The 55,475-nt window shown below is 60.6% G+C and carries 56 protein-coding genes, 1 tRNA gene and 2 pseudogenes (2 of these 59 cut by a window edge); 22 read left to right on the top strand and 37 right to left on the bottom strand.

Annotated features, from left to right (window positions below; all coding sequences use genetic code 11):
* A protein-coding gene (locus JBO08_RS04040) for a ParB/Srx family N-terminal domain-containing protein (RefSeq protein WP_065890382.1) crosses the window boundary here: on the bottom strand, nt 1-827 show its 5' portion. The gene continues 94 nt to the left of window position 1, outside the view; only the first 827 of its 921 coding nucleotides appear in the window; it begins with the start codon at nt 825-827; the stop codon falls past the left edge of the window.
* A 98-nt stretch (nt 828-925) separates the two neighbouring features.
* Between JBO08_RS04040 and JBO08_RS04035 the strand changes: the two genes are divergently transcribed.
* From JBO08_RS04035 to JBO08_RS04025, 3 genes are all read left to right on the top strand, one after another.
* Nucleotides 926-1,300 carry a YajD family HNH nuclease gene (locus JBO08_RS04035; protein WP_003210675.1) on the top strand — a complete coding sequence of 125 codons (375 nt, stop codon included), beginning with the start codon at nt 926-928 and terminating at the stop codon, nt 1,298-1,300.
* Nucleotides 1,301-1,469: 169 nt separating this feature from the next.
* Entirely contained in the window at nt 1,470-1,937 is a 468-nt protein-coding gene (locus JBO08_RS04030; protein ID WP_003189607.1) for an RNA methyltransferase, read from the top strand.
* A gap of 68 nt (nt 1,938-2,005) precedes the next feature.
* Nucleotides 2,006-2,347 (top strand): DUF2892 domain-containing protein, encoded by a 342-nt coding sequence (locus JBO08_RS04025; RefSeq protein WP_065882142.1) that lies wholly within the window; start codon nt 2,006-2,008, stop codon nt 2,345-2,347.
* 120 nt (nt 2,348-2,467) lie between these two features.
* Here JBO08_RS04025 and JBO08_RS04020 read toward each other — a convergent pair whose 3' ends face one another.
* Nucleotides 2,468-3,685, bottom strand: coding sequence for a hypothetical protein (locus JBO08_RS04020; protein WP_220074515.1), 1,218 nt, complete (start codon nt 3,683-3,685; stop codon nt 2,468-2,470).
* Between the two features lie 12 nt (nt 3,686-3,697).
* Complete coding sequence (locus JBO08_RS04015; RefSeq protein WP_065874809.1) at nt 3,698-4,147, bottom strand: YcgN family cysteine cluster protein; 450 nt, start codon at nt 4,145-4,147, stop codon at nt 3,698-3,700.
* 155 nt (nt 4,148-4,302) lie between these two features.
* On the opposite strand from JBO08_RS04015, the gene JBO08_RS04010 reads away from it, so the two are divergent.
* Nucleotides 4,303-4,887: a nitroreductase family protein gene (locus tag JBO08_RS04010; protein ID WP_065882139.1), complete on the top strand. Its 585-nt coding sequence runs from the start codon at nt 4,303-4,305 to the stop codon at nt 4,885-4,887.
* Between the two features lie 32 nt (nt 4,888-4,919).
* On the opposite strand, the gene JBO08_RS04005 is transcribed toward JBO08_RS04010, so the two are convergent.
* From JBO08_RS04005 to JBO08_RS03985, 5 genes are all read right to left on the bottom strand, one after another.
* Entirely contained in the window at nt 4,920-5,852 is a 933-nt protein-coding gene (locus JBO08_RS04005) for a D-2-hydroxyacid dehydrogenase (protein ID WP_065874807.1), read from the bottom strand.
* A gap of 107 nt (nt 5,853-5,959) precedes the next feature.
* Nucleotides 5,960-6,253 carry a YcgL domain-containing protein gene (locus tag JBO08_RS04000; RefSeq protein ID WP_003189597.1) on the bottom strand — a complete coding sequence of 98 codons (294 nt, stop codon included), beginning with the start codon at nt 6,251-6,253 and terminating at the stop codon, nt 5,960-5,962.
* Complete coding sequence (gene rnd, locus JBO08_RS03995; RefSeq protein ID WP_065874806.1) at nt 6,250-7,383, bottom strand: ribonuclease D; 1,134 nt, start codon at nt 7,381-7,383, stop codon at nt 6,250-6,252. The genes JBO08_RS04000 and rnd overlap by 4 nt, the downstream gene beginning before the upstream one ends.
* Nucleotides 7,384-7,505: 122 nt before the next feature.
* Nucleotides 7,506-8,102: a class I SAM-dependent methyltransferase gene (locus JBO08_RS03990; protein WP_065882137.1), complete on the bottom strand. Its 597-nt coding sequence runs from the start codon at nt 8,100-8,102 to the stop codon at nt 7,506-7,508.
* A 102-nt stretch (nt 8,103-8,204) separates the two neighbouring features.
* A complete protein-coding gene (locus JBO08_RS03985; RefSeq protein ID WP_220074516.1) occupies nt 8,205-9,575 on the bottom strand; it encodes a glutamine synthetase family protein in 1,371 nt (456 codons plus the stop codon).
* 342 nt (nt 9,576-9,917) lie between these two features.
* Here JBO08_RS03985 and JBO08_RS03980 point away from each other — a divergent pair, with 342 nt between their 5' ends.
* Nucleotides 9,918-10,688: a transporter substrate-binding domain-containing protein gene (locus tag JBO08_RS03980; RefSeq protein WP_065874803.1), complete on the top strand. Its 771-nt coding sequence runs from the start codon at nt 9,918-9,920 to the stop codon at nt 10,686-10,688.
* A 40-nt stretch (nt 10,689-10,728) separates the two neighbouring features.
* Nucleotides 10,729-11,568 carry a cache domain-containing protein gene (locus JBO08_RS03975; protein ID WP_065882132.1) on the top strand — a complete coding sequence of 280 codons (840 nt, stop codon included), beginning with the start codon at nt 10,729-10,731 and terminating at the stop codon, nt 11,566-11,568.
* Nucleotides 11,569-11,698: 130 nt separating this feature from the next.
* Here the strand turns inward: JBO08_RS03975 and JBO08_RS03970 are convergent, their stop codons facing one another.
* Nucleotides 11,699-13,216, bottom strand: a complete 1,518-nt coding sequence (locus tag JBO08_RS03970) for an MDR family MFS transporter (protein WP_065874801.1) — start codon at nt 13,214-13,216, stop codon at nt 11,699-11,701.
* Nucleotides 13,217-13,281: 65 nt separating this feature from the next.
* Nucleotides 13,282-14,466 carry a 4-hydroxybenzoate 3-monooxygenase gene (gene pobA / locus JBO08_RS03965; RefSeq protein ID WP_175403049.1) on the bottom strand — a complete coding sequence of 395 codons (1,185 nt, stop codon included), beginning with the start codon at nt 14,464-14,466 and terminating at the stop codon, nt 13,282-13,284.
* A 189-nt stretch (nt 14,467-14,655) separates the two neighbouring features.
* On the opposite strand from pobA, the gene JBO08_RS03960 reads away from it, so the two are divergent.
* A complete protein-coding gene (locus JBO08_RS03960) occupies nt 14,656-15,534 on the top strand; it encodes a helix-turn-helix domain-containing protein (protein ID WP_186754380.1) in 879 nt (292 codons plus the stop codon).
* A gap of 129 nt (nt 15,535-15,663) precedes the next feature.
* Here JBO08_RS03960 and JBO08_RS03955 read toward each other — a convergent pair whose 3' ends face one another.
* Both JBO08_RS03955 and JBO08_RS03950 read right to left on the bottom strand, forming a co-directional pair.
* The gene (locus tag JBO08_RS03955) at nt 15,664-15,840 is read right to left on the bottom strand and encodes a hypothetical protein (protein WP_165448105.1); all 177 of its coding nucleotides are present in this window, start codon (nt 15,838-15,840) and stop codon (nt 15,664-15,666) included.
* A 100-nt stretch (nt 15,841-15,940) separates the two neighbouring features.
* Complete coding sequence (locus JBO08_RS03950; RefSeq protein WP_065874798.1) at nt 15,941-16,846, bottom strand: LysR family transcriptional regulator; 906 nt, start codon at nt 16,844-16,846, stop codon at nt 15,941-15,943.
* Between the two features lie 104 nt (nt 16,847-16,950).
* On the opposite strand from JBO08_RS03950, the gene JBO08_RS03945 reads away from it, so the two are divergent.
* Both JBO08_RS03945 and JBO08_RS03940 read left to right on the top strand, forming a co-directional pair.
* The gene (locus JBO08_RS03945; protein WP_065890375.1) at nt 16,951-17,817 is read left to right on the top strand and encodes an MBL fold metallo-hydrolase; all 867 of its coding nucleotides are present in this window, start codon (nt 16,951-16,953) and stop codon (nt 17,815-17,817) included.
* A gap of 34 nt (nt 17,818-17,851) precedes the next feature.
* Nucleotides 17,852-18,466, top strand: coding sequence for an NAD(P)-dependent oxidoreductase (locus tag JBO08_RS03940; RefSeq protein ID WP_220074517.1), 615 nt, complete (start codon nt 17,852-17,854; stop codon nt 18,464-18,466).
* 116 nt (nt 18,467-18,582) lie between these two features.
* Here the strand turns inward: JBO08_RS03940 and JBO08_RS03935 are convergent, their stop codons facing one another.
* Nucleotides 18,583-19,461 (bottom strand): LysR substrate-binding domain-containing protein, encoded by an 879-nt coding sequence (locus JBO08_RS03935; RefSeq protein ID WP_065890373.1) that lies wholly within the window; start codon nt 19,459-19,461, stop codon nt 18,583-18,585.
* 111 nt (nt 19,462-19,572) lie between these two features.
* Between JBO08_RS03935 and JBO08_RS03930 the strand changes: the two genes are divergently transcribed.
* The 4 genes from JBO08_RS03930 to JBO08_RS03915 all read left to right on the top strand — a co-directional run bounded on the left by JBO08_RS03930 (nt 19,573) and on the right by JBO08_RS03915 (nt 25,032).
* Entirely contained in the window at nt 19,573-21,198 is a 1,626-nt protein-coding gene (locus JBO08_RS03930) for a 5-guanidino-2-oxopentanoate decarboxylase (RefSeq protein ID WP_220074518.1), read from the top strand.
* Nucleotides 21,195-22,637: an aldehyde dehydrogenase family protein gene (locus tag JBO08_RS03925; RefSeq protein ID WP_065874793.1), complete on the top strand. Its 1,443-nt coding sequence runs from the start codon at nt 21,195-21,197 to the stop codon at nt 22,635-22,637. Before JBO08_RS03930 ends, JBO08_RS03925 begins: the two co-directional genes overlap by 4 nt.
* 134 nt (nt 22,638-22,771) lie before the next feature.
* Nucleotides 22,772-23,959: a cyanate transporter gene (locus tag JBO08_RS03920; RefSeq protein ID WP_065882121.1), complete on the top strand. Its 1,188-nt coding sequence runs from the start codon at nt 22,772-22,774 to the stop codon at nt 23,957-23,959.
* A gap of 137 nt (nt 23,960-24,096) precedes the next feature.
* The gene (locus JBO08_RS03915; protein WP_220074519.1) at nt 24,097-25,032 is read left to right on the top strand and encodes a LysR family transcriptional regulator; all 936 of its coding nucleotides are present in this window, start codon (nt 24,097-24,099) and stop codon (nt 25,030-25,032) included.
* 31 nt (nt 25,033-25,063) lie between these two features.
* Here JBO08_RS03915 and JBO08_RS03910 read toward each other — a convergent pair whose 3' ends face one another.
* Together JBO08_RS03910 and JBO08_RS03905 are read right to left on the bottom strand one after the other, a co-directional pair.
* A complete protein-coding gene (locus JBO08_RS03910; protein WP_065874790.1) occupies nt 25,064-25,426 on the bottom strand; it encodes a 5-carboxymethyl-2-hydroxymuconate Delta-isomerase in 363 nt (120 codons plus the stop codon).
* 49 nt (nt 25,427-25,475) lie between these two features.
* A complete protein-coding gene (locus JBO08_RS03905) occupies nt 25,476-26,399 on the bottom strand; it encodes a LysR substrate-binding domain-containing protein (RefSeq protein WP_065874789.1) in 924 nt (307 codons plus the stop codon).
* 129 nt (nt 26,400-26,528) lie between these two features.
* On the opposite strand from JBO08_RS03905, the gene JBO08_RS03900 reads away from it, so the two are divergent.
* A complete protein-coding gene (locus tag JBO08_RS03900; RefSeq protein ID WP_049709480.1) occupies nt 26,529-26,708 on the top strand; it encodes a hypothetical protein in 180 nt (59 codons plus the stop codon).
* Here the strand turns inward: JBO08_RS03900 and JBO08_RS03895 are convergent.
* The 6 genes from JBO08_RS03895 to JBO08_RS03870 form a co-directional block, all read right to left on the bottom strand.
* Nucleotides 26,686-28,005 (bottom strand): MFS transporter, encoded by a 1,320-nt coding sequence (locus JBO08_RS03895; protein WP_220074520.1) that lies wholly within the window; start codon nt 28,003-28,005, stop codon nt 26,686-26,688. The genes JBO08_RS03900 and JBO08_RS03895 overlap by 23 nt on opposite strands.
* 55 nt (nt 28,006-28,060) lie before the next feature.
* Entirely contained in the window at nt 28,061-29,383 is a 1,323-nt protein-coding gene (locus JBO08_RS03890; protein WP_065882120.1) for an MFS transporter, read from the bottom strand.
* Between the two features lie 73 nt (nt 29,384-29,456).
* Nucleotides 29,457-30,335 (bottom strand): SMP-30/gluconolactonase/LRE family protein, encoded by an 879-nt coding sequence (locus JBO08_RS03885; RefSeq protein ID WP_065946166.1) that lies wholly within the window; start codon nt 30,333-30,335, stop codon nt 29,457-29,459.
* 63 nt (nt 30,336-30,398) lie between these two features.
* Complete coding sequence (locus JBO08_RS03880) at nt 30,399-31,331, bottom strand: 3-keto-5-aminohexanoate cleavage protein (RefSeq protein ID WP_065882115.1); 933 nt, start codon at nt 31,329-31,331, stop codon at nt 30,399-30,401.
* Nucleotides 31,332-31,398: 67 nt separating this feature from the next.
* On the bottom strand, nt 31,399-32,187 hold the full coding sequence (locus JBO08_RS03875; RefSeq protein WP_065874785.1) for an SDR family oxidoreductase: 789 nt from the start codon (nt 32,185-32,187) through the stop codon (nt 31,399-31,401).
* Nucleotides 32,184-32,906: a GntR family transcriptional regulator gene (locus JBO08_RS03870; RefSeq protein WP_065874784.1), complete on the bottom strand. Its 723-nt coding sequence runs from the start codon at nt 32,904-32,906 to the stop codon at nt 32,184-32,186. The genes JBO08_RS03875 and JBO08_RS03870 overlap by 4 nt, the downstream gene beginning before the upstream one ends.
* A gap of 234 nt (nt 32,907-33,140) precedes the next feature.
* On the opposite strand from JBO08_RS03870, the gene JBO08_RS03865 reads away from it, so the two are divergent.
* Nucleotides 33,141-34,448, top strand: a complete 1,308-nt coding sequence (locus tag JBO08_RS03865) for an MFS transporter (protein ID WP_065874783.1) — start codon at nt 33,141-33,143, stop codon at nt 34,446-34,448.
* Entirely contained in the window at nt 34,445-35,203 is a 759-nt protein-coding gene (locus JBO08_RS03860) for a substrate-binding domain-containing protein (RefSeq protein WP_220074521.1), read from the top strand. Before JBO08_RS03865 ends, JBO08_RS03860 begins: the two co-directional genes overlap by 4 nt.
* On the opposite strand, the pseudogene JBO08_RS03855 reads toward JBO08_RS03860, so the two are convergent.
* The 6 genes and pseudogenes from JBO08_RS03855 to JBO08_RS03835 form a co-directional block, all read right to left on the bottom strand.
* A pseudogene (locus tag JBO08_RS03855) lies at nt 35,195-35,314 on the bottom strand (LysR family transcriptional regulator); the annotation flags it as partial. The gene JBO08_RS03860 and the pseudogene JBO08_RS03855 overlap by 9 nt on opposite strands.
* 94 nt (nt 35,315-35,408) lie before the next feature.
* Nucleotides 35,409-36,218 carry a methyl-accepting chemotaxis protein gene (locus JBO08_RS28395; protein WP_371905661.1) on the bottom strand — a complete coding sequence of 270 codons (810 nt, stop codon included), beginning with the start codon at nt 36,216-36,218 and terminating at the stop codon, nt 35,409-35,411.
* Between the two features lie 48 nt (nt 36,219-36,266).
* Nucleotides 36,267-37,034, bottom strand: a pseudogene (locus tag JBO08_RS28390) (MCP four helix bundle domain-containing protein); the annotation flags it as partial.
* A gap of 206 nt (nt 37,035-37,240) precedes the next feature.
* Nucleotides 37,241-38,266, bottom strand: a complete 1,026-nt coding sequence (locus JBO08_RS03845) for a histone deacetylase family protein (RefSeq protein WP_220074522.1) — start codon at nt 38,264-38,266, stop codon at nt 37,241-37,243.
* Between the two features lie 79 nt (nt 38,267-38,345).
* The gene (locus JBO08_RS03840; RefSeq protein WP_220074523.1) at nt 38,346-39,575 is read right to left on the bottom strand and encodes a Zn-dependent hydrolase; all 1,230 of its coding nucleotides are present in this window, start codon (nt 39,573-39,575) and stop codon (nt 38,346-38,348) included.
* A 13-nt stretch (nt 39,576-39,588) separates the two neighbouring features.
* Nucleotides 39,589-40,908, bottom strand: a complete 1,320-nt coding sequence (locus tag JBO08_RS03835; RefSeq protein WP_065874778.1) for an MFS transporter — start codon at nt 40,906-40,908, stop codon at nt 39,589-39,591.
* Between the two features lie 158 nt (nt 40,909-41,066).
* Here JBO08_RS03835 and JBO08_RS03830 point away from each other — a divergent pair, with 158 nt between their 5' ends.
* Nucleotides 41,067-42,005, top strand: coding sequence for a LysR family transcriptional regulator (locus JBO08_RS03830; RefSeq protein WP_065874777.1), 939 nt, complete (start codon nt 41,067-41,069; stop codon nt 42,003-42,005).
* 55 nt (nt 42,006-42,060) lie between these two features.
* Here JBO08_RS03830 and JBO08_RS03825 read toward each other — a convergent pair whose 3' ends face one another.
* Nucleotides 42,061-42,315 carry a hypothetical protein gene (locus tag JBO08_RS03825; RefSeq protein ID WP_065910466.1) on the bottom strand — a complete coding sequence of 85 codons (255 nt, stop codon included), beginning with the start codon at nt 42,313-42,315 and terminating at the stop codon, nt 42,061-42,063.
* A 280-nt stretch (nt 42,316-42,595) separates the two neighbouring features.
* Here JBO08_RS03825 and JBO08_RS03820 point away from each other — a divergent pair, with 280 nt between their 5' ends.
* On the top strand, nt 42,596-43,822 hold the full coding sequence (locus tag JBO08_RS03820; RefSeq protein WP_049709493.1) for an MFS transporter: 1,227 nt from the start codon (nt 42,596-42,598) through the stop codon (nt 43,820-43,822).
* A gap of 77 nt (nt 43,823-43,899) precedes the next feature.
* On the opposite strand, the gene deoC is transcribed toward JBO08_RS03820, so the two are convergent.
* Entirely contained in the window at nt 43,900-44,583 is a 684-nt protein-coding gene (gene deoC / locus JBO08_RS03815) for a deoxyribose-phosphate aldolase (protein ID WP_065882104.1), read from the bottom strand.
* A 121-nt stretch (nt 44,584-44,704) separates the two neighbouring features.
* On the opposite strand from deoC, the gene deoR reads away from it, so the two are divergent.
* Nucleotides 44,705-45,469: a DNA-binding transcriptional repressor DeoR gene (deoR, locus tag JBO08_RS03810; protein WP_371905599.1), complete on the top strand. Its 765-nt coding sequence runs from the start codon at nt 44,705-44,707 to the stop codon at nt 45,467-45,469.
* A 20-nt stretch (nt 45,470-45,489) separates the two neighbouring features.
* Here the strand turns inward: deoR and JBO08_RS03805 are convergent, their stop codons facing one another.
* From JBO08_RS03805 to rbsK, 3 genes are all read right to left on the bottom strand, one after another.
* Nucleotides 45,490-46,563: an aldose 1-epimerase family protein gene (locus tag JBO08_RS03805; protein WP_065910467.1), complete on the bottom strand. Its 1,074-nt coding sequence runs from the start codon at nt 46,561-46,563 to the stop codon at nt 45,490-45,492.
* Complete coding sequence (fucP, locus tag JBO08_RS03800) at nt 46,560-47,891, bottom strand: L-fucose:H+ symporter permease (protein WP_065910468.1); 1,332 nt, start codon at nt 47,889-47,891, stop codon at nt 46,560-46,562. Before fucP ends, JBO08_RS03805 begins: the two co-directional genes overlap by 4 nt.
* 67 nt (nt 47,892-47,958) lie before the next feature.
* Nucleotides 47,959-48,879, bottom strand: a complete 921-nt coding sequence (gene rbsK / locus JBO08_RS03795; RefSeq protein ID WP_065890358.1) for a ribokinase — start codon at nt 48,877-48,879, stop codon at nt 47,959-47,961.
* A 642-nt stretch (nt 48,880-49,521) separates the two neighbouring features.
* Here rbsK and JBO08_RS03790 point away from each other — a divergent pair.
* Complete coding sequence (locus JBO08_RS03790; protein WP_065874768.1) at nt 49,522-50,337, top strand: hypothetical protein; 816 nt, start codon at nt 49,522-49,524, stop codon at nt 50,335-50,337.
* A 570-nt stretch (nt 50,338-50,907) separates the two neighbouring features.
* On the opposite strand, the gene JBO08_RS03785 is transcribed toward JBO08_RS03790, so the two are convergent.
* From JBO08_RS03785 to dapA, 5 genes are all read right to left on the bottom strand, one after another.
* A tRNA-Ser gene (locus JBO08_RS03785) sits at nt 50,908-50,997 on the bottom strand.
* A gap of 83 nt (nt 50,998-51,080) precedes the next feature.
* Entirely contained in the window at nt 51,081-51,794 is a 714-nt protein-coding gene (gene purC, locus JBO08_RS03780; RefSeq protein WP_003172493.1) for a phosphoribosylaminoimidazolesuccinocarboxamide synthase, read from the bottom strand.
* 27 nt (nt 51,795-51,821) lie between these two features.
* Nucleotides 51,822-52,580: an MBL fold metallo-hydrolase gene (locus tag JBO08_RS03775; protein WP_065874766.1), complete on the bottom strand. Its 759-nt coding sequence runs from the start codon at nt 52,578-52,580 to the stop codon at nt 51,822-51,824.
* Nucleotides 52,581-52,584: 4 nt separating this feature from the next.
* On the bottom strand, nt 52,585-53,700 hold the full coding sequence (bamC, locus tag JBO08_RS03770) for an outer membrane protein assembly factor BamC (RefSeq protein ID WP_065874765.1): 1,116 nt from the start codon (nt 53,698-53,700) through the stop codon (nt 52,585-52,587).
* A 17-nt stretch (nt 53,701-53,717) separates the two neighbouring features.
* Nucleotides 53,718-54,596, bottom strand: coding sequence for a 4-hydroxy-tetrahydrodipicolinate synthase (gene dapA, locus JBO08_RS03765; protein WP_065882101.1), 879 nt, complete (start codon nt 54,594-54,596; stop codon nt 53,718-53,720).
* A gap of 273 nt (nt 54,597-54,869) precedes the next feature.
* Here dapA and JBO08_RS03760 point away from each other — a divergent pair, with 273 nt between their 5' ends.
* Both JBO08_RS03760 and JBO08_RS03755 read left to right on the top strand, forming a co-directional pair.
* Nucleotides 54,870-55,430 carry a glycine cleavage system protein R gene (locus JBO08_RS03760; protein ID WP_003172487.1) on the top strand — a complete coding sequence of 187 codons (561 nt, stop codon included), beginning with the start codon at nt 54,870-54,872 and terminating at the stop codon, nt 55,428-55,430.
* A 10-nt stretch (nt 55,431-55,440) separates the two neighbouring features.
* On the top strand, nt 55,441-55,475 hold the start of the coding sequence (locus tag JBO08_RS03755) for a peroxiredoxin (RefSeq protein WP_065874763.1). 439 nt of this gene lie beyond the right edge of the window; the window shows 35 of its 474 coding nt (coding positions 1-35); it begins with the start codon at nt 55,441-55,443; its stop codon lies beyond the right edge, outside the window.

The following is a 55,475-nucleotide window of genomic DNA, read 5'->3' as shown; positions in this document are numbered from 1 at the left end:
AGCTGATGGGCGGTAAAACCGCTATCCCCGACCTGCGACCCCGGCGCCAGGCTGACCATCCGCTTAGCAACGGCCTCAATGGCGTCCTTGTAGCCGCCCTTCTTGTTCAGATTGAAGGCACTCAAGTCAATCTGCGTACGTAACCAGTTGCCCCAGTAAAACTCCAGGAACTCCGGCGCGATCTCCCCAGCCTCCGGCTTGCCATAGGCCGCCTTGCGGGTGAAATACACCAGGCTGCGGAAGGTGTCGTCCTGCAGGTTTTTGAAGCCCAGGTGCGCGGGCAACTGCTCGGGCGGCAGCGTCTGGCCCCTGTTGTCCTTGAGCCAGACTTTGCGCGCTGCTTCCATACGCTGCCAGAAGCTCGCCAAAGTCGGGCTGCTGCTAAAGTCGTCGGTCACCTTGACCCACATCTTCAACCGAGGGCCACCGCCGGGCACTTCCCATAAAGTGGTGAAGCTGTGGTGACCGTCGGTCAGGTACAGCTGGCCAGCGGGGCCGACCACCACGGTTTTCATGTCCTCGGGATGAGTGCCCACCGGGTCCTTGCAGGTGAAACTGGAGGGTTTGTGCAGTTCTGCGTCCTTGGGCACTTTGTCAGCTTCGCCTTGGCCGTTGGTTTCGCAGTACTCATCGAAGGCCTTGGCGGGTTTGTCGGCGAACAGCCCAAGGCTGTAATAGACCTGGTCGAAGCCCACCACGGCCTGGGTCGGGTGCAATTGTTCGAGTGCAACCTCGATCACTTGGCCGGGCTTTGGCGTGGAGAACGCTTGGGCCTGGGCAACCACCCCACACAGCAACAACGCAACAGTCCATGATTGCAGACGCATGATGTTCAGCTCCTTATCGATAAAGTGAAGCGGTCATTTACAACGCAAGCGGCTAGAATCAACCTTATCCGTGAACCACCCAATAGCCAGGAGCCATGATGAGCTCGACCAACCCGCCCTCCCACACCGCCAAGCTGGATCGTATCCTCGCCGATGCCCAGCGCGACCGGGAAATGGGCTATCGCGACAAAGCCTTGAAGATGTACCCCCACGTGTGCGGCCGCTGCGCCCGTGAGTTCGCCGGCAAACGCCTGAGTGAGCTGACCGTACACCACCGCAACCACAATCATGATGACAATCCCCAGGACGGTTCCAACTGGGAGTTGCTCTGCCTGTATTGCCACGACAACGAACACTCGCGCTACACCGACCAGCAGTACTTCGGCGAAGGCTCCACCAGCAGCCCGACGATTGCCAAGGCGACGCATAACCCGTTTGCGGCGTTGGCTGGCCTTATGAAGAAAGACGACTGAAGATCTTCTTTGCCTGGTCTGGCCTCTTCGCGAGCAAGCCCGCTCCCACATTTTGAAGGTGTTCACAAATCAAAATGTGGGAGCGGGCTTGCTCGCGAAGGCGATCGCCCAAGCAATGCATCACTTCCAGGCCGTATAATCGCCGTTTTCCTCCAAGGCACCCTTCCCCGTGGGCAATAAACGCTACAGCTGCATCGGTCTGTATAACCCCAAATCCCCCGAAAACGTCGGCTCGGTCATGCGTGCCGCCGGCTGCTACGGCGTGGCCTCGGTGTTCTACACCGGCGTGCGCTACGAGCGCGCCCGGGATTTCATTACCGACACCAAGAAAGTCCACCATGACATTCCGCTGATCGGCATTGATGACCTGAAAAAGATCCTGCCCCTGGGCTGCATCCCCGTCGCCGTGGAGCTGGTGGAAGGCGCTCGCCCGTTGCCTGAATACACCCACCCCGACCGCGCGTTGTACATCTTCGGACCGGAAGACGGCTCCCTCGACAAAGAGATCCGCGACTGGTGCGAAGACGTGGTCTACATCCCGACCACCGGCTGCATGAACCTCGCCGCCACCGTCAACGTGGTGCTCTACGATCGACTGGCCAAGGGCAACAACACCCGTTCGGGCCCCAAGTACTGATTTTTTCGGAACATCCGGTAAGTGCCAGCAGTCAGCTACATATCACTAGCCAACGTTGGAGACAGATCATGAGCGACAGCAAAACCTTGCGACCTATCATCGAACACACCCCGTTTGAAACGCAGCCGCAGCAAAACGTGCACGGTTGGGAACGCATCGGCTCGGTGGCGGGTGGCGTGATGATGGTGGGCAAAGGCCTGCGCCGTGGCGGGATTTTCGGCTTGATCCAAGTGGCGATCGGCGGTGTGGCGCTGGCGCGTGGGTTCACCGGGCACAGTTCGCTCAAGGACAAACTTGCACAGGGCCGCCAGGAAATGAACACGGTACGTGCGAAGATCGAGCGGGCCGGGGAAGAGTTGCAGAACTTGAAGACCAAAGCGGAAGTGGCGGCTGAAAAAGCAACCAAGTAGTCCAGCCGAACTCGGTTAAATGTGGGAGCGGGCTTGCCCGCGATAGCAGTGTGTCAGGTTGCTGGTTCAGTAGCTGATAGACCGCTATCGCAGGCAAGCCAGCTCCCACAATGATTTGCGTCAACGCAATAATTTGCTGTCCAGCACCACTGAGGGCTCGCCAATAATGCTCTCAGCCAGCTTTACAAACTCCGCCGTGGTGATGCTGTCTGCCCGCATCACCGCCTGAGCCAGGTCATCCAGCGACCGTTTGTTGTGGGTCTTCACCCGAATCTCGCGATCCAACTCGTGCAACACCACCACCGCCCGTGCCACCGTCGCGCCGCTGGCGTGCTCGCCGCGCAGGCTGGTCACGTCCTTGCCTTCCTTCGCCAGGCGCGCCTGGATGGCCTCATACCGCTCATCAGTAATGCCTCCGGCTCGGCGCAGCAGTTCAATTGCGTAATACTCGCCCAAACCCTCGCTGACCCAGTCACTGGTGTCGTGATCGTTGAAGCGCCCAATCGCCTGCACCACTTCACGGATCAACGCGCTGCTGCCGTTTTCGCCGACCAGCGGCGTGCGGCTATTGAGGTAGATCGAGTCGCGTGCCGCAAACGCACCACGGCGCATCGGGTCACTGGCGCCCACCACCAACAGCTTGGCCGGATGGCGCGGGAATGCTGCTTCCACCTGCGGCCAGACAAAAGTCAGCAACGTCAGCACATCCATGCGCCGCATGGCCTGGCCCTTGGGCGAGGCCACGGTGACTTCCGTCTCGCCCAGGCGTACGCGACGGCTGCCGAGGGTACCGGCGAGCATCCAGCCGGTGGGCCGGTCGAACAGGCGGGAGACGTTATCAATGCGGAATTTGTTCTTGCCGATACGCGGCCATACGGTCTCGACGCTTTTCCAGCCTGCCGGCAGTTCGAACACCAGCCGGGAGACCAACTCGACACCGTCTTGCTGGTCGAGCCGCGCCGGGGGCACTAGGTCTTCGCCGCGAAACAGCGCCCAGCTCGGCGTCATGCGCGCTTCATAGATGCCGGGCTTGCGCGCGTGGGTGAGGCGCACGCGGTAGGTCAGGCTGGCCTTGTTGGCGCTGGGTTGCCACAGGCCACGGTGCTCAGTGATGCTCCACTGGCCATCGGCCTTGAAGTCGCTGTAGTCACCGTCGTGGCCGAGGTCAAAGTTCAGGCTGCGCACCGCCGAGCCCTGTGACAGGTTTACGCGCACCTCGGCCTGATCGCTCTGGGGCAGGAGTTTGACGTGATAATCCAAGTCGATTTTCTTCGCGCTCCACGCTGGCATGCTCAGTGCCAGCAGTACCAGGCTCACCCCCAGCCGCCCCCCCTTCATACACACTCCTTTTTAGCCCGCACGGAAAATCAGGTAATCCTCCCAGTCGTCCTCGGGCACGCTGCCTTCGCTGAGCATGCGCCCGGACTGGGAAATGCGTTCTTGGTGCACAGCATCACGGTCGCCGCAGACCAAGTGGTGCCACAGTGGCAGGTCCTTGCGTTCGCTGACCAGACGATAGCCGCAGGTCGGCGGCAGCCATTTGAACTGATCCGCCTGGCCGGGGGTGAGCTGGATGCAGTCCGGCACCGACGCACGGCGGTTGGGGTAGTCGGTGCACTGGCAGGTGTTCAGGTCCAGCAGTTTACAGGCGATACGCGTGTAATAGACGCTGTTGTCGTCTTCGTCCTCGAGCTTTTGCAGGCAGCACAGGCCACAGCCGTCGCACAACGACTCCCACTCCTCCTGGTCGAGGTGTTCAAGGGTTTTGCGTATCCAGAAAGGTTCGACTTTGGCGGCCATGGCTCTACATCAGTATCGGTAAGGTGAAAAGGCCGCCAGTCTAGTGCCCACGGCCCCTGGGGCCAAGCGCTTACGACTGGCGGTGTAACACCACTTGTCAGTCTAGTGGGCGCGAAGTAACTTTGAACGCCGAATTGACGATCAGGAACTGCTCCATGACACGTGTTGCCGACTATCCGATCCATAACCAGTTCACCGACCGCTGGTCACCCCGCGCCTTCACCGGCGAAACCATCTCCCAGGAAACCCTGCTGAGTTTCTTTGAAGCCGCACGCTGGGCGCCGTCCGCCTACAACTCACAGCCATGGCGTTTTCTTTACGCGCGCCGCGACACGCCGGACTGGGAGCGTTTCCTGGGTTTGCTGAATGAATTCAACCGTGGCTGGGCGCAACACGCGTCGGCCCTGGTGATCATCGCGTCGAAAACCGAATTCACCGCCCCGGGCGCCACCGAAGAAACCCCGGCGCTGTGGCACACCTTCGACACGGGTTCGGCCTGGGGCCACCTGGCGTTGCAAGCCAGCCTCAGCGGCTGGCACACCCACGGCATGGCCGGCTTCGATCAGGAGCTGACCCGCAAAGAGCTGAAGATTCCAGACGGTTATGCGCTGCATGCCGCCGTGGCGATTGGCAAGCTGGGTGACAAGTCGACCTTGCCGGAATACCTGCAAGGCCGTGAAGTGCCAAGCCCGCGCCGGCCGTTGAGCGAGCTGGTGTCGGAAGGTGATTTCAGCCTCTAAACCTGGCCGAGATCCCCTGTGGGAGCGTTGTGTCAGTAACCGCGGTCGAAATCCACTTCGCCGCGCAGCGCTTCCTTGGCCTGGTACGCGCGCAGGTTCTGTAGGAACAACTCCACCATCAATTGCGGCGAAGTCGGCGCCGAGCTGTGACCCGTCAACAACAACCCCCAGGCGGTCCAGAACGGATGACGCTGCGGCAGCGGCTCCTGACGGCAGACATCGATGACTGCGCCCGCCAAATGCCCTTCCTTCAAGGCCTCGACCAAGTCAGCATCCACCACCGCCACACCGCGCCCGACGTTGATAAACAACCCCGTCGGCTTGAATTGCTTGAACAGCGCTGCGTCGTACACATCATGGGTGTTCGGCGTGTTGGGCAGCAGGTTGATCACGTAGTCCACCTCCCCCACCAGCCGGCCCAGTTGGTCGAGCCCAGCCACTTCGAGAAACGGTGCCTGCTCACGCGCTTCGCTTGCGATGCCATACAGCTTCACGCCAAACGGCACGAGGAACCCGGCAACGCTCTGGCCGATATCGCCGGTGCCGACGATCAACGCCTTGCGCCCCGCCAGGCTCTGGCCCAAGCGGTTGTCCCACTTGCGCTCGACCTGGCTGACCAGGCGCGCCAACACTTCGCGCTCGTGGCCGAGCATATAGGTGAGGATAAATTCAGCCATGACCTGGCCAAAGATGCCGACCGCGCGGGTCAGGCGGTAGTCGCGCGGCAAGCCTTCAGCCAGCAGCGGCGTAATGCCGGCCCAGGTCGACTGCAGCCATTGCGGGTGATGGCCCTGGCGCAACAACGTCGCCAGCAGGTCGGGCTGGCCCAGCCATACCGGGCAATCGGCGGCCAGGCGCGACAGTTCGGCGGAGTCGCCGCTGGTCAGCACCTCAAGGTCCGGGGCCAGGTCACCCAGCAATCGGGCGTAGAGCGGGTGATCCTGTTCAGCAATCAGAACACGCATGGTTCAAACCTTTCAAAAACAATACGGACGGCCGCCCGCATCCTTACGGCCACCGCCCACTTATACGATTCCATTGAAGACTGTGCCCTGAACAGGGCACTCACCGATCACATCGGGTCGTTACGGCGCAACAGCTCTTCGGGCAAGTGTTCGATGTACTCGTCCTCGGCTGGCGGCATTTGCAGGTGGTAACCCTGCTTGTCGAGGTTTTCCAGGACCACGGCGATGTCCTCACGGGACAGTTTGCGCTCCGGCGTCAGCACCATGTCAAACGCGTGATGCGCCTTGCCGAAGGCTTCCATCAACGGTTCAGGCACGCGCTCCAAGGCATCACTTTTCAGCACGTAGAGGTACATCCCGTCTTTTTTCTTGCTGCGATAGATGGAGCAAATACGTTTCAAGGCTGTTCTCCGGCAGTGGCCAGGCTGTCGAGCAGCGCCTGGCCCATCAACTCGCGGCGCCAGCCACGCAGCGAGTCTGGCAATTTATAAGGCCCATTGGGGTAGCCACTTTTGACCAAGGCCTCGAGGGTTTTCTTGCGCAGCATCAGTTCCGGTGCCATGTCCAGGCGCTCGGCGAACGTTTGGCCCAAGGCGCGCAGTTGCTTGATCAACGCAGCGGCATCCACCGGCAAAGGCTCGGCAACGGCGGGTGGCCATTGGTCCATCGGCACGCTGCCGGCACGTTTGATCAGGTCGAGCAGGAACTGGCCGTCCTGACGTACGGTGCGCGGGTGCATGTCTTCGATCTTGCCCAGGGCGGCGAGGTTATCCGGCTGGGATTTGGCCAGGGGCCACAACGAGTGTTCGCGGATGATGCGGTTGCGCGGCAGGTCACGGGCGCGGGCTTGCTGCTCGCGCCAGGCACACAGCTCACGCAGCACGGCGAGTTGGGCACGTGAGAGTTTCCACGCCAGCTTGGCGTCGCGGTACACCTCGTACGGGTCGACTTCGCGGCGCAGGTTGGCGACCAATTCGGCACCATCGTCCAACACCCAGGCGTATTTATCGTCGGACAGCTGCGGACGCAGGCGGATGTACACCTCGGCCAAGTGCAGCGCGTCTTCGGCGGCGTAGCTGATCTGCGTCTCGGACAACGGCCGCTGCAGCCAGTCCGAACGGGTCTCGCCCTTGGGCAGTTCGATATCCAGCACGGCTTGCACCAGGCGCGAATAGCCCATGGAGAAGCCAAGATTCAGATAAGCGGCAGCCAATTGGGTATCGAACAACGGCACCGGCAGGCTGCCGGTCAGGCGCAGCAACACTTCCAGGTCTTCGCTGCAAGCGTGCACCACCTTGATCACCGCCGGGTTTTCCAGCAGGGCGGCCAACGGTTGCCAGTTGTCGATGGTCAGGGGGTCGATCAGGTAAGCGCGCACGCCATCACCGATCTGGATCAGCCCGGCAATGGGATAAAAGGTGTCGACCCGCATGAATTCGGTGTCGAGGGCGACGAATGGCAACTGCTGCCATTCGGCGCAATGCTGGCCGAGGCTATCGTTGTCGCAGATCCAGTGAATATCGATGGCCACACGGCTCTCCCTTGAAGAATGGCGCGCAGTATATATCGCGAAAGGGACTTGCGAGCATCCGCAGTGCAGAGGCGACCATGAAAACTCAGACAAGACTTGAAGAATAGTCCGACAGGCGGGACTTATCCTCTCTTACGCAGTACGTAGACCCGCCACAGGCTTGAGCCTGGCATGAATTCCTGATGATTCAGGACCTTGAAGCCGGCCTGCCGAAACTCGTCCTCTACGGCGGTACGAGAATTGACAGAAACGATCACGGTGTCGCGGCTGACCCGGTGAAACTCGCGCAATAACGCCAAGCGCCCTTCGCTGCTGGGGACATGGCGAAACAACTCCAGGCAGAAAATGCAATCCACTGCATTCGCCGACAAACCGATGGAAAAAGCCGAGCCCTGAAACGTCTTGACTCTCTTGAGCAAGGACGCCGGGTGGTGACTGCGTGCGTGGTCGAGCATGTCCTGGGAATTGTCCGATGCCAGGATCACCCGGTTGACGTGTTCGGCCAACACCGGCCAGAAACGCCCGGAACCGCAGGCCAGATCGAGCACCAGCCCCGGTTCACCGGCGACTTTCAACGCCTGGCGCACCAGCCACTCGTCGCGCCACGACGCCAGGCGCCGCCGCAGTCCCGGCGGGCGCGTATCGCCGCAGACCCGAGCGTGCTCACGGTCACAGCGCTCGGCGTATTCGATCTCGATGGAGGATGGTGGTGACGGCATCGCGGGCTCATGTCAGTAGAACGGTAGTGAACGACCTTGATTGGCAGCTTAAACAGCAGAACGTGAAAAAAAGGTCGAAGCCACCACTGCCCTGTCACCGGCTCACGCCTGATGCAAATACCAGCGCCAATCCTGCTCCCCTACCTCGCCCATGAACTGGCGATACTCAGCGCGTTTTACCGCCAGGTACACGCCGAGGAATTCACTGCCAAATGCCTCCCGCGCCCAGCTTGAACCTTCCAGTGCGCGCAGCGTGGTAAGCCAGTCGGTCGGCAGCAGTTCCTTGGCCTGGGCGTAACCGTTGCCTTCCACCGGAGCGCCGGGGTCGCGCTGTTCACGGATGCCACGGTGAATGCCGGCCAGGATGGCGGCAGCCGCCAGGTAAGGGTTGGCGTCGGCGCCGCAGATGCGGTGTTCGATATGCCGGGAGTTGGCCGGGCCGCCGGGCACGCGCAGGCTGACGGTGCGGTTGTCCACGCCCCAGGTGGCGGCCAGCGGCGCGTAGCTGTTGGTTTGGAAGCGACGGTAAGAGTTGGCATTGGGGCAGAACAGCAACAGCGAATCGAGCAAGGTGCTGAGCATGCCACCCACCGCCTGGCGCAGCAGCGGCGTGCCGTCAGTGGCTTCGCTGGCGAACAGGTTATTGCCCGCGGCGTCCGCCAGGCTCACGTGCATGTGCATGCCAGTGCCGGCCAGGTCATCGAACGGCTTGGCCATAAAGCAGGCGGTCATCCCGTGTTTGTGCGCCACGCCCTTCACCAGCCGTTTATAGCGCACCGCTTCATCCATGGCTTGCAGGGCATCGGTACGGTGTTCCAGGGTGATTTCCACCTGGCCGGGGGCGTATTCGGAAATCGCCGTGCGCGCAGGAATGCCTTGCAGCTTGCAGGCGCTGTAGAGGTCGGCGAGGAACGGCTCGATCTGTTCCAGCTCGCGCAGGCCGTAGACCTGGGTCGAACGCGGGCGCCCGCCATCCACATCCCGCGCCGGTTGTGGCCGGCCATTGCTGTCGGGTTTCTGGTCGAGCAGGTAAAACTCCAACTCCGCCGCCATCACGGGGTAATAACCATCGGCCTTGAGCCCGTCGATCACTTTCGCCAGCAAATGCCGGGGATCAGCCACGGTGGCGGGCAGACCTTCGGTGGGGTGCATGCTGACCTGCACCGCCGCCGTCGGGATCAGCCGCCACGGCATGCGCTGCAAACTGCCGCTGATCGGGTAGGCGCGGCAGTCGATATCGCCCACCTCCCATACCAGCCCGGAGTTTTCCACGTCGTCGCCATTGATGGTCAGGCCCAGGATAGTGCTGGGCAAGGGCCGGCCGCTCTCGTACACCGCCAGCAGTTCATCGCGGTGCAGCAACTTGCCGCGTGGCACCCCATTGTTGTCGAGGATAAACAGCTCGAACAGTTCGATGTCCGGGTTGTGTTCGAGGTAAGACTGGGCTTCGTTCAGGCAGGCAAAAACACTCATGGGCATTCTCATACGTGTGTGTAAAGCAGACGCGCAGGTGCACGCCATCCAAGGGATGGATCAACGTAGGAATGAAGTATCTGGTGGGCGGGCGTGACGGCAGTGGAACAGGGCCCAGAACGCGAGATCGGACGGCAGTGTCGCGGGGTGGGTGTCGAGAGAGCCGTCCATGCAGATCACAGTGCTGAAGATAGCGGCCAGCCTCACACGCCTGCATAGGTGGGTAAATCCAGGGTTGATGGAGTTTGGTTGCGACTTGGCTAAACATTCGCAGCGCCTTGCCACCCCGCCCAACGCTGGAAATAATGACCGCCCAAGACCATGCCCCAAGGACTCGACCGCATGAAAGCTCTTTTTGCCCTGTGTGTATTAAGCGTGGCCACCAGCGTCCTGGCCGACGCCGCCCCTTCGCGCCTGGACCAGGTGCTCCAACGCGGCACGCTCAGCGTCTGCACCACCGGCGACTACAAGCCCTACACCTCCCTGCGCGCCGATGGCAGCTACGAAGGCATCGACATCGCCATGGCCGAGTCCCTGGCCAAGAGCCTCAACGCCAACATCCAGTGGGTGCCCACCACTTGGAAAACCCTGATGCCGGACTTCCTCGCCCAACGCTGCGACATTGCCGTGGGCGGCATTTCAGTGTCGCTGGAGCGCCAGAAAAAAGCCTTCTTCAGCCAAGCCCTCGGCGTCGACGGAAAGATCCCGCTGGTGCGCTGCGCCGATGTGCAGCGTTACCAGACCGTCGAGCAGATCAACCAACCGCAGGTCCGCGTGATCGAGCCCGCCGGCGGCACCAACGAAGTATTCGCCCGCGCCCACTTGGGCCAGGCGCAAATCCGCTTGCATGACAACGTGACCATCTTCGACGAACTGCTGGCGGGCAAGGCCGACGTGATGATCACCGACGCCAGCGAAGCGCGTTACCAGCAAAAGCTCAAGCCAGGGCTGTGCGCGGTCAACCCTGAGCGGCAGATGCAGTACAGCGAAAAAGCCTTCATGCTGCCCCGCGATGATGTGGCGTGGAAAAGCTATGTCGACCAATGGTTGCACCTGAGCGTGGCCACCGGGGTGTATGACGGCATCGTCAGTCAATGGCTGGCGGCGCCCTGAGCTACGCTCTTGTCACATCAATAAGAACGAGGGATGGGTTATGACGCGATTGCTTCGAATCACCTGGCTGCTGCTGTTGTGTTTCAGCCAGGTGCATGCCGCGACGGCTCAGGATGAGGATGCGCAGGCGGCCAAGGCGCTGCTGGAGAAAGCCGTGGCCTACTACCAGAGCAACGGCGACAAGGCCTTTGCCGCGTTCAGTCGCCAGGGGGAGTTTATTGAGCAGGATCGCTATGTGTTCGTGGTCGATACCCAGGGCGTGCTGCTGGCCAGTGGCGGGCCCTCCTCCGCCTTGATCGGCCGCGATGTATCCGAAGTACTGGGACCGGATCTGCGCCAGTCATTTAAAGACGCGCTGAAGGTGCCGGAAGGCCAGGGCATCCAGCAGGCCGATTACCGCTGGCAGAACTGGAACGATGGCAAGGTCGAGCACAAGCACGTGTTCTACCAGCGCGTGGGCGAACGCATCCTGGCGGTGGGTTATTACTTGCCACGGGCCACACCGGAACAGGCGCGGGCCCTGCGCAACAAGGCGGTGAACGCATTGCTCAAGGATGAGTCGGGCACGCTCAAGGCGATCAACTCCTTGCAAGGCGGCTTCTTGCAGGATGACCTCTACGTGTTTGTCGTCGACCTCAATACCCGACGCTACGTGGCCCACGGCACCACCCTGCGGCTGATCAACACCGACTTCGGCAAGATCAAGGACCCCGACGGCAAGCCGGTGGGCGAACCGATCCTCAAGCTGATGGCCGAGCAGGACCAGGGCGAATACAAATACCGCTGGAAAAACCCGGTGACCGGCAAGGTCGAGAACAAGCATGCGTATGTGCGCAAGGCCGGGCATTTCATGGTGGCGGTGGGTTACTACAGCCCCTGAAGCTGGAGCGCGGTCAAAACTGTGGGAGCGGGCTTGCTCGCGAATGCGGTGTGTCAGTTACAGATGCTTCAACTGAACCACCGCATTCGCGAGCAAGCCCGCTCCCACAGTTTGATCTTCACAGGGTCAGTTAGCGCGCTTTGTCTTCGCGGCCGCGCAGCACCCGGTTGGGCATCGCAATCGCCGCCGCCAAGCCCAACAACGACACCGCCGCACTCACCATCAGCAAATGCCGGAACGTCACCGCCAATTCCCCGCGCAAGGCGTCCTGCGCCGGGCCGGGTGCGGCGTTGAGGCCGTCAAGCAACACGTTACCGGAGCTGCCTTCAACGGCCAGCGCGCCGCTGGCCAGGTGGGCGAAGCTGGAATCCTGCAACAGCGCCAGCAACAGCGCCGACATACACGCCACCCCCACTGCCCCGCCGAGGGAACGGAACAGGTTGGTGGTGCTGGTGGCGACGCCGATATCGCGTTGTTCCACCGAGTTCTGCGTGCCCACCAGCGAGGTGGGAAATTGCATGCCGGCCGCGATCCCGCACAGCAGCATAAACACGGCTGTCAGCCACACCGCCTGAGGCGCGCTCAAGGCCATGCCGAAAATCGCAAAGGGGCTCAACAGCGCGCCGCTGAGGATCATCGGTTTATAACGCCCGGTCACCGAGGTCATGCGCCCGGCAAAATAGGCGCCCATCGGCAAACCCATTGCCAGCGGCAGCAGGTGCAAGGCCGCGCTGTCGGCACCCGAGCCGGTCACCGTCTGATAACGCAGCGGCATCAGCACCGTCAGGGAAATCGCCTGGAAGCTGGTGAAGAAAATCGTGCACCAGCACAACACCGCGCTGCGGTTGGCGAACAAATGCATCGGCAACAACGGCTCCCGCGCACGGCGTTCGTGCCAGACAAACAGGCTCAACGCCAGCAGCGCACACGCCAGCAGGCCCAGCACTTCATTGTCACGCCAATGATGGCCCTGGCCGATTTCGGTGATGCCCAGCAGCAACGCCGTCAGGCCGACGATCATCAGCACGGTGCCGAGGTAATCGATGATCGGCTTGCGCTGCGGCACCGGCAGCCCCACCAGGGTGCGGTGGGCCACGTACCAGGCGCCGGCGCCCAATGGCAGGTTGATCAAAAATACCCAGCGCCACGACAAGTACTCGGTCATGTAGCCGCCGAGCACCGGCCCGGCCACGCTGGCCACCGCGTACATACTGCTGAAATAGCCTTGGTAGCGTCCGCGTTCACGGGGCGGGATGATGTCGCCAATGATCGCCTGGCTCACCGAAATCATGCCGCCGGCGCCGATGCCCTGAAGGATCCGCGCCAGCACCAGTTGCTCCATGCTTTGCGCCATGCCGCAGAACAGCGAGGCCAGGGTGAACAGGCCCATGCCGATCAGCATCATCGGCCGGCGCCCATACAGGTCGCCGAGCTTGCCGTAGATCGGCACGGCCACAGTCATCGCCACCATGTAGCCGGAAATCACCCAAGCCAGCAGGTTGACGTCGTGGAACTGTGCGGAGATGGCGGGCATCGACACGGCGACAATGGTCTGGTCCAGTGCACCCAGGAAGATCGCCATCATCAGTGAGGCGAGGATACTGCGCACAGCGGGAAGCGGCGGAGCGGGCTGATTGAGGTGCGTCACGGCAAGACCTTCGAGCAGAGCCCGCGAGAAAGTCGGCCCGCGGGAATGCTCGATACGATAGCAGGCTATTCGATAGCTTCGTAAGGAAGTCCGACGTAATTTTCTGCGATGGTTTTGCGCCCCGCCTCGGAGTGGATGAAGTACTCAAGTTCACTCTCAGCAATGCGCTGGCTGAAACCGTCCGCCTCGGGAAATTGATGCAACATCGAGGTCATCCACCAGGAAAACCGCTCAGCCTTCCACACCCGCCGCAGGCAGATGGCGGAATAGCGTTCCAGCAAATCCACGCGCCCCTCGCCGTAGACCTTGAGCAGAATCCGATACAGGGTGCTCACGTCACTCGCCGCCAGGTTCAAGCCCTTGGCGCCGGTGGGCGGCACGATATGCGCCGCGTCGCCCAGCAGGAACAGGCGGCCGTACTGCATCGGTTCCACCACGAAACTGCGCAGAGGCGCGATGCTTTTTTCGATCGACGGACCGGTCACCAGGTTCTCGGCGAGGTGGCTGGGCAGGCGGGTTTTCAGCTCGTCCCAGAAACGTGCGTCAGGCCATTCATCAATAGGTTCTTCCAGCGGCACTTGCAGGTAATAGCGGCTTCGGGTCGACGAACGCATGCTGCACAAGGCAAAGCCGCGCGCGTGCTTGGCGTAGACCAGCTCAGCGTGCACGGGCGGCGTGTCGGCCAGGATACCCAACCAGCCGAAGGGGTAGACCCGTTCGAAGACCTTGATCGATTCGGCCGGGATCGATTGGCGCGCAACGCCGTGGTAGCCGTCGCAACCGGCAATGTAGTCACACTCCAGGCGAAACGCCTCACCCTGGTGCTCAAACGTCAGCCAGGGTCGATCACTTTTAAGGCCGTGGGGCTGCACGTTATGGGCTTCATAAAACGTGGTGGCGCCAGCGGCGGCACGCGCGGCCATCAGGTCGCGGGTGACTTCGGTCTGGCCGTAGATCATCACCGACTGGCCGCCGGTCAAGCCCTTGAGGTCGATATGGGTGAGCTGGCCGTTCAGCGCCAGCTCGAATCCGTCATGCACCAGGCCTTCGCTGTCCATTCGCTGGCTGACGCCGGCCTGCCTCAACAGGTCGACCATGCCTTGCTCCAGCACCCCGGCACGAATGCGCCCTTGCACGTAATCGGCGCTCTGGCGCTCTAGGATAAGGGTCTCGATACCCGCATTGTGCAGCAGTTGACCGAGCAGCAGTCCAGAGGGACCGGCGCCGATGATGGCGACTTGGGTTTTCAGCGTTTTCATTATTTTTATGGCCCGCAAATTCCACCCGAACAGACAGGGTGAAAGAGTTGTCATTGGTCTTGTTGCTGACATTTTTCACTTGAGCGAGCAGCATAAGAAGGTGAAAACTGAGCCAAAGCCTGCGCTTTTTGCCAATTGGGGCGATTACCGCACCACTGTCCTGAGTATCGGATTGAAACCATGACCAAAACCGCGATTCCGGTCTTCAAGCTTTACGGGGAAGACCAGCAATGGCCGACCCCCGATTTGTTGCACTGTGAAACCATTTCCCGGCGCAGTCGGGAATACCAGTGGGAAATCCAGCCCCACCGGCACGCGGATCTGTGCCAGTTGCTCTACGTGCACAAAGGCCAGGCACAATTGGAAATCGAAGGCGAGCGCACCACGCTGAACGAAGCGACCCTGCAGGTATTGCCGCCGTTGTGTGTGCACGGGTTTCGCTTTCCCAAGGATGTTGAAGGCTATGTCGTGACGCTGGCAGCGCCACTGGTCAGCCATCTGCAAGCACAGCTGGGCGCAACGGTAGACGGATTGCAGGCATTGGGCAGTTACCCGGCAGGCAAAGACAGTGATTATCTGAACAGTCAGTTCGCCCGCCTGCAGGTTGAATACGCCGACGATCAACCGGCGCGGGACATGATGCTGCATGCGCTGGTCAGCGTGCTGCTGGTGTGGATCAGCCGCCAGGCCATCCAGCATCGCCACCCTCGGGCGCCCAGGGGGCGTGAATACTTCCGGCGCTTTACCCAGCTGGTCGAGCAGCATTACCGCGAACACCCGAAGATCGAGGACCTGGCCCACAAGCTCGGGATCTCGGTCTCACACTTGAACGGAACATGTCGAGAGTTGGGCGGGCAGCCTGCGCTGCAGATCATGCATGACCGGCAATTGCTGGAAGCCAAGCGTTTGCTGACTTACACCAGCATGACCATTAATGAAATGTCGGAGGTGTTGGGTTTTTCCGACCCGACCAACTTCTCACGGCTGTTTCGCCGACGGGTCGGGTTTTCGCCCAAGGCGTTTCGTGAACAACTTAAAGCCGAGGCACCACATAGCTGAATGTAGGAGCGGGCTTTTGTGGGAGCGGGCTTGCTCGCGAATGCGCTGGGTCAGCTACATATCTGCAAACTGATCCACCGCATTCGCGAGCAAGCCCGCTCCCACATTTGGATATTCAGCGCGTCATCCTTATCGCAGAGCACTGAAACTGCCGGTACGCGGAACGCATTGATCCTGATGGCAACTGATCGCAAAGGTCGGCTGCATGCGCGTTTGCTCGACACGGTAGGCGGCAGTCCCGTACAGCGCGCTGGCGAGTGCGCACAGGCTGAAAATCATCAGGTACTTTCTGGTTTTAATACTCATGGCACAGACCTCTGAGCGGATCTACACGGTGCTCTCCAAAGCATAGGTCAACGCGCGCGAGTTGCCATTATCGGGCGACATTCAACACGTTTATGTCGACCTAGAGACCCGCATCCCATGCGGGCTCTTCCGGGAACCGCAGCACCAGGAAATCCAACAGGCTGCGCAGCGCCGATGGCATGTGCTTGCGCGAGGCGTATACCGCGTAAATGTTCATCCGGCGAGGCTCGGCATCGGGCAGCAGGCGCACCAGTTCACCGCGACGGATGTAGTCGCCGGCCTGGTAACTGGGCAGCATCGACACCCCTGCCCCGGCCAGCGTCACGCGCAACAAAGTGCTGGCCTCGTTGGAAGTGATATTGCCGTTGATGGGCACCGAGACGTGCTCGCCACGCTCTTCGAAATGCCACAGGCTTTTACCGAAATAAGAGTGGGTGAGGCAGTTGTGCCCGGCCAGGTCTTCGACTTTCTGCGGGGCCGGATGCTCCAGCAGATAAGCCGGCGTGGCGCAGACCACTGAGCGACACACCGTAAGCCGCCGGGCGATAAGGTTGGGGTCCAGGTCATTGCTGGTGCGGATGGCCAGGTCGATACGCTCATCCACCAGGTTCACCGTGCGGTCGAGCATCTGCAGGTCAACCGTCACCAGCGGGTAGCGCTTGACGTACTCGGCGATGGCCTGCGCCAATTGCGCCTGGCCGAAAGACGTACTGACACTCAGGCGCAGCAGGCCACGGGGCGCGTCGTCGGGCTCGCTGACGGCGGCCTGCATATCGCCGCACAGTTCCAGCATTTGCCGACAGCGCGGCAGGGTTTCACTGCCGGCCGCCGTAAGGCTGAGCTTGCGCGTGGTGCGGTGCAGCAAACGTGCGCCGACCCAGTCTTCCAGCTCGGCCAGGTAGCGTGACACCACCGGCCGCGACAGGTCCAGATGGTCGGCGGCGGCAGACTGGCTACCCAGGTCCACCACCGTGACAAACACGCGCATTGCTTGAAGACGATCCATGATTTGCCCGATTTTAGAAACAAACTATGTCCCAGCATCGCATTTTTAGTCTGGTTTTGTGCAACTAAGCTCTGTGCGTCCCCTACCCATGCTGGAGCTGCCCGATGTTCTCAACCTTCAAGCGCCTGACCCTGGCCACCGCCGCCCTGGCCTTCGCCGCCCATGCGGCTGCCGCCGACCTGACGCTGGACGTGTACAACCCTGGCGAAGCCGCAATCTTCCCGGTCAGCTCGGTGCTGGTCAGCGGCGCCAAGGACGCCATCCTGGTGGACGCTCAATTCGGCAAGGGCCAGGCCGAGCAGTTGGTGCAAAAGATCCGCGCCAGCGGCAAACACCTCACCACCATCTACATCAGCCATGGCGACCCGGACTACTACTTCGGCCTCGATACCCTCACCGCCGCGTTCCCCGACGCCAAGGTGCTGGCAGCGCAACCGGTGGTCGACCATATCAAGGCGACTGTTGCCGGCAAACTTGAGTTCTGGGGCCCGAAAATGGGCGCCGACAAGCCGGCCAAAACCATCGTGCCGCAGGTGCTTGAAGGCCACAGCTTGAGCCTCGAAGGCCAACAACTGGATGTCATCGGCCTGGATGGCCCGCAGCCGGATCGCAGCTTTGTGTGGATCCCGTCGATCAAGGCCGTGGTCGGTGGTGTGGTCGTCGCTGAAAACATCCACCTGTGGATGGCCGACACCCAGAGCGCGCAATCCCACAAAGATTGGCTCGCCACTTTGCAACGCATCGAACAGCTCAAACCTCGCACCGTGGTTCCAGGCCACTACCTGGGCACACCGTCGCTGAAATCGGTGGCCTTTACCGCCAACTACATCAAGGCCTTTGACGCCGAGACCGCCAAGGCCAAGGATTCCGCTGCCCTGATCGCGGCCATGAAAAAACGTTACCCGACCCTCGCCGACGAAAGCTCGCTGGAACTGAGCGCCAAAGTCGCCAAGGGCGAAATGAAGTGGTGAAGCGTTTCAAACCTTAACCGTACTGGAGAACGTCATGAGCAAGATTGCAATCATTGGGGCCACTGGCCGTGCCGGTAGCCAACTGCTGGAAGAAGCACTGCGCCGTGGGCATAGCGTTGTAGCCATTGCACGTAATACCGACAAGCTGGCCGTTCGCCCTGGCGTCACCGTCAAACAGGTTGATGCGCTGGACGCAGACGCCCTGCAACACGCCGTCAGCGGCAGCGATGTGGTAATCAGCGCCGCACACTTCGCCACCCTGCCCGCCAGCGCCGTGATCGGGCCGGTGAAAAAAGCCAGGGTGCAACGCCTGCTGGTGGTGGGCGGTGCCGGTTCGCTGTTACTGCCGGGTGGCGGTCGGGTGATCGACAGCGAAGGCTTCCCGGCAGAGTACAAAGCCGAGGCCAGTGCGGGGGCCGCGTTTCTCGATGCGCTGCGTCAGGAGAAGGAACTGGATTGGACCTTCCTGTCGCCATCGGCGGAGTTCGTTGAGACCGAACGCACCGGTAAATTCCGTGTAGGCCAGGATGATTTGCTGGTGAGCAGTGAGGGGCGTAGTTGGATCAGTTTCGCCGACTATGCCATCGCCTTGATCGACGAAGTCGAAGCACCAAAGCACTCCCGCCAGCGCTTCACCGTGGGCTACTGACCCAACGCGGTTTAAAACTGTGGGAGCTGGCTTGCCTGCGATAGCGGTGTGTCAGTCAATGATGTACTGACTGATCGACCGCTATCGCAGGCAAGCCAGCTCCCACATTGTGATCTTCAGTGTTCCGGATATTGCGCCTGGCTCACTAACCAGTTCATCAGGGCTTCAAGCCCGGCTGACGGCGCCGTCCCCGGCGGATACACCAGGTAATACCCCATCCCCGTCGGCACCTGCAGTTCAAACGGCATCACCAACCGTCCTGCCTTCACATCCTCGCCAATCAACGCACTGTCGCCAATCGCCACGCCGGAACCTTGGGACGCCACCGTCATCGCCAAGTCCAGCGTTTCAAAATGATGCCCCTGGCTCAAATTGCTCAACTGCGTGTTCGCAGCCGAAAGCCACAACGCCCAATCCCGCTCGTCCCGGGTGGGGTGCAGCAGTACCTGTTGCTGCAAGTCTGCGGGCGTGTGCAAAACATCCAGCAACGCCGGCGCACAGACGGGCGTGAGCTGTTCATCGAACAAGTGCCGCGCCTCGGCCGACTGCTCGGCGATGGGCGCATAGATCACCGCCGCATCGAATTGCTCGCGACGAAAGTCCACGGTGTAGGCCACGGTGGTCGTGAGTTCCACCGGCACGTCCGGGCGCTCCTTTTGCCACTGCATCAGGCGCGGCAGCAACCAGCGCATCACGCAGGTGGACGCTTTGAGCTGCAGGGTCTGGCGGCGGCTGCCGATCTGCTCCACCGCCTCGCCGATCAGGCCAAACACTTGCTGGGCGCGCAGTGACCATTCACGGCCTTCTTCGGTCAGGCTCAAGCCGCGCGCCTGGCGTCGGAACAGCGCGTAGCCCAAATGGCTTTCCAGCCCGGCGATCTGCCGGCTCACTGCGCCCTGGGTGATGTGCAATTGCTCGGCAGCACGGGTGAAGTTGCAGCACTGGGCCGTGACCCAGAAGGTGTGCAGCGCGGGCAGCGGCGGAAGGCGCTTCATAAGGGCTGAGCCATGACGTGAGAACATGGCTAGTATGACTTTTTATCGATTGTTGCCGCTACCGGCCAGCCGGTCCAATACCGCCTTATCTCAACAATAAGAGCGACATTTATGGCCACCTGCGGCGAAGTATTGGTCAACCTCCTGGAAGGCTACGGCGTGGATCAGGTATTTGGCATCCCCGGCGTACACACGGTGGAGTTGTATCGCGGCCTGGCCAGTTCCAGCATCCGCCACGTCACCCCGCGCCACGAACAGGGCGCCGGGTTCATGGCCGACGGTTATGCGCGCACCCGCGGCAAGCCCGGCGTGTGCTTCATCATCACCGGCCCCGGCATGACCAATATCACCACCGCCATGGGCCAGGCCTATGCTGACTCGATCCCCATGCTGGTGATCTCCAGCGTGCAGTCGCGCAGCCAGTTGGGTGGCGGGCGCGGCAAGCTGCATGAGCTGCCGAACCAAGCAGCAATGATGGCCGGCGTGGCGGCGTTCTCGCACACCTTGATGTCGGCGGCGGAGTTGCCCGGCGTGTTGGCGCGGGCCTTTGCAGTGTTCCAGGCCGGGCGGCCGCGCCCGGTGCATATCGAAATCCCGCTGGATGTGCTGGTGGAAAATGCCGACGCGCTGCTGGGCACTGAGCCGGTCAGCGTGGCCCGTGCCGGCGCGGCGCCATCGGCGGTGAAGCAGATGAGCCAGTTGCTCGCGGCAGCCAGGAAGCCACTGATCCTGGCAGGTGGCGGCGCCATTGACGCGGCGCCAGAACTGACGCGACTGGCCGAGGCGCTCGGCGCGCCGGTGGCCCTGACCATCAACGCCAAAGGCATGCTGCCCGCCCATCACCCGCTGCTGATCGGCTCGACCCAAACCCTGGTCGCCACCCGCGCGTTGGTGGCCGAAGCGGACGTGGTGCTGGCTATCGGAACAGAGCTGGCGGAGACCGACTACGACGTCACTTTCGCCGGCGGCTTCGAGATTCCGGGCGCTTTGCTGCGCATCGACATCGACCCGGACCAGACCGTGCGCAACTCCCCCCCGCAAGTGGCGCTGGTCGCCGATGCACAAATCGCCGCCGACGCCTTGTTGGCCGAACTGGACCGCCAGCCATTGCCGCCACGCAACAGCACGTGGGGCGCTCACCGCGTCGCCCGCTTGTGGGCCGAACTGACCCCCACTTGGGACGCCGCCACCCGCGCGCAAACCCTGTTCCTCAACACCGTCCTGGCGGCATTGCCCAACGCCGTCATAGTGGGCGACTCCACCCAACCGGTGTACAGCGGCAACCTCACCTTGAACCTCGACCACCCGCGCCGCTGGTTCAACTCGTCCACCGGCTACGGCACCCTGGGCTACGCCCTGCCCGCCGCCATCGGCGCCTGGCTGGGGCGTGGCGACGGGCAGCCGGTGGTCTGCCTGATCGGCGACGGCGGCCTGCAATTCACCCTGCCGGAACTCGCCAGCGCGGTGGAAGCACGCGTGCCGATCATCGTGCTGCTGTGGAATAACCACGGCTATGAAGAGATCAAGAAATACATGGTCAACCGGGCGATCGAACCGGTCGGTGTGGACATCTACACCCCGGACTTCATCGGCGTCGCCAAGGCGCTGGGCTGCGCGGCCGAAAGTATTAAGGGTGTTGAGTCGTTACGCGTGGCACTACGCGCCGCAGTTGATCGCCCGGGGCCGACACTGATTGAAATCGACCAGGGCCTTTGGATGACGGAGTTGGCGCTATGAGCACGGTATTGAACGGTGTGTATGTCGGTGGTGCGTGGCGTGCCGGCCATACCGTGCTGGAAGTAATCAATCCGGCCACCGAAGCGATGTTGGCCCAGGTGAGCGTGGGCGATGCGCTGGCCGTGACACAAGCGGTCGACGCGGCCAGCGCGGCCTTCAGTGACTGGTCGAAAAGCACCGGCCGTGATCGCGCCGCCCTGCTGCGCAAAATCGCCCGAGGGGTGAGCGAGCAGCGCGAACTGCTGATGCACCTGCAGTCGAGCAACAACGGCAAACCGCTGTTTGAAGCCGCGATTGATGTGGACGACGTGATCGCCACGTTCGAGTACTACGCCGGCGTGGCCGAAGCGATGGACGCCGGCCAGGATTGCCCGGTGGACCTGCCCAGCGCTGACTTCAGCGCTCGCCTGCGCCGTGAACCTTGTGGCGTGGTGGGGCTGATCGTGCCGTGGAACTTCCCGATGGTGACCACTGCCTGGAAACTCGCCCCGGCACTGGCGGCGGGTTGCTGCGTGGTGCTCAAGCCGTCAGAAGTGACGCCATTGGCAGAGCTGCAACTGGCGCGAATAATCGCTGAATCGGGGCTCCCGGCCGGGGTGTTTAACCTGGTGTGTGGCACGGGCTTGGCGGTCGGGGCGCCGTTGGCGGCGGATCCACGGGTGGCGAAAATATCCTTCACCGGCAGCAATGCAGTCGGCGTGCAGGTGATGCAGCGCGCGGCTGAAACCATCAAGGGTGTGAGCCTGGAATTGGGCGGTAAATCTTCACTGGTGGTGCTGGCGGACGCCGACCTGGACCTGGCGGTGGAGCTGGCCTGTGGCGGTGGATTTTTCAACGCCGGGCAGATGTGTTCCGCCACCAGTCGTGTGCTGGTCGCTGACAGCCTGGCGGATGCATTCCTGCAACGGTTGCACAAACGTGTTGAAGGAATCCGTGTGGCTGACCCTTTTTCCGATGAGGTGGAAATGGGCGCGCTGATCAACCGTGTGCAGTATCAACGTGTGCTGGGGCACATACAGCGTGGCGTTGAGGATGGCGCGCGATTGCTGTGTGGCGGTGCACGGCCGGCGGATTTGCCGAAGGGCTTTTTCATTCGCCCGACTGTGTTCACCGATGTGCCACTGGACAGCGCGTTGTGGAATGAAGAGATCTTCGGCCCGGTGCTGTGTGTACGACGGTTCGCAACTGAGGACGAGGCAATTGCCCTGGCCAACGACAGCGATTTCGGCTTGGTGGCAAGCGTGGTCAGCCGTGACAACGAAACCGCCGAGCGCGTGGCGAATGCCTTGCAGGCCGGGCTGGTGTGGATCAACGCGCCGCAAGTGATCTTTGCGCAAGCGGCGTGGGGCGGTTACAAGCAGAGCAGCATCGGCCGCGAGCTAGGGCCGTGGGGGTTGGCGGCGTTTCAGGAGATCAAGCATGTGATCCGGTCCAACTAACACCGAAGATCCCACATTTTTGATTTTTGGTGTGTCAGTTGAATGCAATTTTTAGATAGCCCCTGCGACTTTCTCATTTGCCGCCCTTCTCCCACCCATGGCCTGATTCGCCCTTGCTCACTCAAGGCCCTCCCATGGAAACCGTTCAAACAAAACCCACCACCGCCCTCTGGCTGATGATCAGTGTCGTGTTGGTCGCCCTTAACCTGCGGCCATCAATGGCCGCCGTGGGCCCATTGTTGTCATCGATTCGCGGCGACGTGCCGTTGAGTTTCAGCAGCGCGGCGTTGCTGACCATGTTGCCGGTGATGGCCATGGGTTTGGCGATGTTCTTTGGCATGGCCGTGGCCAAGCGTTTTGGCGAGCACCGCAGCATTGTGCTGTCGCTGCTGGTGATTGGCGTGGCCACGCTGTCGCGGTTGTTCCTGGATTCGGCGCTGGAGTTGATCATCAGCGCCATCGCAGCCGGAGTGGGCATTGCGATGATCCAAGCGTTGATGCCAGCGCTGATCAAGTCGCGATTCAGCGATAACGTCTCGCTGTTCATGGGCCTGTACGTCACCGCGATCATGGGGGGTGCCGCGTTGGCGGCATCGTTTGCGCCGTTCGTGCAAGTGCAGACCGGCAGTTGGCGCATCGGCCTGGCAATCTGGGCAGTGCTCGCAGTACTGGCGCTGGCATTCTGGTTTGCACAGCGCTCGGTGCTGCCGCCGTTGCCGCAAGCGTCCGCCGGCCCGCAGGAATCATTTTTCGGTAACGTCCGGGCCTGGTTGCTGGCCGTCTTTTTCGGCCTTGGCACCGCGTCCTACACCTGCGTACTCGCCTGGCTCGCGCCGTACTACGTGGAGCAAGGCTGGAGCGAACAGAACGCTGGTTTGCTGCTGGGCTTTTTGACGGCAATGGAAGTGGTGTCCGGCTTGATCACCCCCGCCATCGCCAACCGTCGCCGGGATAAACGCGGTGTGGTTGCGGTGCTGCTGGTGCTGATCATCCTCGGTTTCTGCGGTTTGATTCTCAGCCCGCAATACCTGAGCCTGCTGTGGCCCTGCCTGCTCGGCCTGGGCATTGGCGGTCTGTTCCCGATGAGCTTGATCCTGTCCCTCGACCACCTGGACAACCCCCGCCGCGCCGGTGGCCTCACCGCGTTTGTGCAAGGTATCGGCTACTTGATTGCCGGGCTGTCGCCGCTGATCGCGGGGATGATCCGCGATCAACTGGGCAGCTTCGAATGGGCCTGGTGGTCGTTGACGGCGGTCATTGTAGTGATGCTGCTGATCGTCACGCGCTTCAACCCAAAGCATTACGCGCGGCATATCCGCTGAGGTCGTGTTGCAAACAGTATTTGTCTCACGCCAAACATAGAAACGCCCTACAGCGCTTTCTATTGGCACGTCCGTTCCGTTAAGCTTTTGCGCTGTCTTGTACTGAGTTCGGTACAACGGGTTTACGGACGAAACCGATGCTAAACAGTAACTTGCTCAGAAAGCTCGATATGCAGGACTTGATGGTGTTTATCGCCGTCTATGACCAGAGCAGCGTTACCGAGGTGTCCGAAACGCTGTTTGTCAGCCAGTCCACCGTGAGCTACAGCCTGAAGAAGCTGCGCACCAGTTTCGAGGACGAGCTGTTTATCAACACACGGGCGGGCATGCGGCCGACGTACAAGGCCACCACCATGTACGGCCATGTGCAGAAAATCCTCGAGAGCATCAACCTGTGCCACGCCGGTGGCCAGGCCTTCGACCCGACGCAGCAGGCCGTGACCTTCAACGTGTGCGCGCCGGAATATTTCGAACAGTTGATCCTGCCGCGCCTGTTGAAGCACTTTGACCGCGCCGACCTGCCGGTGATCGTCAATGTGCAAAAGCTGGAAACCGACATCCCCGCCGACGACCTACGCGATGGCCGTCTCGATCTGGTGATCTGTTTCGGCCCCAACTTCCACCGCGCCCATAAAGACTTCCGCACCCAGATGCTGCTCGAAGACGATCTGGTGTGCGTGTTCGATAAACGCTCGGCACCGCGGGAAGCGGCCTTCAGCCTGCAATCCTTCGTCGAGCGGCGCCATGTATTCCCCACGCCATGGACCTCCGACACCAACATGATCGACGGCTGGCTGGCGCGCCAGGCGCACAAGCGCCAAGTGATCGCCCGCGCCAACAGCTACAGCGCGGCGCTGAAGATGATCACCGGCACCGACTTTATCGTCACCCTGCCGCGCCGCGTGCAAAAGCTGCTGGCGCCTGGGACGGTGTTCGGCCATTGCGAGGCGCCCAACGGTTTGCCGGGGTTCACGCTGGAGATGCAGTGGAATGAAACCAGTGGACAGGACAGTGCCAATACCTGGTTTCGTGAGCAGGTTGTAAAAGTCTGCGCGGACCAGGGATTGCTGTGATCGCCCCTACGCCGATGGCATCGTTGCGGTGTCAGCCGATGACGGCTTTGCTGTAGGAATCGCGGTCCATGTCCACCAACAGGACACTCAGTTGAACCTGTATATCCGCCGGCCAGTCGCCCGCGTCCTGCAACGCCGCCAGCAAGCTTTCCGACAACTGCTTCTTGACCTGTGGTGACCGCCCGCTGAGCAGCGAAAGCTTCAACGCGACAAACCCGCGCGGGTCGAGAGAGGTGCCGACCTGGAAACTCTCGACCTTGAGCGCACGACTCTTGATATCGAACTCGGAACCGAACTGGCCGGACACCATCAGCACGTTGTTGAGCCGCAACAGGACTTTCTCGACGGCCAGGCCTGTCAGGTTGGCGGTGTATTCCAGGTGCAGGTGTGGCATGAAGGGCTCCAAATTTTTTGTAGGAAGTTTCGCAGGTATACCACGCGAGTCAGGCCTGGGTCGCCAACCCTCGATCACTCATGAACGCCTCAAGCCGTGAACGCACCCAGCGCTCAGCCGGGTCAGTGTCCACATGACTGAGCCAGACCATGGACAAATCCAGGGTCGGCGTCTCGAATGGGAACGGCTCACAGAACAGGTGGCCCGACACCGCCATGGCCTCGGCGGTGTAGTCCGGCAGGCTGGCGATCAGGTCGGTGCCGGCGAGCAACGCCGGCAGCGCGCTGTATTGCGGCACCGACAACACCACGTGGCGTTTGCGGCCGATTTCCGCCAGCCACTCATCGGCAAACCCCGACACGTTGGCGGTGTGGGACACCAACACGTGGGGCCGTGAGCAATATTCATCGAGGGTCAGCGGTGTGTCGGAGGCATCGGCGCGCAGCAAACGCGGGCGGATATGGCGCAGCAGCTTGCGCTTGGCATTCGCCGGCAAGCCACGGGTCTGGGTGATGCCGACGGTGATATCACCGGAGGCCAGCAGGTCCGGAATGCGCCAGTAGTCCACATGCTGCACCACAAACACCACTTGCGGCGCTTCCTGGCGCAAGGCGCGCAGCAACGGTGGCAGCAGGCCGAACTCGACATCGTCGGACAGGCCGATGCGAAAAGTCATGGTGCTGATGGACGGGTCGAAATCGTGGGTCAGGCTCAGGGCCGATGACAATGAGTCCAGGGCCGGCGACAGGTGCTGGATGATTTCCTCGGCGCGCGCGGTGGGCTCCATGCGATGGCCGACACGAATGAACAGCGGGTCATTGAACAAGGTGCGCAAGCGGTTGAGGGCCGAACTGATGGTCGGCTGGCCGAGAAACAGCTTCTCCGCCACCCGCGTGACATTGCGCTCGAGCATCAGCGCTTCGAACACCACCATCAGGTTGATGTCAGCCTTGCGTAATTCATTGCGATTCATCGGCGCCTGCCCCTTTCCCCAAGACAAGCCGCAGTTTAGAAAGCGCGGGGGCCTGCGTCTATGTGCACACTGTTCATCCAGCCGCTTTGCGGCTATAAAACAGCTCTCCAAGGTCGCAGGAACACTACCGTGCTGGTCATTCTCGCCTCGGCCATTGTATTGGCCGGGTTTTGTATCTGGGTCATCCAGCTGATTGCCAACCCCACCGCCCGCACACTGTTGCGAGTGTTTGTCGGTCTGTGCCTGGCGGCGATGGTGGCGTATGTGGTGCTGGCGTCGGGCTTTCCTATTTCGTTGCTGGTTTCATGATTGCCTGTGGCGCGGGCGCCTGCTCCTGGCCCTGACGTAAACGCAAGGCTGCCAATGCCGCGATCACCAACACGACCGCAATCACTTTCAAGCCGTTCATCGCATTGCCGGTGCTCATCTCGATCGCCCCCATCACCGACGGCCCGACAAACCCGCCCAACAGCCCACAGGCGTTGACGAAACCCAGCCCGCCCGCCAGCGCCACACCCTTGAGGCGCGAGGCTGGGTACAAAAAGATGATCGACTGCACCACAAAGAACATCACCGCCGACAGGCAAAAGCCCAGCAAACTGAACACCGGCCCCGATATCGAAGCAATACCCAGGCCCAACGCCATGGTCAGCAACCCCGTGACCAACAAGCGACGGCAACGCCCCGGCGTGGTGGCAAAACGCGGAATCAATACCGCGCCGAGCGCCGCCGCGAGCCAGGGCAATGAGGTCAACAGGCCGACGCTCATGGTGCTCAGTTCGCCGTATTTGCTGATGATGCTCGGCAGGAAAAAGATCACCGTATAGATGGTGATCTGATGGCAAAAGTACACAAAGATCGCCAGCAGGATTTGCGGGGTCAGCCAGTTTTTCAACGAGTGACCGCCCTCGCCCGCGCCTTCTTCGGTTTCCAGGGCGATGCGCTGTTCGATCCCGCGCGCTTCCTCGGCCGACAGCCATGGCGCCTTGCTCGGACGATCCGGCAGTTTGCGCCAGACCACCCAGGCAAACGCCACCGCCGGCAAACCTTCGAGCAGGAACATCCACTGCCAGCCGTGCCAGCCGAGCAGACCGTCCATGCGCATCAACGCCGCGCCCACCGGGCCGCCGATGATGTTGGCAAAACACACGCCGAGCAGGAAGTAACCGGTGGCCCGCGCCCGTTGTTCACGGTTGAACCAGTAGGTGAGGTAGAGCATGACACCGGGAAACAGACCGGCTTCGGCAATGCCCAGCAACAGGCGCAGCACGTAGAACGAGGTCTCGCCCTGTACAAAGGCCATGGCCGCCGAGATCAGGCCCCAGGTCACCATGATCCGGGCAATCCAGAACCGCGCGCCGACCTTGTGCATGATCAAGTTGCTGGGGATTTCCGACAGCGCATAGGTCAGGAAAAACAGCCCCGCGCCCAATCCGTATGCAGCGGCAGAGATGCCCAAGTCGACATCCAGGTGATGCTTGGCCAAGGCAATGTTGGTGCGGTCCAGGAAGCTCAAAATGTAGGCGATGATCAGCAAGGGCATCAGCTTGACGAACATCAGTTTGTTCAACGCCTGCGGCTCGCGGGCGGGGGTGGCGATAGTCATCGGCAATTCCTCTTGGCGCCCCGCCAGCCGGGCTGGGGGGCGCATCGGTGTTGTTCTAGGAGTCGAGTTGAACAGCCAACGCCGGCGGGCGATGGGAAAACAGCTGCAGCAGCGCACCGCCGAGGGCGCAGCCAGCCATTACGAAGAAGCACACGGTGTAGCCATGCAGCGTGGTCCAGCCGCCGCCCATGGCAATCAGGCTGCCCATCAGCACCGGCGCCAGGCCGCCACCGATAAACATCGCGGTGGTGATGATGCCGTTGGCGGTGGAGGTCGCCGACGGCTCGGCAGAGTCGCAGGCCACGGCGTAGTAGATCGGCCACACCGCATTCGCTACCAGGCCGAACAGCAGTTGCACCACGATGATCAAGGTCAGCGTATTGGCGAAGTAGAACGCGCCGACACTTGCCGCCATCCACAGCCCGCAGATGATCAGAGTGGTGCGCCGGCCGATGATGTCCGACAGCGACGGCCACACCAATTGCCCGAGAATCCCGGTGAGGGTGAACACCACGCTCATCCCCGCCGACTCCGCCAGCGACAGCCCGGCGATGTTGTAAAGGTAGGCCGGCAGCACAATGTTCACGCCCATGTACACCACTTGCGTGAGCATCGTATTACCGGCGGTCAGGGCGATATTGCGGTTGCGCAAGGTGGCGATAAACGTACGCCAGGCCTCGCCTTTGACTTGGCTGGCGGGGGCGTTGTCCGGCGGGGTCATGCCTTTGGCGGCGATGTCGACGTACAGCGCGGTGATGCGCTCTGCCGTCGAATAACGCGCCCAGAAGATCATCAGCGGCAGCGCCACCACGAAGGCAAAGAAGAACACATAGCGCCAGTTCTCCTCACCAAACACGGTGATGACAAAACTCGCGACAATGCCGCTGAGCATCGCGCCAATCGGATAGCCGGTGTGGTGCGCGCCCAGGGCAAACCCGCGACGCTCTACCGGCCACCATTCAGCGGTGTTGCTCACGCCCACCGGCTCGCCCCAACCCGCGCCGAGGTTGACGCCGACACGCAGGGCAATAAAGGTCGCGAGGTTGCCGCTCAAGGCTTTGAAGCCGGACAGAAACGAAATCGCGGTGTAACCCAGCACCAACGGCACTTGGAAGCGCGCACGTTTCCAGCCGCCGCCATAACGGTCGCTCCACATGGAGCCGGGGATATCCAACAGTGCGAGCGCGAGCATGACCACCGTGGCCACGGTGCCCCACTGGTCGGCGGACAAGTCGAAATGCTTGGAGATGGTCGGCCCCAGGCGCAACACGATCTCACGGTCGTAAGCGTTGAGGATCCAGATCATCCAACAGACCAGCAGCGACACCCAGGAGTGCCGGTGAATGCTGCGCAGCGACGCTTTTTTTATAGTTGCCATGGGCCTCTCCAGGCGCGCGAAGGCGCGCACTGACACAAGGTTGCGAAGGAATATGCCTTATTGAAAAAACGCGCTAGCTGGCGAACCGTCGCTCGGCTATTCCTTGCACGCCCAACCCAGTAATGGCGAACAGCGCGCCGCGCTGCTGGCCGTCTGCCGGGAAACGCGGCAGCGGCGGCTTGGCCATGGAGGTCACAAACAGGGTGTCGAGATTCGGCCCGCCGAAGGTCAGGCTGGTGACCTTCTTCACTGGCATCTGGATGATGCGGTCGACCTGGCCATCGGGGGTGTAGCGCACCAGCTTTCCGGCGTAGACCAGGGCTTGCCACAGGCACCCTTCGGCGTCCACGGTGCAGCCGTCAGCGGCGCCACCGCCGGAGGTGTCGACCTTTGCGAAGGTGCGGCGGTTGCTCACGTTGCCCGTCGCGAGGTCACAGTCGTAGGCCCAGATCTCGCCGGACCACGTATCACAGAAGTAGAAGGTTTCACCCGACGGGCTCCAGCAAGGGCCGTTGGACACGATGATGCCTTCGTCCAGGGTGTGCAGGCTCAGGTCGGCGTCCAGGCGGTAGAGTTTGGCGCTGGCGCTGTCTTCCAGCGTGTCCATCGAACCGAAGATGAAGCGGCCCTGGCGGTCGACCTTGCCGTCGTTGAGGCGGTTGTTGGGCAGCTGCGGCTCCGGGTCGATGACCAGGTTGAGCTCGCCGCTGTTGAGGTCGAGGGTGTGCACGCCGTTTTGCAGGGCGACGATTGCACTCTCACCGTTGTGGCGCAGGGCCATGGAGCCAATCTTCTGGCCCACCTCCCAGGCGCGTAGTTCGCGGCCGTCATCGGTGCAGCGCAGGATGCGGCCGTCGGCGCTGTCGATCCAATACAAGCGTTGTTGCTCGACGTCCCACACCGGGCCTTCGCCCAGGGTGGTCTTGACGTCGACAAGCACTTCGATACGCATGGTGTGATCCCCTTATTGTTGTTGTGCGGGATACAGGCCGCGCTTTGCCGCGGCCCTGTGTGTTTAGAAGTTGACCTGGTCACGCCCTTTGAGCCCGAGGATTTCCCGCGCTTCGTCCGGCGTGGCGACGCGATGCCCCAGGGCTTCGATCACCGTACGAATGCGCCGTACCTGGTCGGCATTCGACGCCGCCAGTTTTCCCGGGCCATCCCACAGCGAATCTTCCAGGCCGACCCGCGCATTGCTGCCCATGGACAAGCCCATGGTCGCCAACGGAATTTGCCCACGCCCGGCGCCGAGGATTGACCACACGTAGTCGTCACCAAACAGCCGGTCGGCGGTGCGCCGCATGTGCGCCAAATCTTCCGGGTGCCCACCGATGCCACCGCGCAGGCCGAACACAGACTGGATAAACAAGGGTGGCTTGAGCAAGCCGCGCTCCAGGAAATGTGCAGCGGTGTAGAGGTGACCGATGTCGTAGCACTCGATCTCAAACCGCGTGCGGTTCTCGGCGCACGAATTGAGGATGTGGGTGATGTCGCGGAAGGTATTGCGGAATATCCGGTCGTCACTTTCTTCCAGGTAGGGCCGTTCCCAGTCGTGCTTGAACTCGGTAAAGCGGTTGAGCATTTCGTACAGCCCGAAGTTCATCGAGCCCATGTTCAGCGAGGCCAGTTCCGGCTTGAACTGCATCACCGGCTGTAGTCGTTCCTCTACGCCCATGGTTGGAGCGCCACCGGTGGTGATGTTGATCACCACGTCGCTGGCGGCCTTGATGTGCGGCAGGAATTCGGCGAACAGTGCGGGGTCCTGGCTCGGGCGGCCGTCGTTGGGATCACGGGCATGCAGATGAACAATCGCAGCACCGGCTTCAGCGGCGCCGATGGCGGCATCGGCAATTTCCTGCGCAGTAATCGGCAAATGCGGTGACATCGACGGCGTATGAATCGCGCCGGTGACGGCGCAGGTAATGATGACAGGACGTTTTTTGGACATGACGATTCTCCGACTTTTATTCTTATGAAAAAAATCCTGGGTACAGCGCGAGGTGTTCTTCCGTGACTTACAGGTATTCGACGTTACCGTCGACGCTGATCGCCTGGCCGGTCACGTTGCGCGCGGCGGGCGAACAGAGAAACAACGCCATGGCGGCCACGTCTTCGGCGGTGACCATGCGCTTGAGGGAAATCTTGTTGAGGTATTCCTGACGCATCTCGGCTTCGGGCACGCCGACCTGCTCGGCACGGGCGCGGATCACGCCGTCCATGCGCGGGCCTTCGACGATGCCGGGCAGCAAGGCGTTGACGCGGATGTCACTCTCGCCCAACTCCGAGGCCAGGGATTTCATCAAGCCGACGATGGCCCATTTAGTCGCCGCATACGGCGTGCGCCACGCGTAGCCCAAGCGCCCTGCCACCGAGGCGATATGCAGCAGATGGCCGTGGGACGATTCCTTGAGCATCGGTACCGCGTGGTGGGCAAAACGGTATTGCGCGGTGAGGTTGATGTTGATGGTGGCTTGCCACTCGGCGTCGCTGATCGCATCGATCCCGCCAGTAGGCCCGGCGATCCCGGCGTTGTTGACCAGCACATCGAGGCCGCCGAAATGCTCGTGCTGCACCTTGAACACCGCCTCGATCTGCGCGGCATCGCTGACGTCGGCACGGGTGGCGACCGTGCCAGGGTATTTGTCGCGAAACGCTGCCAGGGCGGGCTCGCTCACATCACACACATGCACCTGGGCACCGGCTTCGAGATAAGCCGCCGCCAGCACTTCACCAATGCCGGCAGCCCCGCCGGAAATCAACACACGTAACCCAGGATAGGGCTGCAGCCGTTGTAGGACACTCATGCACGTTTACCTCCTGAAACAGACGACCGCGAACGGTCGTTCTTGACGAGCAGGCGCGCCAGGGAATCGGCGGCCTGCATGATGTCATCGGTCACCGCCGCGCGCGCGCCGGCGCCATCCCGGGCAGCCAGAGCTTCAACGATGCGCGTGTGCGCCTCCATCGAGCGTTGCAGGTGAGCTTTATCCGGGGCGACCAACGCAAAGCACGGGCCCATGTGCAGCCAGAAGTTTTCCACGGCGGCCATGGTCAACTCGGCCTGGGCCACGGCATAGATACGCCGGTGAAAAGCGAAGTTGGTCCACAGGTAGCGGGACACATCGACTTCGTCGGCGGCGTGCTGCATCTGTTGGCAGAGGTCGGTGATTTCGTCGAGGTCGGCTTTTTGCAGGAGCAGCACGGCCTTTTCGGCCAGTAAACCTTCAAGGGCGACCCGTGCATCACGAATTTCACGCAGACGTTCGACCGTCATCAGGCGGACGCGCAAACGGGAGGTTTCGGTGACTTCAAAGGCGTTTTCGGCGCTGAGGCGTTGCAGGGCTTCGCGCACCGGCATCGGGCTGGAACCGAGGGCTTCGGCGAGGCCGCGGATGGTGAGTTTCTGGCCAGGCTGGAAACGACCACTCATCAGCGCTTCGCGGATCTGGCGATAGACCTGGTCTTGCAAGGTATCGCGGGATACCTGGCGCAGGGTGGGCAGGAGGAGCGGACCATCTGTCATGAGGCAAAACCTGTGTTGTCGTTCTTATGGCCTCAATATGTGATCACAAATCAAATATGTCAAATAGTTTCCCGTTGATAGGTGCGCCGCGACATTTGGACTGCGCTGCGGATTGATAGCCAACAAACATCAATCCATCCAAATTTGTCACTTTTCATTTCTAAATGTGTCAGCCACTATTCTCGGTCATAGGCGAATCAAGCACTTTAAAAAGAACGCTGGAGACACAAAACCATGACTAGCCCTAACCGGCCCGAATCTGCCCAATCTAAAATTGGCGCGGTTTTCCGCGTTACTTCGGGTAACTTCCTCGAACAGTTCGACTTCTTTCTGTTCGGTTTCTACGCCACTTACATTGCTGCCGCGTTCTTCCCTGCCGCTAATGAGTTTGCGTCATTGATGATGACCTTCGCCGTATTCGGCGCAGGCTTCCTGATGCGTCCGTTGGGCGCAATCATCCTGGGCGCCTACATCGATGACGTCGGTCGCCGCAAAGGACTGATCGTGACCCTGTCGATCATGGCCAGCGGCACGCTGCTGATCGTGTTGGTGCCCGGTTATCACACCATTGGCCTGTGGGCACCTTTGCTGGTATTGCTGGGCCGTTTGCTGCAAGGCTTCTCGGCCGGTGCGGAACTGGGCGGCGTGTCGGTGTACCTGTCCGAAATGGCAACGCCAGGACGCAAGGGGTTCTACACCAGCTGGCAGTCGGGCAGCCAACAGATCTCCATCGTGGTCGCCGCCGCATTGGGTTATGGCCTGAACGTGTGGATGGAACCCGCTGTGGTCGCCGATTGGGGCTGGCGTATTCCGTTCGCCATCGGCTGCGTGATCATCCCGTTCATCTTCATCCTGCGTCGCAACCTGCAGGAAACTGAAGAGTTCGCCAATCGCAAGCACCGTCCAACCATGCGCGAAGTACTGGCGACCCTGGTGAAGAACTGGACCGTGGTGATCGGTGGCATGTTGATGGTGGCCATGACCACGACGGCGTTCTACCTGATCACCGTGTACGCGCCGACGTTCGGCAAGACCGTGCTGCAACTGAGCACCTCCGACGCTCTGCTGGTGACCCTGTTGGTGGCGGTGTCGAACTTTATCTGGCTGCCGATCGGCGGCACCTTGAGCGACCGTTTCGGCCGCAAGCCGGTGCTGATCGCCATGACTGTATTGACCGTTCTGACGGCATATCCAGCATTGTCCTACGTCGTGAACGCACCCAGCTTCGCGCACATGCTGGAAACCCTGCTGTGGTTCTCCTTCCTCTACGGCATGTACAACGGCGCCATGATCCCGGCCCTCACTGAAATCATGCCGGTGGAAGTGCGCGTGGCGGGTTTCTCCCTGGCCTATAGCCTGGCGACGGCGATTTTTGGTGGGTTCACCCCGGCGATCTCCACGTGGTTCATTCACATCACTGGTGATAAAGCCTCGCCCGCCTACTGGATGATGTTTGCTGCGGCGTGTGCGCTGTGCTCGACCCTGGCGCTGTATCGCCACGCCAACGCCCGTGGGCAGGTGATGCAAGAGGCTGCACAATGAAGCCACTGCTCAACACCTTGGCGGCGGTGGCTCTCGGCACAATGGCGCTGACGGCCCAGGCCGAAGCGCTTAAGGTGATGACGTCTGGCGGCTTCACCGCCGCCTATAAATTGCTCGGCCCGCAATACGCCGAGCAGAGCGGCGACACCCTCGACACCCTCCTTGGCCCATCGATGGGCAAAGCGCCGGAAGCCATTCCCAACCGCTTGGCCCGCGGCGAACACGCCGACGTGGTGATCATGGTCGGCTATGCCCTGGATGATTTGATCAAGCAAGGCAAGGTCGACAAGGCCTCCCGCGTAGAACTGGCAGACTCGCGCATCGGCCTGGTGGTGAAGGAAGGCGCAGCAAAGCCTGCAATCGGTACTGATGCCGAACTGAAAGCCGTGCTGAGTAAAGCCAAGTCCGTGGCGTATTCGGACAGCGCCAGCGGTGTGTATGTCGAGAAAGAGCTGTTCAAAAAACTCGGCATGCCCGCCAAGGGCACCATGATCGAACGCATCCCGGTAGCCGAGCAGGTTGCCAAAGGTGACTACGAAGTAGGCTTGCAACAGGTCGCGGAATTGTTGCCAGTACCGGGCGTGACGTACGTCGGCAAGATCCCGGAAGATGTGCAATCGGTGACGCGTTTTGCCGCCGGCATCCCGGTGAACGCCGAACACCCGGCCCAGGCCAAGGAGTTGCTGCAATTTTTGTCATCGCCTCAGGCGCAACCCGTGGTGCAATCGACCGGACTGGACTCAGTGTCACGCTGACCGAAACGGCATTTCCCGCACCCACCGCTCCAACTCCAGCGCCGCTGGCGGCAATGTCCGCCCGCGGCGTTTTACCAAGCCCACATTACGCATCACCTGCGGCAATACCAGCCCGACCATCGTGGGCGCGTGGGCGCGACGTTGCAGGGGCACCGATGGGCGCCATGGGTGGCGGGACCACGTGGCCGTCATCACCTTGCTCGCGCTATAGCTGGAACCGCGCCACCGCCTCGCTCAGCGAGACCGCCAACTGCGCCAGCTCGCGACTCGCCCCATTGATCTGCCCGGCGCCGGATGAGGACTGCGCAGACAAGTCGCGAATGTTGACGATGTTGCGGTCGACTTCCTTGGCAACCTGAGCCTGCTCTTCTGCGGCGCTGGCAATGACTAGGTTACGTTGGTGAATCTGGTCGATGGAGTCGGTGATCTGACTCAACGCGCCTCCCGCACCTTCAGCCAAGGTCAAGGTAGCGGTAGCGCGCTGGGTACTGGACTGCATTGATGTCAACGCGTGGTCAGACCCCGTGCGCATCGCGGTCACCATCTGATCGATTTCCAGCGTCGATTGCTGCGTACGGTGTGCCAGTGCGCGCACTTCGTCCGCCACGACCGCAAAGCCACGTCCGGACTCACCGGCCCGCGCAGCCTCGATCGCGGCATTGAGGGCCAATAGGTTGGTCTGTTCGGCAATGGAGCGGATCACGTCGAGCACTTTGCCGATATCACGCGATTGTTCAGCGAGGGTCTGCACCAGCGTCGAGGTTTCACCAATATTTGTGCTCAGGGCCTGAATGGCGCTGACGGTTTCGCCGACACGGTGTTGGCCTTCGCGCGCCGTTTCATTGGAGAGGCGGGTGGACTCTGAGGTGGAAACCGCATTGCGCGCGACTTCATCCGCCGCCGAGGTCATCTCGTTGACGGCGGTGGCGGCTTGCTCTATTTCAGCGGTCTGCTTTTGCAGGCTGCGGCTGCTTTGATCAGTGATGCCATTCAGGTCGGTGGCGGATGATGCCATCTGCCCCGCCGACTGGCGGATCAGTTGTAAGGTCCCGCGCAGGTTGGCTTGCATGGTCTTGAGTGCTACAAGCAGGCGGGTCACTTCGTCGTCACCGGTAACAGCCACCGTTTGGGTCAGGTCGCCATGGGCCACGTTTTCTGCAGCGCGCACCGCATGGCTCAGCGGGCCGACAATACTGCGCGTCAGCAACCACGCCAGCGCCACTGTGCTCAACGCCGCCAGGAGCACGAAGCCGAACACCATCGTGCGCGAACGGCTGTATTGCGCCTCGGCCACCTGCCCCTGCTGGTTGATCTGCGCGTTGTAGTAGTCGGCCAGGGCATTGAGCTGCGCACCGGAGCCATCAATCACCGTTTTCATGTCCACCAGCAGCAGCTTGTTGAGTTCGGCGCCTTGCTGCTTGTCGGCAAGGACGAAAGATTGGGCCAGGCCTTGCTGGTACTGGCGCAGCGAAACCTGGAACTGGTCATAAAGCGAGCGTACTTCTGGGGTGTCGATCACCGCATCGAGGTCAGCCAGCCTTTTGACCAGGTCCTGGCTGCGGGTGTCCATCTGGCTGCGGTATTGTGGAAGGCTTGCGGGATTCGGATCCAACGCCATGCGCAAAGAGATCGTACGAATGCGCAGCATGATTTCGCGAATGTCCGCCACCAGCCGCATCTTGGGCACCAGCCCGCTCTCAACCTGCACCGCACTGGCACGGATGCTTGCCATGTTCGACAGCGCAAAAAAACCCAGCAGGGCCACGAGCAAGGCAATCAGGACAAAACCCAGACCCGCACGGCGGGCGATGGACAGGCTGCGAAGGGACATTTTCGGGAAGCTCTCTTTTGAGGGATACGATGTCGTATGAGAGAGTTTCGGCTCGCAATGGCGGGACTTTAGGGATGTCAGGAAAGTATTACTGAATATTTCAGCCGCTTTTTGAAAAGGATGAACGTACGGGAGACTAAAAAGCCTGCCCACCCTTGAGATCAGCAGGCTTTTTCGGTGTCAGACACCCGGTAACAACTGCCTGATTACTTCACCCACACTTCTGGCTCGCTGAAAAATGCCCGCGCATTACTGTTCAGCGTCTCCAAGTGATACCCGCCTTCCTGCACAATGACACACGGCAATCCCAGCCCTCGAATGCACTCCCCCAACCGCGCAAACCCTTCGCGCGTCACCGCGACTTTGCTCTGCGGGTCCAGCTCGTAGATATCAAAACCCAGCGACAGCACCAGCACATCTGCCGAGAAGTCTTTCACTGCTGCCAACGCACGTTCCAGTTTCTCGAAGAACACCGCCTCGCTGGCACCGTGAGGCATTGGCAGGTTGAGGTTGAAGCCTTCGCCCTGTGCGCTGCCGCGTTCTTCGGCGAAGCCAGCAACGCCAGGGTAGAAGTTGGTGGGATCGCCATGGATCGAGACGTACAGCACGTCGTCGCGTTCGTAGAAAATCTCCTGAATGCCCTGCCCGTGATGCATGTCGGTGTCGAGCACGGCGACACGCTGGAAACCTTGGCGCAGGGCTTGTGCAGCGACTGCCGCATTGTTGATGTAGCAAAAACCACCCGCCGCATCGAAGCGCGCGTGATGGCCCGGTGGCCGGCATAACGCGTAGGCAGCAGGCGCACCATCGAGAATAGCCTTGGCCGCTGCAACGGCGCTCTGGGCCGACCAGTAGGCCGAACGCCAGGTGAGTTCACCGATGGGGCAACTGCCATCCGCCAGGTAGCGCGCAGCCTGGGCAAGGATGCCGCGCAAGGCGTTGGGCTCGCGTACGAATATGTTGGACATGACTTCGTCGCCCCAGTCTTCGGGGACTTCCTTCCAGCGTTGGTGGGCTTCCTGAAGGAACGCCAGGTAAGGAGCACCGTGCACGGCCAGCAATGGATCGAGGCCGTAATCCTGCGGCTGCTGGATGTCGAAACCCAAGGTTTGCGCAGCCTGCAACAGGTTGCGGGCACGCTCGGGGACTTCCTGCGGCGTGCGCATCTGGCCGCGGGAGTAGTAGCTGCGCGGAGAGTGCAGAAGTTGTTCAGGGTGGAAAAATGTACGCATCAGATGCTCCTGGGTGAACACGGAACCCGTGGGAGCTGGCGCCCACAGGTGAATCCGGTCAGCCTTGAAATATGAGTGATCAGTTGGCTTGGCCGGCGCGTTTCAACACGGCGTTGAGCAATACGTCGGTGCCCTGGCGCACGTCGTCGGGCAGCACATCTTCGGCTTCGTTATGGCTGAGGCCGCCGATACACGGGATGAAGATCATCGCGGTCGGGCAATAGCGTGCCAGGTGGATGGCATCATGTCCGGCGCCGCTGACGATACGTTGCTGGCTGTAGCCCAAGGCGTCCACCGAGGTTTGTACGCAGGCGACGCACTCGGCATCGAAAGGCGTGGCCGGGCTGATCCAGTGGGGGCTCACGGTGACGGTCAGGCCGCGTTGCGCGGCAATGGCCTGCAACTGTTGGCGCACCTGTTGCTCCATGGCGTCTATCTCGCTGTCGCGGTGATGGCGCAGGTCGACGGTGAAATTCAGCAGGCCAGGGATGGTATTGCGTGACGATTTAGCGAGGCTCAATTCGCCCACGGTGGTCAGGCCTTCCGGGGCGAAATCGGCCGCCAGTTGCTCCAACGCCTGGATCATTTGCGCAGCGCCGTACAACGCATCTTTACGCAGCGGCATCGGTGTAGTGCCGGCATGGGCGGCCATGCCTTCGACCCGCACATCCAGCCAGCGAATCGCCTGGCCACCGGTGACCACGCCGATGCTCTTGGCGTTGTCTTCAAGGATCGGGCCCTGCTCGATATGCGCCTCGAAATACGCATCCACCGCGCCACCCAATGGGCGTGAACCGCTGTAGCCGGTGGCACGCAGGGCCTCGGCCACGCTGATACCATCAACGTCTGCGGTGGCCAGCGCCTTATCCAGCGCCAGGGTGCCGGTGAACACCGCCGAGCCGAGCATGGCCGGCGTAAAACGGGCGCCCTCTTCGTTGGTCCACACGGCGATTTCCAACGGTTTGCGCGTCTGGATAGCGTGATCATCAAGGCTGCGGATCACCTCCAGGCCCGCCAATACACCATAGACGCCATCAAAGCGCCCGCCTTCCGGCTGGGTGTCGAGGTGGCTTCCCATCATGACCGGTGCCGCCTCCTTATCCGTACCGGCACGACGGGCGAACAGATTGCCGATGGCATCCACGCTCAGGGTCAACCCGGCGGCTGTGCACCAGTGGCTGAACAACTCACGACCGGCTTTGTCTTCGGCACTCAAGGCCAATCTGCAACTGCCGCCGCGGGCTGTGGCGCCGATCTCGGCCATGGCCATCAGGCTGGCCCACAGACGCTCGCCATTAATCTTCAACATGACACATTCTCCCTCAAACGCTATGAGCCATTTCATGACGGTGAGCGGTGGCATGGCGGCGCGACAACGCCAGTACACACACCAGCGACACCGCCGCGATCAGGCTATAAAACACAGCCATGGGCCACCATTGGCCTTGGTATTGATGGGCCAGCCAAGTGCCAATCAACGGGGTGAGCCCACCGGCCAGCGCACCGCACACCTGGTATGCCAGGGAGATCGCGGTGTAGCGCACGCGGGTTTCAAACAGGCCGCTGACAAAGCCTGCGATCACCGCATAAAACGAAGCCATGCACACCACCGCCAGGGCGATGCCGAGGATGATCAACGGTGCCTGACCGCTGCTCACCAGTACGAACATCGGGTAGGGCGAAGCCATTGCCAATACGCTCATCGCGCACAGGAAGCGCGTAGCGCCAACCTTCTCCGCCACCCAGGCGGCCAGGGGCTGGACGCAGAACTGAATGATGGCAACGAAGAACAGGCACTCCAGAATCAGCGAGCGCGGCAGGCCCAGTTGCTGAGTGCTGTAGGCAATCATGAAGGTGTTGGTGAAATACACCCCGGCAATGCCCAGGGTGTTGGCGCCGATGCACAGCAGCAGCGGGCGCCAGGCGGTTCGCAGCACTTCAACGACAGGCGCCTGGTCTTTCTTGATGGCTCGCGCTTTTTCGGCCAAGGCTTTGTCTTCGAGGAATTCAGGCGACTCATTCACGCCCAGGCGAATCGCCAGGCCGACAACCAGCAGCAACGCGCTGGCGAGAAACGGCACGCGCCAGCCCCAACTGAGCAAGTCTTCTTCCGGCAAACGGGTGACCGCGCTGAACGCCAGCAACGACAGGATCAATCCCGCCGGGCTGCCCAACTGCGCGAAGGAAGCAAAGAAGTTACGCCGACCTTTCGGCGCATGCTCGCCCGCCATCAACACCGCCCCGCCCCACTCACCGCCGACGGCAATACCTTGCACAACGCGCAGCAGAACCAGCATCACCGGTGCAGCGGCGCCGATCTGGGCGTAAGTAGGCAACAGGCCGATACATACGGTGACCACGCCCATCATCACCAACGTGATGACGAGGGACTTCTTGCGCCCGATCCGGTCGCCGATATGGCCAAACACAATGCCGCCCAATGGCCGTGCAAAGAAGCCCACGGCGAAGGTGCCGAAGGCGGCCATGGTGCTGAACAGTTTGTCTTCGGAGGGGAAAAACAATTGGCCGAACACCAGCGCGGCGGCAGTGGCGTAGATGTAAAAGTCGTACCACTCGATCATGGTGCCGATAAAAGCGGCGGCCGCAGCACGGCGAGGCTGAGGCGAAGCGGAAGGCTTCATGGGGCTGGCTCCTTTGGTTATTTTTTTGGCAGGAGAAAGGTCGAACACATGCGCTCTGATGGCGCTTGTTGAGCGTGAGTTTTCGTCTCGAGGCTATGATTAGTCAATTTTCTATTTATTATTCCAATTATAAATCCTGCTTATTATTGAGCCGCACCATGTCCGAAACCCGCCGCGACATTCACCCCCTGCTCAACGACCGCCTGGACTGGAACCTGCTGCGCACTTTTCGCGTGATCGGCCAGGAGCTGAGCATCAGCCGCGCCGCCGCACGCCTGCACCTGACCCAGCCGGCGATCAGCCAAGCCCTCAAGCGCCTGGAAGAACAACTCGACTGCCAACTCATCGTTCGCCGTGGTCCACGTTTTGTGTTGACCGAGGCCGGTGAACAGATCTTCGCCATTGCCGGCGAGATGTACGGCCAGGTGTCGCAGATGAGCAACGCCCTGCAAAAACCCGGCGATGAAGTGATCGGCAAGGTGCGTTTGCTGATGATCAGCCGGATCAACTCGGACACCTTCGATGAATTTCTCGCGGGCTTTCACCGCGAACACCCTCGGGTAGACCTGGAGGTCGAGGTGATGCGCAGCTCGGACATCGTCGCCGCACTTCTGGAAAAAACTGCAACCCTGGGTTTGAGCCTCAACCGTCGGCCGCAGCCACGCCTGGAGCAGCATCTGTTCCTGCGCCAGCGCTATGCATTTTTCTGCGGCCGGCACCACCCGCTTTTCGGGCGCACCGGTTTGGCGGAGGGGGATTTGCAGTCGGAGAACTTCGTGAGTTTTACCAGCGACCAGATTGGCGGGATGCTGTCGCCGTTGACGATTTTCCGTGATCAACAAGGGTTTAGCGGGCGGATCGTGGCGTCCTCCTCAAGCCTTGAAGAAGTGCGTCGGTTGGTGATTGCCGGGTTTGGCTTGGGCTGTTTGCCGATTCATGTGGTGGCGGAGGATGTGAAGAACGGGCTGCTGTGGCGGCTGCCGCCGGATGAGGGGATCGCGGACGTGGATATTCATTTGCTGTGGAATCGGGAACAGAAGATGAGTCGGGCGGAAACGGTGTTTATCGAGAGCCTGTCAGAACGGCTTGGGCGATGACGCAGGCCTTGTAGTGGGTTCGACTACAAGGCCTTTTCTATCCAGCGGAGGTGACTTAGCTTCCGCGCTCCTTATTGGCTTGAGACAGAACCGAGGCGGCAAGCGCCTTGGTATCTTCGCTGTATTTATCGCTGCCCAGCACCTCTCCAGCTTTCTGCTCCATCTCTGCACTCGTCTGCTTGTCGGTGCCTTTCTGGGCTAAAGCTGAAGCGGCGAGGCTTTTGGCAATGGGTGAGGCGCTTTGGCTGTTGAGCGTTTCCGCCGCCAACGTCGCGATCTTGCCGGAGGTTTCTTTGGTATTTTTGCTCATGATGCAGTTCCTTTGCGGTTGGAGGCGCCCAATGTCGAGCGCTACCACAAAGTAATAAGGTGCCAGGTGTACCGCAATGCGCTGCTCGTAGGCAGCGTTTTGAAAGCCTGTACGAAAGGTGCATTGAACATGTAGTGCGTGCTAGAGCGTCGCATCGATTGCACTGATGATTACTATCGAAACGAGCGCCTGCCCGATTTTCACCACTGTTTCCTATAATCGCCTCCAAATTCCCTCCCCCTCGCCTGGCTTCAGGCGACGCTCATCCTGGAACCCAACCATGCCAAGTGCCAGCCAGGCCCCTCGCGGCCTTCCCGAACATAATCAACAAAGTGTCAAACAGCAGTGGTTGGCCATTCTCTCGGTTGCCGTGGGCGCGTTTGCCTTGGTCACCAGTGAGTTTCTGCCCGTGGGCGTGCTCAACGACGTCGCCAGCGACCTCGGCATCACCGCCGGCCACGCAGGCCTGATGGTCACCCTGCCTGGCATCATGGCCGCCCTCGCCGCCCCCCTGCTGTCGGTGATCATTGGCACCATGGACCGGCGCTATCTGCTGATCGGCCTGACGCTGGTCATGATTATCGCCAACTCAGTCGTGGCCTTCGCCAGTGACTTCAGCCTGCTGCTGTTCGGCCGCGTCTTGCTGGGTATCAGCATCGGTGGTTTCTGGGCGACGGCCATTGCCCTCAGCGGCCGCCTGGCCCCCAAGGGCGTGGGCGTAGCGAAGGCCACATCGATCATCATGATGGGGGTGACCCTGGCCACCGTACTGGGCGTGCCCGTAGGGACCTGGCTCAGCGGCCTGATGGGCTGGCGCATGACCTTCCTGGTCACCGCGCTGTTGGGCATACCGGTAGTCCTCGCGCAGGTCTTCCTGCTGCCCCGGCTCAACCCGGAAAAAGCCATTCACGTCAGTGACCTGCCGGCGTTGTTTATCAACCCACGGGCGCGGGTCGGACTGATCGCCGTATTGCTGATCGGCCTGGCGCACTTTGCCGCGTATACCTATGTCGCACCGTTCTTCAAAAACAGCTCCGGCTTCGATGGCCCGACGATTGGCTCGTTGCTGCTGATGTTTGGCGTGGCCGGGGTAGCGGGTAACATTTTCGCCGGCTTCGCCGCCAACCGCAGCGTGCGCTACACCCTTCTGCTGGTCGCGCTGATGATCGGCACCAGCACCGCTCTGTTCCCCCACTTCGCCACCGGTTTGACCGGCGCAGCCATGCTCATTGCGCTCTGGGGTTTCGCCTTTGGCGCCTTCCCGGCTTGCGCCAGTATCTGGATGTTTGTGGTCGCGCCCAAGGATGTGGAACGCGGCATGCCACTGTTCGTCGCCTTGTTCCAGGTGATCATTGCGTTGGGCTCGTTCTTTGGCGGGCGGATCGTCGATCAGATGGGCAGCTCGGTATTGTTGAGCCTGGCTACGGCGTTGGTGGGCTGTGGGTTTGTCACCGTGTTGGTGCTGGGGCGTAATGTGAGTAACAGCTTGGCGGCTCAACCTGCCTGACCAGACCAGTACCCATTAAAAAGCCTGCTGAGCCTTGAGTTCAGCAGGCTTTTTCAATGGTCGGGTACAACGCGAATTCAGTAACCCGCCGCATCCTCGAGCTTGCCACTGACAATGCTCACCCCCGAGCTTGTGCCCAGGCGGGTGGCGCCAGCTTCGATCATGCCCACTGCAGTCGCATAGTCGCGCACCCCACCCGACGCCTTGACCCCCATCTGCGGGCCGACGACGCGGCGCATCAGGGCGATGTCTTCCGCGGTGGCACCACTGCGGCTGAAGCCCGTCGAAGTCTTGACGAAAGCCACGCCCAGTTCACGGCAGATTTCGCAGGCCCGGATCTTTTGCGCCTCGTCCAACAGGCAGGTTTCGAGAATCACTTTCAGCGGCACCGCGCCACAGGCTTGATGCACTGCGGCGATATCGTCGCGCACTGTATCCAGCCGCCCTTCGCGCAGGGCGCCGATATTGAGCACCATGTCGATCTCTCCCGCGCCCACGGCGATTGCCTGTTGGGCTTCGAAGGCTTTACTCTCGCTCAGCCCCGCACCCAGTGGGAACCCGATCACTGCGCAGACTTTGACCTTCTGCCCTGCAAGCAATTGAGCGGCAAAAGGCACCTGGCCCGAGTTCACGCACACGGAATAGAACCCATATTCCTGCGCTTCTTTGCATAACTCTGCGATTTGCTCCCGCGTCGCGTCGGGCGCCAGTAAGGTGTGATCGATAAATTGTGCAAGTGCTGCGGGTGTGATTGAGGTCATGAAATCCGTTCCTGATGAAGGAGCACGATGGACGTAACGTATTAGAAAGCGCGCCCAACAAATGTTAATATAATACCAATAAATGATGTAATTACAACATAACTGGCCGATCGGAATACCTGTGGAAAGCAAACAATCAGAACGCATCAAACTGATCCAGCAAGCCCTGCAGGACCAAAAGGCGATCCATCTGCGGGAGATGGCCGCGTTGCTGGAAGTCTCGGAAATGACCCTGCGCCGGGATCTCAACCGCTACCCGGACAAGTTCCATCTACTTGGCGGGCATATCACGCTCGCATTCGACCCAGAAGGTGCGCCCGACTACAAAGTCACGGAGCAAGGCACTCGGCATGTGGAAGAGAAACGCCGCATCGGCAAGCTCGCGGCCGCGGTTATCAAGCGCGGCGACACGGTCTTCTTCGACTGCGGTACCACGGTGCCCTTTGTGATTGATTTCATCCCCGATGAACTGGAGTTCACCGCGGTCTGCAACTCGCTCAACGTGTTGCTCAAACTGCAGCAAAAACCCAACTGCACGATCGTCCTGTGTGGCGGCACCTTCCATCGCAAGAACCAAGTGTTCGACCATGCCGACGAGAGCAGCATCCTCGACAACGTGCGCTTGACCTGGGCATTCATCTCGGCCGCAGGCGTCAGCGAAACCTTCGGCGTGACCTGCTTCAACTTCAATGAAGTGGCGGTCAAACAGAAGGTCTTGCGCCAGGCCCAGCACCGCATGCTGCTGGCCGACCACAGCAAGTTCGACGTCGTGCGCACCGCGCATTTCGCCACCCTGGAACAATTCAACGTGGTGGTCTCCGATAAGAAGCTGCCCAAACCTTACCGTGAGCTGATCACGCAATACGGCGCGCAATGGGTGGTGTGAACCTCCCTCGCCACGCCTCATCAGCCGCCCAACTCATCCCGTAGGCGGCAACGCTCTTCGGCCGACAAATAACCGGTGCTCACGCTGAAAAGTGCACGTTGCCCGCCGGCCAACGAGCGCACATTGCCTTTGGCTTTTTCCGCCAGGTAGCCCTCGGGTTCGCAGGTAGAAGGCAAGACGAATGCGGCGACACCTTGGTCGGCGTTATGCAGGATCCAGCGGGTGGCATGGGAAAACTGATCGGGCCGATAGCGGGTGTAAAACGCCGAACCTTCGGGATGGTCCAGTAGAAAATGCGCATGGCCTGCAGCATCGGCGGGCACCTCTTCGAAGAAACAGACAATTTCCGGATCATGCAGCGCGGGGCTGTCCAGGCTGCTCAAGCGCGAAGGATCCTGGCTCAATTCAGCCATGTAGGCCGACCACTCGGGGGTCGGCTTGACGTGGGCCGGCACGCTGCTGCGAACCCGGACCCGGGCGCCGGCCAAGGGCTCGACCAGGCTGGCGCCGGGAATGTAGGCGTAGTTCATGTGGGCCATATACATCAGTTCCATGGCCTTGCCCGCAAGATTGGTGACCGCCATGCCGATATCAAATACCCCCGAGCCGACACGCAGGGTCAACGTGGGTGTGGCGCGATAGTGGTCGCCAAACCCCTGCACATACTCGTAGTCCCCACCCAGGCGCAGGTACAGGCCAGCGGCGTCTTCCCCCACTTCCAGCCAGGCGGCGTCCATCGGCGCGCAGGGCATTTCGCCGTGCAGCGGGTGGTCGTCGGCCGGGGCGGGGCAACCGTTGCGCAGCAGCCCGGCGTGGAACATAAAACAGCCGTAGGTGCCGATCACCGTCGAACTGGGCTTGGGCTGGCGAAACATGTTGCGCATCGTCAGCTCGCAACCGTCGAAGGTCGCGGACCAGATCATCTGCCCCTGGTAAGGCAAGGCCACCACGCGGCCGCGGGCATTTTCCAACGCCAGCGCCTTGACCCCACTGGGGTAGGTCCAGGCCAGCACGCGAAAAACGTCCGATTGCAGCAGGGTCTTTTCGACGCCGCTGAACTGCTCGGGAGACAAGGCCAGCGTGAAGGTTTTCATGAGGCCACCACAGCGCCAGCCCCAGGCTGCGCGGCGCGGCTGTGACGCATGCAGGAATAGGCGTAGGCCACAATCACCACAAAACACAGCAGGGGCACGCTGTACGCCAGCTGCATATTGCCGTGAGTGGCATCTGACAGCAGGCCTTGGAACACTGGAATCACCCCGCCGCCGACGATGCTCATCACCAGCAGAGAACCGCCGACACTGGTGTCTTCGCCCAGCCCTTCAATCGTCAGGCCATAAATGGTCGGCCAGCACGGCCCGAGGAAAATGCTCACCGCGACCGCTGCGTACACCGCGCTGATATTCGGTACCAGGATGGTGTAGGCGAGCAAGGCAATGGTCAGCACGCCGTAGATGGCCAGGACCTTGGCAGGGTGCAGCTTGCGCATCAACAGATTGGCGATCATCTTGCCGACGAAATAAGCGGCAAAGGTCGTCAGCAGGAACCATGACGCGCTGCGCTCGTTCATCCCGCCCATCTGCATCGCCAGGCGAATGGTGAAGCTCCAAACACCGACCTGGGCCCCCACATACAGAAACTGCGCCAGCACGCCGAAGGTAAAGCGCGGATTACGCGACAGGCGCGCCAGGCTCTGGCCAAGGCTGGGCTTTTTCACCTCAGCCTTGACGTTGCCCCGGCACGCGGGGAAGCGGGTGATGGCAATGAGGATAAACATCAGCACCAGCACCGCGATCATCCATTTGTACGGCAGCAGGGTCGACTGGATCATTTCCAACTGTTGGATAGCCGCCTCAGAGGCGCTCATTTGGGTCAGTTGTTCGTGGGTGGCGTCGGTGTCCTTGAACATCACGAAGCTGCCGACATACACGCCGGCCATGGCGCCGAACGGGTGGAAGGTCTGCGAGATGTTCAGGCGGCGGGTGCCGGTCTCCCGCGGGCCCATCAAGGTCGAGTAGGTGTTGCAGGCGGTTTCGAGAAACGAAAGCCCGCACGCGATCACAAACAGCGCCATCAGGAACATGCCGTAGGTGGCGCTGGATGCCGCAGGAAAGAACAGCGCGCAGCCTGCCATGTAGAGCATCAAACCCACGAGTATCGTGCTTTTATAGCCGAAGCGACGGACCACCAAGGCCGCCGGAATCGCGACGAAAAAGTAGCCCAGGTAAAACGCCGACTGCACAAATGCGGTTTGGAAATCGCTGAGCAAAAAGGCCTTCTTGAAATGCGCGATCAGCACGTCATTCATGCTGGCCGCCGCCGCCCACAGGGCGAAAATACTGCACAGCAGCAAAAACGCGAACCAGGGCGTGCGATTCAGGTAAAAACCATCGGCAGTTTGTTGGAGCGGGACTTTTGTCATTGTTATTCTCCGTGGGGTATACGGCGCGTCAGCCATACAGGGATGGCCGACATCGGTGATAGACGACTCAGGACGGGTCAAAAAACTCGGCGAACCGGGCAGCATCGGGGTAGGAGCTCTGGGTGCCGAGGCCGGTGACCGAACAGGCGGAATACGCCACCGCCCGGGTCATGGCCGCACGCATATCGCCCTGCTGGGTCCAGTAATGGGCGAAGCAACCGATAAAGGCATCACCGGCGCCGGTGGTGTCCCGGGCCTCGACCTCGCGCCCAGGCACATGAAACTCACCCTCCTCGCCCACATACAGCGCGCCTTGCTCGCCGAGGGTGACGATCACGTGGCGAATACCCTGGGCGACCAACACCCGCGCGGCGAGCAACGCACTCTCAGGCCCCTCGACCGACTTGCCGGTGATCAGTGACAGTTCGCTTTCATTGGGAATGAAAAAATCCAGCTGCGCCAGATGCTCGCGGCTCAAACCAGCGACCGCAGGGGCCGGATTGAGCAACACCGGAATGCCGTGGCGTTTGGCAAACTCGATGGCGTAGTAGACGGTTGCCAAGTCGATTTCCAACTGCAGGACGATCAGGCTGCATTCGCGTAAAGCCGCGTCCGCGGCGTCGATATCAGCCGGCTTCAAATGCGCGTTGGCGCCTTTGACGATCAGGATGCTGTTGTGGGAATCGCTCTGCACAAAGATTGGCGCCACGCCGCTGGACACCCCCGGCACCCGCGTGACGTAGCGCGAGTCGATGGCATGGCGTTGAAAATTGGCCAGGGTGTTATCGGCAAACATGTCATCGCCCAACTTGGTCAGCATCAACACTTCGCTGCCAAGCTTGGCCGCCGCCACTGCCTGGTTCGCCCCCTTGCCGCCGCACCCCATGGCAAAGCCCGGAGCCTCAAGGGTCTCGCCCTGCCGGGGCATTCGGTCGATATAGGTGACCAAATCCACCATGTTGCTACCGATGACCGCGATCTTATTCATGGATATCTTTACCTTGTGCACGATGTGGCAGGCACCACAGCGTTATTATTTTTGTTATTTAAATAACATTTTCTGTGACTATTCAACCTATTTTTTGTGAATGCGAAAAAGCTGGGCTGATGCGCTGACGAGCGGACGCGCGAATTCCGGACGCGACGACGCCGTACGAAGGCGCTCGGTTCGTTCGAAGGGTTGGCTGGAGGTGTAGAGAACTACCGCGAATTGGCTTGGGTTTAAGTTGGAAATAACCCTTGGCTTAAAGAATTTTGGTTACCTGCCGCTATAGAGGTTGAGTCTTGCTGTCTTTTCTATACAAGAAGAGGAAAAATGCTTTCGCGTCATGGATATATGACCTAAAGCTACTATCCTTCTTCATCAAAAAGGTACGTGTAGTTAAGGTGCTTACCGAAACGCGGAAGGACAAGCGTTATAGTGATTATCAAAATAAAGGGATATTTATGAGATTCGCTAAACTGTTCGGGGCAGCCACTCTACTCGCCTCTATGATTGCATCTGCCCAAGCTGGCACAATCGTCACCGTGAAGGTGAAGAACTCTACGACCGGTCCAGCCGCGTACACTTTCGAGTACTTTTCAGGGAGTAGATAGCGCTCGAGCTATCTTCAGCATCTGGAGTATCACCATGGATTTTTCGATTAAATCGTATCAAGCAAGTACACAGGCAAAGGTTTCTACACAAGAGAAGCTTCCTTCGTCCAACCCTGTAAATTTGCCTTCAGGGAATGCCGCAATCAAGACGACGGAGACCGTCACAATCTCCGATTCCGCACGGGCACTGTACGCATTAAGTAGCGCTGATGATAAACAAGCCTCTATGTCCAATAGGGATTTAAAAGGACAATATGCAAAAGGTCAGAGCGATATGTACAATTTCGGGCAGCGGATTGCTGGCGGAAATCTTAATAATGAGGATCTACTTCCCAAAACAGATAACCCTGCCCGTTTGGCGTTAGGTCAGCAGTCACTGGATTACGCAGTTGGGCTTTCTAAGCGCCCCCCCGAAAAACTTCCAAACCCATTTGAAGGCATGGCCCGAAACGGGCTAAGCAATATTGTTTATGATGATTCAGGAACCTATACGGTTGCAGAACGATATGCCGCTTATGGGGAACTTAGTAAGCAGGATGAAACATATTTTTCCAAGTTGTACGCCACTATAACGAACGGCGGTGACAACAGTGAAATCTTCAAAGGCATCATGGACTATTTCGATGATCTTCCAGGGGTCGAGAAAGCGGCATACCCTGATGGCTTTAGGGACAGTATAAAAAGTCTTTACCAAGAGCAGTTAGGACAATCGGGGCCGCTCGCCCTTCTCAGGCAATCGACTGAAAACGACTCTGAGAAATTGTCAACGAGCTTCTTCAACAAGGAACAATCACCGGAGCATATGTTGCAGGCAGTCTTAGAAAAAGCGATTGCTCTTTCGACGGTCTGACCAGTCCAAAGTAACCAATGTGTCACTGCCGGGATTAGTTAGGAACGTCAGCAGGGTTCGAGAACGGTTGGACGATTGAACGAATCGAGGCAGAAGCGCAAAAATACCAATCCGAACTGTGTGGTTCCAAGACAGAAGAGTTGGATTGGATGTTCAGAAACAATGTTGATGATTCCTTCCGTGCTTACCTTGCTGCTGGGACAGAGAACCTAGATGAGATCCTAGGGGCGGGCTCTCCGCTTCTCACGATGATGGACGACCTCGATTCGTACCTAAATCCGCATGTGAGCGGTCTAAACGTAGAGGTCGACAATCAGATAATCCACCTGACGCGTATGAATGCCCGGTTCCTTTTGATGACCGGCTTTCGTATTGGCCTGACAGGTCACGTTTCAGGCATTTGAGCTTGCAAGGTGTCTAGAGAATCCGGGGCGATTCAGTGGGCAGTGAACCACCGATTGCCAATGTATTTTGGCGGCGATTGACTAGTAGAACTGAGTAGTAGAATCGAAAAACACTCAGACACAAAAAAGCCCCGTAAATCATAGATTTACGAGGCTTTCTGAATAATGGCGGAGAGATAGGGATTCGAACCCTAGGTACCGGTGAAGGTACAACGGATTTCGAATCCGTCCCATTCGGCCACTCTGGCATCTCTCCAACGGCGCGCATCATAACAGCGTGAATCAGGAAAGCAAAGCGCCGAAGCGATTTTTTTCCGTGCTATCAGATGCTTGCGTCAATTAAAGCGGTACGCCGAGACGATTGGCGACTTCTTCGTAGGCTTCGATCACGTCACCGAGGCCCTGGCGAAAGCGGTCTTTGTCCATCTTCTTCTTGGTGTCCTTGTCCCACAGGCGGCAGCCGTCCGGGCTGAATTCGTCGCCCAGGACGATGGAGCCGTCGTGGAACACACCGAATTCGAGCTTGAAGTCGACCAGCAGCAGCCCGGCGTCGTCGAACAGCTTGCTCAGCACGTCGTTGACCTTGAGGGACAACTCCTTCATGCGCGCCAGTTGCTCAGCGGTGCCCCAGCCGAACGCCACGACGTGGGATTCGTTGATGAACGGGTCGCCCTTGGCGTCGTCCTTCAGGAACAGTTCGAACGTGTATGGATTGAGCTTGAGGCCCTCCTCCACGCCCAGGCGCTTGACCAGGCTGCCGGCGGCGTAGTTACGCACGACGCATTCGACCGGGATCATGTCGAGCTTCTTGACCAGGCACTCGTTGTCGCCCAGCAGTTTGTCGAATTGGGTCGGAATGCCGGCCTCTTCGAGTTTCTGCATGATGAAGGCGTTGAACTTGTTGTTCACCATGCCTTTGCGATCAAGCTGTTCGATGCGCTTGCCGTCGAACGCCGAGGTGTCGTTGCGAAACAGCAGGATCAGGCGGTTGGCGTCGTCGGTCTTGTACACCGACTTGGCTTTGCCGCGGTAGAGTTCTTCACGTTTTTCCATGATGGGCTCCGCTTTGAGTGAGGTGGGCTAGGCGATGTGGCGCCAGTCGAGCCCTGAATCTTGATCGGCCAGTTGCAGCCAGTCCGGGTCGCACCCAAGGGTGTCGACAAAACATTGCCGGGCAAGCGTCGGCAGGTTGTTCTTGCTGCTCAAGTGGGCCAGGACCAAGTGTTGCAGGTCTTGCCAGCCCAACTCATACACCAGGTACGCGGCCTGGTGGTTGTTCAAATGTCCCAGTTCGCCGCCCACCCGCTGTTTGAGAAAGTAGGGGTAGTGACCGCGAGCCAGCAGGTCTCTGCAGTGGTTGGACTCGATCATCAACGCATCGAGGTTCCGGTAACCGTCCAGCACCTTGGCGCAGTAGGAACCCAGGTCGGTGAGCACGCCGAAGCGCCGCTCACCATCGCTGAACACATACTGCGTCGGTTCCTGGGCGTCGTGCGCCACGGCAATCACATCAATGCTCAGGGCACCGATTTGCAGTTGCTCGCCACCGGCCAGGAAACCCGCGGGTTCAATGGGTTTGCGCATCCCGCGCAAGGTACCGCGACTGAGGTACACCGGAAGATTGTAGCGCCGAGACAGTAAACCCACGCCATGCACATGGTCGGCATGTTCGTGGGTCACCAGAATCGCGCTCAGCTGCGCGGGGTGAACCCCCAGGCGCAGCAGGCGTCGCTCGGTTTCCCGTAACGAGAAACCACAATCCACCAGCACGTACGTGTCGTCGTGGGCGACCAGCGTGCCGTTCCCTTGGCTACCGCTGCCGAGAACGGCAAAACGCATCGGATCAGCCCAGGTTGTCCTGAATCACGCCCAACACTTTGCGCGCTGTTTCAGCGGGCGCAACGGTATTGATGTTTTTCTCGACGGTGACTTGCACGCTTTCGCCCACCTTGCTCAAACGAACCTGGTAACGCTCGGCGCGGGTTTCGACTTCTTCCTTGGTCGGCTTGCTGCCGAACAGCTTGCCGAAGAAACCTGGCTCGTCGTCTTTACGCTCGGCCTTTTCAGCCACGTTGATGTAGTACAGGCCCAGGCTGCGGTTGATGTCTTCAACACGCCAAGGACCTTGCTCCAACGCGCGGCCAACACTGGCCCAGGCACGGTCGAGGTCTTCACCCAGGTTCAGCACCACGTTGCCGCTGCCGTCTTCAGTGAGGCTGACGCGGCTCGGGGTGTCGTAATCACGTGCGGCGAGCAGCGAAACGGAACCGCCCTTCTCGGAGATACGGCTCATGCTGGCCAACATCTCGTCGACCAGTGCCGAGTCGACACCGGAGTTAACCGAGCGATTGGTGAAATCAACGTTGGCGGTGCTGCCGGCAGGACGCTCGGCGCTGACCACGTAGACTTCACTGGTATTGCGTTGCACACCTGGCTCGATGCGCACGCGCACTCGGGCTTCGCTGTCGGCGGCTACACCACCGGCCTGCAGGCGCTTGGCCATGGTGGCGGAGAGCTCGCTGCCCTGCTGCCATGCAGTGGTGAATTCACCGGTCTGCGGGCGTTGCTCATCAATGCGGAAACCGTTGTCCTGGAAGAACTGCACCGCCACCGGCCAGACTTCGGCGGGCGGGCGCTGAGCCACGATCCAGCGGGAGTCACCGCTTTTCTGCAGGCTGTAGTCGCTGGCATCCGCCACGGCCGATATGGGCTGTGGACGCGGCACTACGTACTCACCCTTGGTGGTGTCGTCAGCAACGTTGCGCGGGATCGGCAGCAAGGGGTCAAGGCGCTTGGCGACGTTGACGCCCGGCGGCAATTCCATCGGCTTGGTGGGTTGGGCTTCCAGGTAATCGCTACCGCGGTCACGGAAGTAGCCTTCCGGGCCCCAGATCCAACCGCAGCCACTGGTGCTGGAGATAATCAAGGCAAGTGCGGAAAGTCCGGCCAATCGCTTCATGCGTAATGCTTCCTCAATTAAACCAGGACGCCGGACTGGCGCAGGGCCTGTCGCAGCGGTTCGTGACAGGCTTCACTAAGACGAGTGAGCGGCAGACGGATACCGTCCGGCATCATGCCCATTTCAGTCAGCGCCCATTTCACGGGAATAGGGTTGGATTCGATAAACAGTGTCTTGTTGAGCGGCATCAGCTTCTCGTGGATCGCGCGGGCGGTCACGGCGTCGCCGGCGATGGCGGCAGCGCACATTTCGCTCATGGCACGCGGGGCCACGTTGGCGGTCACAGAGATGTTGCCTTTGCCGCCGAGCAGGATCAGCTCGACCGCCGTGGCGTCGTCACCGGAATACACCAGGAAATCGCCGCTCACGCCGGCCAGGATATCCTTGGCGCGCTGCAGGTCGCCCGTGGCTTCCTTGATACCGATGATGTTCGGCACGGCGGACAGGCGGATTACGGTCTCGGCCTTCATATCGCACGCGGTACGACCCGGTACGTTATAGAGGATCTGCGGGATATCGACCGCTTCGGCAATGGCGCGGAAGTGCTGGTACAGGCCTTCCTGGGTCGGCTTGTTGTAGTACGGGGTCACCAGCAGGCACGCATTGGCGCCGGCCTTCTTGGCGTTTTTGGTCAGCTCGATTGCTTCGCGTGTCGAGTTGGCGCCCGTGCCGGCGATCACGGTAATACGGCCCGCAACACGCTTGACCACGAACTCGATCACCTGGATGTGTTCTTCCACATCGAGAGTGGCCGATTCACCGGTGGTGCCGACCGCCACGATGGCGTTGGTGCCTTCTTGCAGGTGGAAGTCCACCAGTTTGCCCAGGCTGTCCCAGTCGAGACGACCTTGTGCATCCATGGGTGTGACCAGTGCCACCATACTGCCCGCAATCATGCAACCGCTCCTGCCGGAAAAAGAGAGCCGTAATGGTACTGGCGCCAAGATGCTTGCACAAGCAAAGTACTGCCTGAGGATGCGTTCTGACGTAACTAAACGACGGACAATGCCATCATCGGGCCAAAGCCCCCCCTGAAGCACGATGAAATAGGACCGATCACGCAATGAAAACGCCACCTCCTATCCCTTGGCGATGCTTTTCGCTACCCTTCATCCTTTGATCGATACCGCCCTTACAGTATCGACCGCTCATCGTTTTAGGAAGGCTGCATGTCCACCCCCACAGTTCGCGAACAATTCCTTGTTATCAGTGCCCTCGGCGCCAACCCCATGGAGCTGACTAACGTCCTGTGCCGCGCCAGCCATGAAAACCGCTGCGCCGTCGTGACCTCCCGCCTGACCCGTCACGGCGAGTGCAGTGCGCTGGTCCTGCAGATCTCCGGCACCTGGGATGCTCTGGCTCGCCTCGAAACTGGCCTGCCGGGCCTGGCAAAGAAGCACGACTTCACTGTCAATGTGGTACGCAGCGCCGCCCTGGAAAATCGTCCGCAGGCTCTGCCTTATGTGGCGTATGTCAGTTCGGCCTATCGCTCGGACATCGTCAACGAGCTGTGCCAGTTCTTCATCGACCACAATGTCGAGCTGGAGAACCTGACCTGCGACACCTATCAGGCCCCGCAAACCGGCGGCACCATGTTGAACGCCACGTTTACCGTGACCCTGCCGGCGGGCGTGCAGATCAGTTGGCTGCGCGATCAGTTCCTGGATTTCGCCGATGCCCTGAACCTCGACGCACTGATCGAACCGTGGCGCCCACAGAACCCAATGTAAGGAAGTTTTCATGGCCGTAGTCATCGACCAACCCATAGCCGATTT

It is taken from the genome of Pseudomonas sp. LAP_36 (genome assembly GCF_019456785.1).
Classification (GTDB): Bacteria; Pseudomonadota; Gammaproteobacteria; order Pseudomonadales; family Pseudomonadaceae; genus Aquipseudomonas; species Aquipseudomonas tritici.
The sequence above is the reverse complement of the archived record's forward strand: the minus strand, read 5'-3'. Positions and strand labels throughout refer to the sequence as shown.

Coding starts and splice junctions, on each gene's coding strand:
- JBO08_RS04035 (WP_003210675.1), top strand. CDS start 926: ATGAGCTCGACCAACCCGCCCTCCCACACCGCCAAGCTGGATCGTATC.
- JBO08_RS04025 (WP_065882142.1), top strand. CDS start 2,006: ATGAGCGACAGCAAAACCTTGCGACCTATCATCGAACACACCCCGTTT.
- JBO08_RS04020 (WP_220074515.1), bottom strand. CDS start 3,685: ATGAAGGGGGGGCGGCTGGGGGTGAGCCTGGTACTGCTGGCACTGAGC.
- JBO08_RS04015 (WP_065874809.1), bottom strand. CDS start 4,147: ATGGCCGCCAAAGTCGAACCTTTCTGGATACGCAAAACCCTTGAACAC.
- JBO08_RS04010 (WP_065882139.1), top strand. CDS start 4,303: ATGACACGTGTTGCCGACTATCCGATCCATAACCAGTTCACCGACCGC.
- JBO08_RS04005 (WP_065874807.1), bottom strand. CDS start 5,852: ATGCGTGTTCTGATTGCTGAACAGGATCACCCGCTCTACGCCCGATTG.
- JBO08_RS03990 (WP_065882137.1), bottom strand. CDS start 8,102: ATGCCGTCACCACCATCCTCCATCGAGATCGAATACGCCGAGCGCTGT.
- JBO08_RS03985 (WP_220074516.1), bottom strand. CDS start 9,575: ATGAGTGTTTTTGCCTGCCTGAACGAAGCCCAGTCTTACCTCGAACAC.
- JBO08_RS03980 (WP_065874803.1), top strand. CDS start 9,918: ATGAAAGCTCTTTTTGCCCTGTGTGTATTAAGCGTGGCCACCAGCGTC.
- JBO08_RS03975 (WP_065882132.1), top strand. CDS start 10,729: ATGACGCGATTGCTTCGAATCACCTGGCTGCTGCTGTTGTGTTTCAGC.
- JBO08_RS03960 (WP_186754380.1), top strand. CDS start 14,656: ATGACCAAAACCGCGATTCCGGTCTTCAAGCTTTACGGGGAAGACCAG.
- JBO08_RS03955 (WP_165448105.1), bottom strand. CDS start 15,840: ATGAGTATTAAAACCAGAAAGTACCTGATGATTTTCAGCCTGTGCGCA.
- JBO08_RS03950 (WP_065874798.1), bottom strand. CDS start 16,846: ATGGATCGTCTTCAAGCAATGCGCGTGTTTGTCACGGTGGTGGACCTG.
- JBO08_RS03945 (WP_065890375.1), top strand. CDS start 16,951: ATGTTCTCAACCTTCAAGCGCCTGACCCTGGCCACCGCCGCCCTGGCC.
- JBO08_RS03940 (WP_220074517.1), top strand. CDS start 17,852: ATGAGCAAGATTGCAATCATTGGGGCCACTGGCCGTGCCGGTAGCCAA.
- JBO08_RS03935 (WP_065890373.1), bottom strand. CDS start 19,461: ATGAAGCGCCTTCCGCCGCTGCCCGCGCTGCACACCTTCTGGGTCACG.
- JBO08_RS03930 (WP_220074518.1), top strand. CDS start 19,573: ATGGCCACCTGCGGCGAAGTATTGGTCAACCTCCTGGAAGGCTACGGC.
- JBO08_RS03925 (WP_065874793.1), top strand. CDS start 21,195: ATGAGCACGGTATTGAACGGTGTGTATGTCGGTGGTGCGTGGCGTGCC.
- JBO08_RS03920 (WP_065882121.1), top strand. CDS start 22,772: ATGGAAACCGTTCAAACAAAACCCACCACCGCCCTCTGGCTGATGATC.
- JBO08_RS03915 (WP_220074519.1), top strand. CDS start 24,097: ATGCTAAACAGTAACTTGCTCAGAAAGCTCGATATGCAGGACTTGATG.
- JBO08_RS03910 (WP_065874790.1), bottom strand. CDS start 25,426: ATGCCACACCTGCACCTGGAATACACCGCCAACCTGACAGGCCTGGCC.
- JBO08_RS03905 (WP_065874789.1), bottom strand. CDS start 26,399: ATGAATCGCAATGAATTACGCAAGGCTGACATCAACCTGATGGTGGTG.
- JBO08_RS03895 (WP_220074520.1), bottom strand. CDS start 28,005: ATGACTATCGCCACCCCCGCCCGCGAGCCGCAGGCGTTGAACAAACTG.
- JBO08_RS03890 (WP_065882120.1), bottom strand. CDS start 29,383: ATGGCAACTATAAAAAAAGCGTCGCTGCGCAGCATTCACCGGCACTCC.
- JBO08_RS03885 (WP_065946166.1), bottom strand. CDS start 30,335: ATGCGTATCGAAGTGCTTGTCGACGTCAAGACCACCCTGGGCGAAGGC.
- JBO08_RS03880 (WP_065882115.1), bottom strand. CDS start 31,331: ATGTCCAAAAAACGTCCTGTCATCATTACCTGCGCCGTCACCGGCGCG.
- JBO08_RS03875 (WP_065874785.1), bottom strand. CDS start 32,187: ATGAGTGTCCTACAACGGCTGCAGCCCTATCCTGGGTTACGTGTGTTG.
- JBO08_RS03870 (WP_065874784.1), bottom strand. CDS start 32,906: ATGACAGATGGTCCGCTCCTCCTGCCCACCCTGCGCCAGGTATCCCGC.
- JBO08_RS03865 (WP_065874783.1), top strand. CDS start 33,141: ATGACTAGCCCTAACCGGCCCGAATCTGCCCAATCTAAAATTGGCGCG.
- JBO08_RS03860 (WP_220074521.1), top strand. CDS start 34,445: ATGAAGCCACTGCTCAACACCTTGGCGGCGGTGGCTCTCGGCACAATG.
- JBO08_RS28395 (WP_371905661.1), bottom strand. CDS start 36,218: ATGGCATCATCCGCCACCGACCTGAATGGCATCACTGATCAAAGCAGC.
- JBO08_RS03845 (WP_220074522.1), bottom strand. CDS start 38,266: ATGCGTACATTTTTCCACCCTGAACAACTTCTGCACTCTCCGCGCAGC.
- JBO08_RS03840 (WP_220074523.1), bottom strand. CDS start 39,575: ATGTTGAAGATTAATGGCGAGCGTCTGTGGGCCAGCCTGATGGCCATG.
- JBO08_RS03835 (WP_065874778.1), bottom strand. CDS start 40,908: ATGAAGCCTTCCGCTTCGCCTCAGCCTCGCCGTGCTGCGGCCGCCGCT.
- JBO08_RS03830 (WP_065874777.1), top strand. CDS start 41,067: ATGTCCGAAACCCGCCGCGACATTCACCCCCTGCTCAACGACCGCCTG.
- JBO08_RS03825 (WP_065910466.1), bottom strand. CDS start 42,315: ATGAGCAAAAATACCAAAGAAACCTCCGGCAAGATCGCGACGTTGGCG.
- JBO08_RS03820 (WP_049709493.1), top strand. CDS start 42,596: ATGCCAAGTGCCAGCCAGGCCCCTCGCGGCCTTCCCGAACATAATCAA.
- deoC (WP_065882104.1), bottom strand. CDS start 44,583: ATGACCTCAATCACACCCGCAGCACTTGCACAATTTATCGATCACACC.
- JBO08_RS03805 (WP_065910467.1), bottom strand. CDS start 46,563: ATGAAAACCTTCACGCTGGCCTTGTCTCCCGAGCAGTTCAGCGGCGTC.
- fucP (WP_065910468.1), bottom strand. CDS start 47,891: ATGACAAAAGTCCCGCTCCAACAAACTGCCGATGGTTTTTACCTGAAT.
- rbsK (WP_065890358.1), bottom strand. CDS start 48,879: ATGAATAAGATCGCGGTCATCGGTAGCAACATGGTGGATTTGGTCACC.
- JBO08_RS03790 (WP_065874768.1), top strand. CDS start 49,522: ATGGATTTTTCGATTAAATCGTATCAAGCAAGTACACAGGCAAAGGTT.
- purC (WP_003172493.1), bottom strand. CDS start 51,794: ATGGAAAAACGTGAAGAACTCTACCGCGGCAAAGCCAAGTCGGTGTAC.
- JBO08_RS03775 (WP_065874766.1), bottom strand. CDS start 52,580: ATGCGTTTTGCCGTTCTCGGCAGCGGTAGCCAAGGGAACGGCACGCTG.
- bamC (WP_065874765.1), bottom strand. CDS start 53,700: ATGAAGCGATTGGCCGGACTTTCCGCACTTGCCTTGATTATCTCCAGC.
- dapA (WP_065882101.1), bottom strand. CDS start 54,596: ATGATTGCGGGCAGTATGGTGGCACTGGTCACACCCATGGATGCACAA.
- JBO08_RS03760 (WP_003172487.1), top strand. CDS start 54,870: ATGTCCACCCCCACAGTTCGCGAACAATTCCTTGTTATCAGTGCCCTC.